This window comes from Amycolatopsis sp. FU40, from assembly GCF_021903635.1.
Classification (GTDB): domain Bacteria; phylum Actinomycetota; class Actinomycetes; order Mycobacteriales; family Pseudonocardiaceae; genus Amycolatopsis; species Amycolatopsis dendrobii.
Map to the genome: position 1 here is coordinate 109,081 of NZ_CP091380.1, position 41,595 is coordinate 150,675.

46 protein-coding genes (1 of these 46 only partly in view) are annotated in these 41,595 nt (G+C 69.7%); 36 read left to right on the forward strand and 10 right to left on the reverse strand.

The features are described from left to right. Nucleotides 1-1,047: the 3' portion of a cytochrome P450 gene (locus tag L3Q65_RS00970; protein WP_237596602.1), read on the forward strand. The gene continues 186 nt to the left of window position 1, outside the view; 1,047 of the gene's 1,233 nt are visible here — the last part of the coding sequence; the start codon falls outside the window, past its left edge; the stop codon is at nucleotides 1,045-1,047. Here the strand turns inward: L3Q65_RS00970 and L3Q65_RS00975 are convergent. Beyond that, nucleotides 1,025-3,406: a LuxR C-terminal-related transcriptional regulator gene (locus L3Q65_RS00975; RefSeq protein ID WP_237596603.1), complete on the reverse strand. Its 2,382-nt coding sequence runs from the start codon at nucleotides 3,404-3,406 to the stop codon at nucleotides 1,025-1,027. The genes L3Q65_RS00970 and L3Q65_RS00975 overlap by 23 nt on opposite strands. 488 nt (nucleotides 3,407-3,894) lie before the next feature. Between L3Q65_RS00975 and L3Q65_RS00980 the strand changes: the two genes are divergently transcribed. The 11 genes from L3Q65_RS00980 to L3Q65_RS01030 all read left to right on the forward strand — a co-directional run bounded on the left by L3Q65_RS00980 (nucleotide 3,895) and on the right by L3Q65_RS01030 (nucleotide 15,514). Beyond that, entirely contained in the window at nucleotides 3,895-5,361 is a 1,467-nt protein-coding gene (locus L3Q65_RS00980; RefSeq protein ID WP_237596604.1) for an FAD-binding protein, read from the forward strand. Between the two features lie 497 nt (nucleotides 5,362-5,858). After that, a complete protein-coding gene (locus L3Q65_RS00985) occupies nucleotides 5,859-6,734 on the forward strand; it encodes an alpha/beta hydrolase (protein ID WP_255750794.1) in 876 nt (291 codons plus the stop codon). A 345-nt stretch (nucleotides 6,735-7,079) separates the two neighbouring features. Next, complete coding sequence (locus L3Q65_RS00990; protein ID WP_237596606.1) at nucleotides 7,080-8,171, forward strand: hypothetical protein; 1,092 nt, start codon at nucleotides 7,080-7,082, stop codon at nucleotides 8,169-8,171. Between the two features lie 66 nt (nucleotides 8,172-8,237). Further along, the gene (locus L3Q65_RS00995) at nucleotides 8,238-8,444 is read left to right on the forward strand and encodes a hypothetical protein (RefSeq protein WP_237596607.1); all 207 of its coding nucleotides are present in this window, start codon (nucleotides 8,238-8,240) and stop codon (nucleotides 8,442-8,444) included. Next, nucleotides 8,438-8,923 (forward strand): hypothetical protein, encoded by a 486-nt coding sequence (locus L3Q65_RS01000; RefSeq protein ID WP_237596608.1) that lies wholly within the window; start codon nucleotides 8,438-8,440, stop codon nucleotides 8,921-8,923. Before L3Q65_RS00995 ends, L3Q65_RS01000 begins: the two co-directional genes overlap by 7 nt. Before the next feature lie 173 nt (nucleotides 8,924-9,096). Further along, the gene (locus L3Q65_RS01005) at nucleotides 9,097-11,379 is read left to right on the forward strand and encodes an NB-ARC domain-containing protein (protein WP_237596609.1); all 2,283 of its coding nucleotides are present in this window, start codon (nucleotides 9,097-9,099) and stop codon (nucleotides 11,377-11,379) included. A 920-nt stretch (nucleotides 11,380-12,299) separates the two neighbouring features. Beyond that, complete coding sequence (locus L3Q65_RS01010) at nucleotides 12,300-13,154, forward strand: hypothetical protein (RefSeq protein WP_237596610.1); 855 nt, start codon at nucleotides 12,300-12,302, stop codon at nucleotides 13,152-13,154. Between the two features lie 129 nt (nucleotides 13,155-13,283). Further along, complete coding sequence (locus L3Q65_RS01015; RefSeq protein ID WP_237596611.1) at nucleotides 13,284-13,754, forward strand: hypothetical protein; 471 nt, start codon at nucleotides 13,284-13,286, stop codon at nucleotides 13,752-13,754. A 231-nt stretch (nucleotides 13,755-13,985) separates the two neighbouring features. Beyond that, on the forward strand, nucleotides 13,986-14,705 hold the full coding sequence (locus L3Q65_RS01020; RefSeq protein ID WP_237596612.1) for a site-specific DNA-methyltransferase: 720 nt from the start codon (nucleotides 13,986-13,988) through the stop codon (nucleotides 14,703-14,705). Nucleotides 14,706-14,959: 254 nt separating this feature from the next. Beyond that, on the forward strand, nucleotides 14,960-15,208 hold the full coding sequence (locus tag L3Q65_RS01025) for a hypothetical protein (RefSeq protein WP_237596613.1): 249 nt from the start codon (nucleotides 14,960-14,962) through the stop codon (nucleotides 15,206-15,208). Nucleotides 15,209-15,313: 105 nt separating this feature from the next. Continuing rightward, nucleotides 15,314-15,514 (forward strand): hypothetical protein, encoded by a 201-nt coding sequence (locus tag L3Q65_RS01030; protein WP_237596614.1) that lies wholly within the window; start codon nucleotides 15,314-15,316, stop codon nucleotides 15,512-15,514. Between the two features lie 94 nt (nucleotides 15,515-15,608). Here L3Q65_RS01030 and L3Q65_RS01035 read toward each other — a convergent pair whose 3' ends face one another. From L3Q65_RS01035 to L3Q65_RS01050, 4 genes are read right to left on the reverse strand one after another with little or no spacing between them, the layout of a single operon-like run. After that, entirely contained in the window at nucleotides 15,609-15,908 is a 300-nt protein-coding gene (locus L3Q65_RS01035; RefSeq protein ID WP_237596615.1) for a hypothetical protein, read from the reverse strand. A 60-nt stretch (nucleotides 15,909-15,968) separates the two neighbouring features. Further along, complete coding sequence (locus tag L3Q65_RS01040) at nucleotides 15,969-16,967, reverse strand: hypothetical protein (protein ID WP_237596616.1); 999 nt, start codon at nucleotides 16,965-16,967, stop codon at nucleotides 15,969-15,971. Nucleotides 16,968-16,969: 2 nt separating this feature from the next. Then, a complete protein-coding gene (locus L3Q65_RS01045; RefSeq protein ID WP_237596617.1) occupies nucleotides 16,970-17,128 on the reverse strand; it encodes a hypothetical protein in 159 nt (52 codons plus the stop codon). A gap of 53 nt (nucleotides 17,129-17,181) precedes the next feature. Further along, a complete protein-coding gene (locus tag L3Q65_RS01050; protein WP_237596618.1) occupies nucleotides 17,182-17,682 on the reverse strand; it encodes a hypothetical protein in 501 nt (166 codons plus the stop codon). Between the two features lie 545 nt (nucleotides 17,683-18,227). Here L3Q65_RS01050 and L3Q65_RS01055 point away from each other — a divergent pair. The 15 genes from L3Q65_RS01055 to L3Q65_RS47295 all read left to right on the forward strand — a co-directional run bounded on the left by L3Q65_RS01055 (nucleotide 18,228) and on the right by L3Q65_RS47295 (nucleotide 26,620). Then, nucleotides 18,228-18,452 carry a hypothetical protein gene (locus tag L3Q65_RS01055; RefSeq protein ID WP_237596619.1) on the forward strand — a complete coding sequence of 75 codons (225 nt, stop codon included), beginning with the start codon at nucleotides 18,228-18,230 and terminating at the stop codon, nucleotides 18,450-18,452. 139 nt (nucleotides 18,453-18,591) lie between these two features. Continuing rightward, nucleotides 18,592-18,753 (forward strand): hypothetical protein, encoded by a 162-nt coding sequence (locus L3Q65_RS01060; RefSeq protein WP_237596620.1) that lies wholly within the window; start codon nucleotides 18,592-18,594, stop codon nucleotides 18,751-18,753. 52 nt (nucleotides 18,754-18,805) lie between these two features. Beyond that, on the forward strand, nucleotides 18,806-19,045 hold the full coding sequence (locus L3Q65_RS01065; protein WP_237596621.1) for a hypothetical protein: 240 nt from the start codon (nucleotides 18,806-18,808) through the stop codon (nucleotides 19,043-19,045). Nucleotides 19,046-19,222: 177 nt separating this feature from the next. Next, entirely contained in the window at nucleotides 19,223-19,447 is a 225-nt protein-coding gene (locus L3Q65_RS01070) for a hypothetical protein (protein ID WP_237596622.1), read from the forward strand. 14 nt (nucleotides 19,448-19,461) lie between these two features. Continuing rightward, nucleotides 19,462-19,869: a hypothetical protein gene (locus L3Q65_RS01075; RefSeq protein ID WP_237596623.1), complete on the forward strand. Its 408-nt coding sequence runs from the start codon at nucleotides 19,462-19,464 to the stop codon at nucleotides 19,867-19,869. A gap of 196 nt (nucleotides 19,870-20,065) precedes the next feature. Beyond that, nucleotides 20,066-20,527, forward strand: coding sequence for a DUF6355 family natural product biosynthesis protein (locus L3Q65_RS01080; RefSeq protein ID WP_237596624.1), 462 nt, complete (start codon nucleotides 20,066-20,068; stop codon nucleotides 20,525-20,527). Nucleotides 20,528-20,795: 268 nt separating this feature from the next. Then, complete coding sequence (locus tag L3Q65_RS01085; protein WP_237596625.1) at nucleotides 20,796-21,836, forward strand: hypothetical protein; 1,041 nt, start codon at nucleotides 20,796-20,798, stop codon at nucleotides 21,834-21,836. Between the two features lie 79 nt (nucleotides 21,837-21,915). Next, on the forward strand, nucleotides 21,916-22,377 hold the full coding sequence (locus tag L3Q65_RS01090) for a hypothetical protein (protein WP_237596626.1): 462 nt from the start codon (nucleotides 21,916-21,918) through the stop codon (nucleotides 22,375-22,377). 307 nt (nucleotides 22,378-22,684) lie between these two features. Beyond that, nucleotides 22,685-23,062, forward strand: coding sequence for a DUF4262 domain-containing protein (locus tag L3Q65_RS01095; RefSeq protein ID WP_237596627.1), 378 nt, complete (start codon nucleotides 22,685-22,687; stop codon nucleotides 23,060-23,062). 100 nt (nucleotides 23,063-23,162) lie between these two features. Then, nucleotides 23,163-24,002 (forward strand): DNA cytosine methyltransferase, encoded by an 840-nt coding sequence (locus L3Q65_RS01100; protein WP_237596628.1) that lies wholly within the window; start codon nucleotides 23,163-23,165, stop codon nucleotides 24,000-24,002. A gap of 256 nt (nucleotides 24,003-24,258) precedes the next feature. Beyond that, on the forward strand, nucleotides 24,259-24,663 hold the full coding sequence (locus L3Q65_RS47540) for a hypothetical protein (RefSeq protein ID WP_370648113.1): 405 nt from the start codon (nucleotides 24,259-24,261) through the stop codon (nucleotides 24,661-24,663). 165 nt (nucleotides 24,664-24,828) lie between these two features. Then, complete coding sequence (locus tag L3Q65_RS01110; RefSeq protein WP_237596629.1) at nucleotides 24,829-25,059, forward strand: hypothetical protein; 231 nt, start codon at nucleotides 24,829-24,831, stop codon at nucleotides 25,057-25,059. A gap of 207 nt (nucleotides 25,060-25,266) precedes the next feature. Continuing rightward, a complete protein-coding gene (locus tag L3Q65_RS01115) occupies nucleotides 25,267-25,617 on the forward strand; it encodes a hypothetical protein (RefSeq protein WP_237596630.1) in 351 nt (116 codons plus the stop codon). 205 nt (nucleotides 25,618-25,822) lie between these two features. Next, complete coding sequence (locus L3Q65_RS01120; protein ID WP_237596631.1) at nucleotides 25,823-26,254, forward strand: Lsr2 family protein; 432 nt, start codon at nucleotides 25,823-25,825, stop codon at nucleotides 26,252-26,254. A 234-nt stretch (nucleotides 26,255-26,488) separates the two neighbouring features. After that, a complete protein-coding gene (locus L3Q65_RS47295) occupies nucleotides 26,489-26,620 on the forward strand; it encodes a hypothetical protein (RefSeq protein WP_255750793.1) in 132 nt (43 codons plus the stop codon). Nucleotides 26,621-26,767: 147 nt separating this feature from the next. On the opposite strand, the gene L3Q65_RS01125 is transcribed toward L3Q65_RS47295, so the two are convergent. Continuing rightward, nucleotides 26,768-27,766, reverse strand: coding sequence for a DUF4238 domain-containing protein (locus L3Q65_RS01125; protein ID WP_237596632.1), 999 nt, complete (start codon nucleotides 27,764-27,766; stop codon nucleotides 26,768-26,770). A 203-nt stretch (nucleotides 27,767-27,969) separates the two neighbouring features. Between L3Q65_RS01125 and L3Q65_RS01130 the strand changes: the two genes are divergently transcribed. From L3Q65_RS01130 to L3Q65_RS01150, 5 genes are all read left to right on the forward strand, one after another. Beyond that, on the forward strand, nucleotides 27,970-28,410 hold the full coding sequence (locus tag L3Q65_RS01130) for a hypothetical protein (protein WP_237596633.1): 441 nt from the start codon (nucleotides 27,970-27,972) through the stop codon (nucleotides 28,408-28,410). Nucleotides 28,411-28,643: 233 nt separating this feature from the next. Continuing rightward, the gene (locus L3Q65_RS01135; RefSeq protein WP_237596634.1) at nucleotides 28,644-28,907 is read left to right on the forward strand and encodes a hypothetical protein; all 264 of its coding nucleotides are present in this window, start codon (nucleotides 28,644-28,646) and stop codon (nucleotides 28,905-28,907) included. Nucleotides 28,908-29,143: 236 nt separating this feature from the next. After that, entirely contained in the window at nucleotides 29,144-29,656 is a 513-nt protein-coding gene (locus L3Q65_RS01140; RefSeq protein ID WP_237596635.1) for a hypothetical protein, read from the forward strand. A gap of 93 nt (nucleotides 29,657-29,749) precedes the next feature. Continuing rightward, the gene (locus tag L3Q65_RS01145) at nucleotides 29,750-30,283 is read left to right on the forward strand and encodes a hypothetical protein (RefSeq protein ID WP_237596636.1); all 534 of its coding nucleotides are present in this window, start codon (nucleotides 29,750-29,752) and stop codon (nucleotides 30,281-30,283) included. A 471-nt stretch (nucleotides 30,284-30,754) separates the two neighbouring features. Then, entirely contained in the window at nucleotides 30,755-32,299 is a 1,545-nt protein-coding gene (locus L3Q65_RS01150) for a hypothetical protein (protein ID WP_237596637.1), read from the forward strand. Between the two features lie 183 nt (nucleotides 32,300-32,482). Here the strand turns inward: L3Q65_RS01150 and L3Q65_RS01155 are convergent, their stop codons facing one another. Next, complete coding sequence (locus L3Q65_RS01155; protein ID WP_237596638.1) at nucleotides 32,483-32,938, reverse strand: hypothetical protein; 456 nt, start codon at nucleotides 32,936-32,938, stop codon at nucleotides 32,483-32,485. A 212-nt stretch (nucleotides 32,939-33,150) separates the two neighbouring features. On the opposite strand from L3Q65_RS01155, the gene L3Q65_RS01160 reads away from it, so the two are divergent. Then, entirely contained in the window at nucleotides 33,151-34,095 is a 945-nt protein-coding gene (locus L3Q65_RS01160; protein WP_237596639.1) for a phosphotransferase family protein, read from the forward strand. Here L3Q65_RS01160 and L3Q65_RS01165 read toward each other — a convergent pair. The 3 genes from L3Q65_RS01165 to L3Q65_RS01175 are packed head-to-tail and all read right to left on the reverse strand — an operon-like array spanning nucleotide 34,088 to nucleotide 38,261. Then, entirely contained in the window at nucleotides 34,088-35,050 is a 963-nt protein-coding gene (locus L3Q65_RS01165; RefSeq protein ID WP_237596640.1) for a phosphotransferase, read from the reverse strand. The genes L3Q65_RS01160 and L3Q65_RS01165 overlap by 8 nt on opposite strands. Continuing rightward, complete coding sequence (locus tag L3Q65_RS01170) at nucleotides 35,047-37,221, reverse strand: amino acid--tRNA ligase-related protein (RefSeq protein ID WP_237596641.1); 2,175 nt, start codon at nucleotides 37,219-37,221, stop codon at nucleotides 35,047-35,049. Before L3Q65_RS01170 ends, L3Q65_RS01165 begins: the two co-directional genes overlap by 4 nt. Before the next feature lie 53 nt (nucleotides 37,222-37,274). Then, on the reverse strand, nucleotides 37,275-38,261 hold the full coding sequence (locus tag L3Q65_RS01175) for a TauD/TfdA family dioxygenase (RefSeq protein WP_237596642.1): 987 nt from the start codon (nucleotides 38,259-38,261) through the stop codon (nucleotides 37,275-37,277). 397 nt (nucleotides 38,262-38,658) lie between these two features. Here L3Q65_RS01175 and L3Q65_RS01180 point away from each other — a divergent pair, with 397 nt between their 5' ends. The 3 genes from L3Q65_RS01180 to L3Q65_RS01190 all read left to right on the forward strand — a co-directional run bounded on the left by L3Q65_RS01180 (nucleotide 38,659) and on the right by L3Q65_RS01190 (nucleotide 41,007). After that, complete coding sequence (locus L3Q65_RS01180; protein WP_237596643.1) at nucleotides 38,659-39,066, forward strand: hypothetical protein; 408 nt, start codon at nucleotides 38,659-38,661, stop codon at nucleotides 39,064-39,066. Nucleotides 39,067-39,302: 236 nt separating this feature from the next. Continuing rightward, the gene (locus L3Q65_RS01185) at nucleotides 39,303-39,566 is read left to right on the forward strand and encodes a DUF1883 domain-containing protein (protein WP_237596644.1); all 264 of its coding nucleotides are present in this window, start codon (nucleotides 39,303-39,305) and stop codon (nucleotides 39,564-39,566) included. Nucleotides 39,567-40,185: 619 nt separating this feature from the next. Continuing rightward, a complete protein-coding gene (locus L3Q65_RS01190) occupies nucleotides 40,186-41,007 on the forward strand; it encodes a hypothetical protein (protein WP_237596645.1) in 822 nt (273 codons plus the stop codon). Nucleotides 41,008-41,595 lie beyond the last annotated feature (588 nt).

Consider the following 41,595-nt stretch of genomic DNA (forward strand, 5'->3'; position numbering starts at 1 on the left):
GGCGACGTCTTCGGCTCCTATGTCGAGGGGCTCGGCGCGGCGGCTGTGGTGGCGGGCGTGGAGAAACAGGAGCGGGCGCCTCTGTTCGAAATCGACGGTAAAGCGCACCTCGAGTGGTGGCGTGTGTTGCAACCGTGGTTCACGCCGGCCGCTGCCAAAGAGCGCGAGGAACACGTGCGAGCGCTGTGCCGGGAGACGATCGCGGATTTCGCCGCGCGGGGCCGTGCCGACCTGGTCACCGCCTACACGCAGCGGATCCCCCCGCTGGTCATCGGTGCAATGCTCGGACTGAACAGCCGCGACTGCACGGCGCTGTCACGCCGAGTGCGGGCACTGTCGAACGCGCGCGACGCCGAGTCCGCGCAGGATGCCGGCGATGCGCTCGGGGCGTTCCTGCGCGACCAGGTGCGGCGGCGGATGACCGAAGACCTCGGCGACATGCTGTCGGCGATCGCGCACGCCCGCGTCGACGGCCGCCGGACGCGCGAATCCGAAGTGCTGAAGTTCATGTTCACGATGATCGCGGCGGGCAACCTCACGACCACCGATGCCTGCGCCAACATTCTCGTGGAAGTCCTCGACGATCACGCCCTGCGCGACCGTTGCGCGGCCGATCCCGCGTATGTGCAGCAGGTGATCGAGGAGTCGGTGCGGCACGAACCTCCGGTCGCCGCGACCGGCCGCACCGTCAGGGCCGAGACTGAGCTGGCGGGAGTGGCGTTGGTGCCCGGGGACCGGGTGGTGATCCCGTGGGGCGCGGCCAATCGCGACCCGGCGTACTACCCCGACGGCCACCAGTTCCGCCCGGGCCGGGATCGGCCGGTGCCGCCGCATCTGGGCTGGGGAGCGGGCGCGCACCGTTGCCTGGGACGGCACGTCGCCCGGATGGAGCTGGCGGTGATGCTGGAAGAATTGCTGGCCGCGCTCCCGGACTTGCGCTGGCAGCCCGGAGCGGTGGTCCGCCGGACTTACGGAGTGATCCGCGGGGTCCGGGCCGTCGATGCCGAGTGGACGCCGAGGCTCTCTACACGAGTCCTTGGTCCTTGAACCACCGCTCAAGCTCGGCGAGGTTCGCCGTGCCGCTCATCTTGTAGATGCGGGTGACGTAGCTTTCCACGGTCTTGACGCGCATGCCGAGCTTCGCGCCGATGGCGGCGTTGTTCAGGCCGTTGACCTTCAACGCGGCGATCTGCTGCTCCTTGGGGGCGAGTACCTCGTCCAGTTCCTGGCTGTGCTGCAGCGCCATGGCGAAGATTTGCTCCGTCGTCCTCTTCGCGCCCTCCTTGTAGGCCCTGCGGAAGGCGTCGAGTCCGATCTTGTCGACGATGCGGTCCGTCGCGCTCTTGCGCAAGGCGCGGAACGGCTCCAGGCCGGAGATCCGCACGCCGTGGCGGTCCTGCAAGCTGACCGCGCCTCCGAGCAGACGCGCCGCGAGCCGCAGCTCCCAGCGGGTGGTGCCCAGCAACGCCCGTCGCCAGGCTTCGGCTTCGACCGACCAGGTGGTGCCCCAGGTGTCCCCGATGTCGATCTGCGTGCGCAGGGCGTCGCACAGCACGTCGGCCGGAGCGCTGCACCGCGGCAGCCCTGTGGTCCACAGCGCCCAGCTTTCCGCCCACGGCGACCGGTGCTCGCGGGCATGGGCGAGGCATCGCCGCGACGCGTCGTCGGCGAGTTCGGCTGGGCCGAATACCCCTGCGCCCAGCGCGAGCAGCAGCAGCGCCATGTGCTCAGGGCCCTTCTGCCCGGCGGCCCGGAATCCCTCCACGGCTTCGGCCAGCAGTTGCAAGGCTCCGGTGTTGTTGCGGTGGAACAGCTCGTACGTGCCGGTCGCGACCTTCACTGCGGGGTGCGTCTCGGCGCCGGGGAGCTGGCCGAGCGTGCACTTCAGCTCTTCCACGTGTCGGCGGCCGCGTTCTTTGTCTCCCAGCACGACGCGAATGAACACGAGACTCGCGAGCGCCTCCACCCGCGCCAGCGTCGGTTCGGCAGGCTCCTGGTCATGCAGTTCGTCGGCCCACGCTCCCAGCTCGCCCTCGAAGGCGTAGAAGAACTGGGCGCGCACCTGAGCCACGTTGGTGAAGATGGCCTCCCCGCGGCTGATCTGCCCGGTGCGCTTGCACCAGCGGACCGCGGGAGCGATGTTGGGCATCTCGGCCCGGACCTTCCTCAGCCACCGCCGCTCGTCGCGGCCGAACCACGACTGGGCGGCGGTGTCGGCGAAAGACTCGGCCCACGCGCAGTAGCTTTCCCGCAGCTGTTGAACGTCTTCGTCCCCGGCCGCGATGAGCTTTTCGAGCTGCCGCTTGCCGTAGGCGCGCAGGATGCCGTGCTGGGAGTACCGCCCGGACCGCCCGGTCGAGAAGATCGATCGGCTGACGAGCTCGGCGAGCAGCGCCGCGACCCGGCCGGCTTCGATGGGGCCTCCTGCGCACACCGCCTCGGCTGCCTCGGGTGTGAAGGCGGCGCTGAACATCGTCAGCCTGGCCCACAGAAGCTGCTGCTCTGGGCTGCAAGACTTCCAGTGGCTGGCGGCGACGCTGGTCGCGTTCCGCTGATGGTCGGACACCCGGTCCTTGTCCAGGAAGCTGGCCGACAGACCGCTGTCCGGTTGATGGAACTCGAGGACTTTGGACGGCAGCTGTCGAACCCGCAGATCCGCAGCCAGCAGTTCCAGTTGCAGCGGAAGCCCGTCGGACATGCGGACCAGCCCGAGCACGGCGGCCCATTCGTCCGGGTCGGAGAGGACATCCTCGCGCAGCCCGGCAGCCGCGGCGCGGGCCAGGAAGACGGTCATCGCGTCCGCGCTCGCCGCGGCCTCACGGGTGGAGCCCTCGGCAGGCACCGTCAGCGGCCGAAGATGCACCAGGTGCTCGACAGCCGTCAAGTGCAGGAACTCCCTGCTCGTGGTGACCACCTGGAGTCCCGGCGCTGCGAGAAGGGAGAGAAGCACGTCGCCGACCAGCTCGACATGCGGCTCGCAGTTGTCGAGGATCAGCAGGATCCTGCGGTCGCCGATCTCGTCGACGAGCACCCTCATCAGCGATTCGGGGTCGTCGGCGGCGGGCAGGTGTTTGATCAGGTTCAGCGCCCCGGCGATTGCCCGGCAGATCCGGCGCAGCAACATCTCCCGCTCGCTGCGCCGCCCTTCTCCCGCCTCCTTCGACGGCGAGGCCGTACTCTCGAAGATGGGGTACAGGTACACGGAGCCGACCTTGCCGTAGACGGCTTCGGCGACGAGCTGGTCGCGCAGCTCTTCGGCAAGACGGGTCTTGCCCACTCCGCCGCTTCCGCACACGTTGACCACTCGGGCGCCTTCGGCGAGCCGGGCGCGGACTTCTCCCAGCGGACCCTGCCTGCCCACCAGGGCGGTGATCCCCGCGACCGCTCGTGATTTCACCTCGACCACCGGTCAACCCCTCCCCGGGTCATTGTCGGAATGTGTCCGCATAGAGCTGATGTCGGTTGGTGTCCGACCACGAACCTTGCGCATCGTAACGACCGGATCACTGGATCACGTGCACATCCGCGCATTTCCGCAATTCGCCGTGCCGCGAATGGCAGAGCCGAGGGAATATTCCGTGCGAGGAAGCATTCCGACTGGCACGTGTCCAGCCATGTGAACGACCCTGGGCCTTCCGCGCCCCCGGCGAGGGCACCCTGGCCGCCGGGCCGGGCACCCTGGCCGTGGCGCGCAACCCCGCCGAGGGTGTTCGCCGCCCGGGCCAGGGTTTCGCGTCTCGCCGCCAGGGACTCCAGGGATGCGTTTCACCGTCCGGCCAGCGAATGTAGCGAGGGACCACTGTCGCCGATTCCCGCTGTTGGAGCACATCCATGTCGTCATCTGCTGGTCCTGATCAGCTCGGCTTCGACCCCGTAGCCCGGTCGTGGGGGGCCGTGAGCGCATCGCGTCCGTCGTTCGTCGACGGTCTCGACGGCACGCTCACTGTCGATCCCGATGCCCTGCGCGACGCCGGGCGAGACCTCGGCCGACTTCGCGAGGGACGACCGGCCGCGGTGCTGCGCCCGGGCAGCGTGGACGACATCTGCAAGGTCGTCGCGCGGTGCCGCGACCTCGGCCTGAGCGTTGCGGCGCAAGGCGCCGCGCACACCGTAGGCGGTCAGCGGCTGGCCGAGGGCGGCGTCGCCGTCGACATGACCTGCCTCGCCGATGTCGCCGCCGCCAAATTCGCCGAAGACCGCGCCTGGGTCGACGCTCCGGCGGGCATGCTGTGGTCGACGCTCACGCTGCTGCTGCTCGAGCACGGCAGGCGTTTCGCCGGCGGCGACACGGGCTACCTCGACCTGACCGTCGGCGGCACGCTCTCGGTCGGCGGCATCGGCTGCCAGCCGGCGAAAGGAGCGCAGGTCGACTACGTCCTGGAACTGGACGTCGTCACCGGCGACGGCAGCCTGATCAGCTGCTCCGCAGCGGAGCATCCTGATCTGTTCGACGCGGCCAGGGCCGGGCTGGGCCAGGTCGGGATCATCACCCGCGCGAAGCTGCAGCTGGTGCCCGCTCACCCGACCGTCGCCTCCGCGGTGGTTCCCTACACCGATCCGAGCAAAGCATTCGAGGCGACTCGGATCGCCTGCTCGATGATCGACAAGGACCACGAGGAGGACGAATGCTTCGTGATGATCACCCCGCCGATGCCGGACGGTGCGTCCATGGTCCTCAACGTCCACCTGGCCTGCCCCGGACCGGACGGGGCCGACCGGCTCGACGAGGTCAAATCGCGGCTCCCGGAATGGCACGCCCCCGGCTCCGCGGCCGGCCGAAGGACCGACCCGAAGGCGCAGCGGCCCGCCGGCGCGGTCCAGACGACTGTCCTGCCGTTGCGGGACCACCTCTTCCAGTTCACCGAGTTGATCAACCGATGGCGGCGCGATGCAGGCTGGGACGACCTGTTGAAGCCCTGGTTCGACCAATTCCTCTCGGGTGCCGCGGCCGAGTCCTACGTCATCGCCCGTCTGCAGGAAATGACCGACGAGGACTGGTCCGAGATGGGATTCGTACTGTTTTTCCCCCATCGGAGGAACGCATTCGGCAAAACGCGGCTCATGCTGCCCGACGCAGCCGACCCGGATGACCCCGGCGAATTGATGGGCCTCTTCGACGTGCTGTGCGTTTCCCCGGCCGCGCCGTCGATCACCTACGACACCAGCATGGCGGCCCGAAACCACAGCTGGGAGCGGGCCGGTCACGCCGTCGGCGGAACTCGGTACCCGATCAGCGAAGTTCCCTCGCCCGAAGGATGGCGAGCCCACTACGGCGACACCTGGCCCGAGGTTCTCGCCGCCATTCACCGCTACAACCCTCGCGGGAACGTGACGCCGGGACCGGGAATCCCTCGCGACTGACGACTCCACCTCCGGCCCCGGCCACGCCGTCGCGTGCCGGGGACGGGAGTCGCCTCGCACCCTGCGAACCCTGGTGCCGCAGGCCCCGACCCTGGAGATCCTCGCGGGACCCTGGCCGCAGACACTCGCCCTGCGCGCGGCCCCTGGACTGGCTTTCCGCAAACCCTCGCCGACTTCCGCACAACCCCAGGGTTTTCCGCTGTGTGCCCAGGGTGTGACCCATTGCATGCGCCAATGCTGTTAGCGACAGTCCGAATATGACCATTGCCATGCCTGCAGTCGCGCGAAAACTGCAGTCCCGCGCCAGGATTCGCCGCCCACCCAACGGGGTCGCGTCGACCACCCGATCACCGCTTGGAGCGAGCGGCCTCCTCGGCCTGGTCGCCGCTGTCGCCTCCGCGACTGCGCTCGTCACCGCTCCCGCTCCCGCCGCTGCCGCACCGCGCACCTGCCACGAGGTCGACGTGCCCGTGGCCTCGGGGCTGGTGACCGGGACGATGCACGGGACGCTGTGCACGCCGGCGACGAGGACGCCGCGAGGGCTTCAAGTGTTGATTCCAGGGGGCAGTTATAACCGCCATTACTGGGACGGCGTGAAACTTCCCGCGTACAGCTACACCGCCCGCGCGAACGCCGCCGGCTATGCGACGCTGGCGCTCGACCGGCTCGGCACCGGCGACAGCACAAAACCCTTAAGCGCACTCGTCACCGACACGGTCCAGACCGACGCGATCCACCAGGTGATCGCCCGTGCCCGAGCCGGAACCCTGGACTCCCGCCGGTACTCCCGCGTCGTGCTGGCGGGGCACTCGCTCGGCAGCCTGCAGTCCGCGCTCGCTGCGGCACGGCACCCCGGCGACGCCGACGCCGTCGTCTTGTCCGGCTACTCGCATCACGTCAGCCCCACTGAAACCGTGCGGCTTCTGGGAACCACCCACCCCAAGACCCTCGAAATGTCCTCTTTGGACCCAGGCTATTTCACCACCATTCCGCACCAGCGCGCTGCGATGTTCGACGCGCCCGATGACGTCGCGCCCGAAGTCGTCGCCGCGGACGAGGCCGGACGCGACCAGTTCTCCGCCGCGGAGGTCCCGGTCGCGCTGCTCGGTGGCCTCGCCCCGGCCACCACCCGCGCGATCGCCGTCCCCGTGCTGGTCGCCAACGGCGGCAAGGACACTTGGGCCTGCCCGGGAACCCTGTGCGCGTCCGCGGACTCGCTGCGAGCGTCCGAACAGGACGCCTACTCGCACCCGGTGGACGCGTATGTGCTGCTGCGGGCCGGGCACAGCCTCGCGATCGCCGCCGACGGCAGCCAGTTCGCCGATGCGGTCGCATCCTGGCTGGACCGCACACTTCTCGGAGGCACCCGATGACCACGCGAGTGGCATGGAACACCCCGACCCAGCGCAAACCCAAACTTCTGCCGCTGTGCCCCACAGCCGAGCAACTTCACGCCGTCTACGCGGGTACGAAACCTCCCTTCCCCGGGCACGGCCGGGGCATCCGCCGCCGCGCGCAGCGCCGGTGCACGCCACTCGCGAAAACCGTGGAGTCTGCGAGCGGGTGGCGGTGCGAGTACTGCGTCTGCGGCGGCACTCGGTGGGTCAGAGTGAACCCCGACACCGGCCAGAAAACCCGATGGCGCCGCCAAAACACGCCGGTTCCCCGCTAGCTGCACCGAATCCACTGCCGTATCAACACATCTTCAGGAGATCGCGATGGTTCAACTTCTCGACCGGCTCCCGTCGGCAACGGAACAGGTGGTCGTCCACGCGGTCGGCACCGCACCGACCGGGACGAGGGATCCGCTGGACACCATGCAATGGCACCTCGACCACCGCTGCGGCGCGACACTGACGGCTCTGCCGATCGACACCGACCCGCGCTGGATCATCGACTGGCTCGACGCTCGCGCGGAAGCGCCCGGACTGCGGCAGGTCCGCGCCGGCGATTCCCGCGGCTATGACCGCGTCCCGTCCTACGCGGTCGAGGACGGGCACGATCTGGAACCGGCCAGTCTCGCGCTCGGCCGCCCGCAACTGGTGGCCGAGGCCTTCGCCGCGCGGGGCCAGCTGGTCGGGGACGCGATTCCCGAGCAGCTGCAGGTGAGCATCCCCAACGCGCTGGACCTGGCCTTCTTCGTCGCAGGCTCGGCGGAAGCCGCCCCGCGGTGGCTGCCCGCGATCCAGACCATGCTCGCCGGAGAGATCCGCGAGATCGTGCAGCGCTGGGGCGATCGCGTGCGCCTGCAGCTGGAAAGCCCGGCCGTCATGCTCAAGTACCACCAGACCCCGCGTGAGAACTGGGCGCAGCTCACCGACCAGCTCGTCGACCAAGCCGCCTCGATGATCGCCGTCGCAGCGCAGGCCGACTGGGTCCTGCACCTGGTGTGCTACGGAGACCTGGAGCATCAGCCGCTGTGCGTCCCGGACGGTCTCGAGGCGCCGGTGGTGTTCCTCAACGCCCTCGCCCAGCGACTGGAAGCGATGGGCATCGCGATGCCCATCGCGCACATCGCCGTCACCTACGGCGACGCCGCGCCCCCCACCGACCCTGCGTACTACGAGATCTTGCGGGAGTTGCGCAGTGACATCCAGGTCATCGCCGGAGTCGTGGCCGAGCACCATCCCGAGGCGAGCGCCGTGGCGGCAGCGTTGATCGCCGACGCCGTCGGCAAGCGCCTCAAGGCGCTCGGCCCGGCCTGCGGACTGGGCCGCCGCACCCCCGAGGACGCCGCCGCGAACCTTCAGCTTTCCGCCCGCATCGCGGCGTTCCTGACCACCCGCGTCCGTCGCCCGGCCGCCGCATGACGCTCGCGCACTGCCCCGGGACGGCCGCCCGCGCACGTCGACCAGACATGTCCATCAAGGAGCGACATGACCGCACAACCGGACCAGCGTGGCGATATCCGCGCGGCCCTGACGCCTGAATGCCCCGCTGGCGACGGCCTCTGCACCGATCGTCTCCAGCCGTCGCCGCCCGACACCGAGCACGACGGCTGGCATTGCACGCGACCGCCCGGCCACACAAAACCGGATGCCGGCGGCACCGCCCACCGGGCCCAGGACGGCACGGAATGGTGACCGCAGACACCGCGCACGCGCGCACCGTCCGAGAACACACCGCACGCTACCGGGTGGCCCCGTCGGACTCGGTGCGCACGCTCGCGCACCGCGGCCGGGAATTCCTGCGCAAGCCAGTGGTGATGGCCTCGGCCAAACTCCTCGAGGTGGGAGAGGCAATCTGCATGGAGGCATTGCGCGAGACGCTGCGCCCCGAGCAGTGCAGCCTCGGCACGCGCCAGCTCGCCGCCCACCGCGGCGCGGTCCGGATCGGAGACACGCTCGCCATCGCTGCCCGCCGCGTCGGCGGCGAGGGCCCGCGCAGCGAGTGGTACGTCCACATGCGCGATGACCACGGTGACGGCCGCCGACGCCTGGTCTGGGAAGGCATGCTCTCGTTCACCGTCGTCGACCTCTGCCGATTCGAAAGCGAGAAGACGAGACCTCGCAAGGAGGCCGCCGCTCCGCAGCCGCAGCGGAGCCTGGTCCGCAACCGGTAGCCGGACGCGCCGACGGCTGTCGCATCCTGACGCCGCCCGCGCCACGAAAACCATTGCGGTCACAAGAAAAGGAGAAGGCAAATGCTCCGGCCCCGGCGATGCCCGGGGCCGAGGGGCGACGCGGTCGCCCCCGCGCACGCACAAACACGCCGTCCACGGTTGGGGAGGACCTGATGGCAGACAACAACGCGTTCGGCGCGCTCCTGCGCGCTGAACGACTGAACAGGAAGATCGGGCTGCGCGCATTCGCGACGGCCATCCACTACTCGCCGGGCCACGTGTCCAAAGTGGAACTCGGTCACGCCGAACCCAGCCCGGAATTCGTGAAAGCCTGCGACCTGGAATTGCTGGTCGATCCGCCGCTGATCGACCGGGTGGCGTTCACTCCCCGGCAGGCGGCACGGTTCACCGCCGCCCGCCCGGCGCAGCTGCCCGAGCCCGCAGGCACCCTTGTCGGTCGCGGCGAGGCACTGGACATGCTCACCCGCCACTTCGGGGCCGCCCCGCCGTCCGCGGACGGCCGGGCGATGGTCCTGCACGGCCCGCCGGGCATCGGCAAGACCGCCCTGGCTCTGCGGTGGGCGCGCGACCACGCGCGCCGGTATCCCGACGGCAACCTGTTCGCCGACCTGCACGGCTACCGCTGCGAGGGAACCAGCCGCGCCGAGGGCGTCCTCGAGGACTGGCTGCGTGCTCTCGGAATGTCGGCGGGCCAGCTGCCCGAGACGCTCGACGACCGCGCCGCGCTGTTGCGCACCGTCCTGGCCGGGAAGCGGGTCCTGGCCGTGCTGGACAACGTCGCCGACGCCGCGCAGATCGCGCCGCTGCTGCCCGCCATCCCCGGCGCGGCCGTGCTCGTCCTCAGCCGCGGCGAGCTGGCGGGCTCGATGCCCGAAGCCGCGCGGCTGAAGCTGGGCGGGCTGGATCCGGAACACGCACTGCAGATGCTGGCCGGGATCGCCGGGCCAGGCCGGATCGACGCCGAACCAGCGGTTGCCGCGGACCTGGCCCGCGCCTACGCGCCGATGCCGCTGGCGCTGCGGCTGCTGGGGGAGTACATCGCCGCCCGGCCCGGGGACGACCTGACCGACCTCGCAGCGGGGGCGGCACGCGACCTGCCGCGGGAAGCGCACGACCTGCGCGAGGCCTTCGCCTGGAGCTACAGTCGGCTCCCGGGGCCCGCCGGCCTGCTGTTCCGGATGCTGGGCCTGCACGCCGGGGCCGAACTCGGCCTCGGCGCGGCCGCCGCGATGCTCGGCCGCGCCGAGATCGACACCGCGCCGCTGCTGGCCGACCTCGTCGCGGCCCGCCTGCTGCAGCCGTTGCCCGAGGACCGGTACCGGTTTCACGACCTGCTCCGCGGTTTCGCCGCCGACCTGGCGGCGGCGACGCTGCCCGAGGACGTGCGCGCACGGGTCACGGCACGGGCGTTGTCGTGGTACCTGCACTCCGCCGGCGCGGCCGGTGCGGTGCTGGCCCCGGAGGGAACCCGGCCCGCTGTGCCCGCCCTGCCCCCCGCCGCTCCGCGCGTCACGCCGCAGACGTTCGCCGCGGACGAGACCGATCAAGCCCTCGCGTGGTTCGACACCGAAGCCGACAACCTGCTCGCGGCCGCCGAACAGGCCTTCGACCTCGACCTGCACCGGGAGGCGTGGCTGCTTCCGGCGGTGTCGTCCCCCTGGCTGCACCTGCGCGAAGCCTGGCGGCACTGGATGCGCGGCGCAGCGGTCGGCCTGATCGCCGCGCGCCGCGCCGGAGACCGGGACGGCGAGGCCTGGTGCCTGCACAGCTGCGGCCGAGCTCACCAGGAGCTGCGGCGACTCGACCACGCGCGGCGCAGCTTCACCGCGGCCGCGGCGATCCGCCAGGACATCGGCGACCAGAGCGGCCTGGCATGGTCGACCCTCGAACTCGGCGCTGTCCTGCTCGGGCAAGGACACCCGGCTCAGGCGCGCGAGCACCTCGAGCGGTCCCTGCAGCTGTTCGAGACGCACCGGATGCGCGGCGGTGTCGCCATGGCGCGGATCTGGCTGGGCAGGCTGCACCGCGAACTCGACGACCTCACCGCTGCGGCTGCGCAGCTGCGCGCGGCGCGGGAGCTGTTCGTCTCGCTCGGCGACACCGCCAGCGAGGCCTTGGCGCTGGCGTGCCTGGCACAGGTGCAGCGCGCCGAGGGCGACCTGCCCGGCGCACTGCACCGGCTCGACCGGTCGCTGCAGCTGCGAACCGCCGCCCGTGACCTCGGCGGCGAGGCCAGGGTGCAGACCTTCCGGGCTCAGGTGCTCGGCCGGATGGGGGAGAAGCGGCTGGCGCGTCGAGCCTTGTCCCAGGCTCTGCAGCTGTTCGAGCGGTTGCGCGATCCGCGCGCCGCCGACGTCCGCGCCCAGTTGGCCGTGCTCGACCTGACCGGCCTGCACACGTCTGCGACTGTTGAGTGTCTGCCCGCCGCATGCTGAACCCGGCGACACAGGCCTGGTGCGCACCGCACCCGGCTTCCCCTGGGGCGTGCGCGGAAAGCGGAACCGTTCGGGCGAAAACGAGAACGGGAAACAGCGGCACCGTTCTGGAAACGGCTCGACCCTTTTCATTTCCCCCGTCAACGCCAATAGTCGAAGGTGAATCCGAGCACGAACGCCGTCCGCAAAGAGGGATCGTGAACAGGCACCAGAACGCCGAACAGCACAGCCGTCGCGGCTCATCGCCGCGCCAGCCGGCATTGCCCTCTTCGGTCGGAAACCGGCCCAGGCGCAGAGAACCACGTGCCCGTCGCAAGGCAAGCGCCGACGCGAACCACAACCAGGAAAACGACACTAGGACCGGCAGCGGAATCGCCGAGTCTGTCCCGGAACCGCCACGCGTGAACCCGAACTTGCCCGCAAAGAAGAACCGAGACGGGCCGCGGCCATGACCGAAGACAGCATTTCTCGGACCGTGCGCGGCACTGTTTCCCGTACGGGTCCGCCTGCCGACAACCGACCTGCCTACCCGGCCGCGAACCGGGGAGGCCGCCTCCGGCCGAGCCACGACCGGCGCGCGACGACACACCCGCGCCTGCTCGGCCAACCGGACTCGCCTCTGTCGCCTTCGGCGAGCGAGTCCACGCAACCGCCCTGAGCGGGCGTCTCTCGCCGCGGCTGCCACCCCACCCGGCGGCCGCGGCGCGGGACGAACGCCCGCAGCGACGGTGCCGAGGCCGCACAGCCTCACCGCCACCCCAGGCACCGCCGTTCCCCGCCCAAGGTCAGGGCCGAAGCAGGGGCCGGGCTCGCGGACACCCCCCGTCCGCGGTCCCGGCCCCGCCTCCGTCGTCCCCGCATCCCGGCGCACCGCCGCCTTGGAGAGACAGCCAATGACACCGCGCCACCTGCCTCTGTGGATGCACTCCGAGAACGGTCTCGGCGTCCGCGTCGGGCACCGCCGCGACCCGGACCTGCTCCCGCAGGCGATCGCCGAGCACCTGATCGCCCCCAGTGGCCCAGGCACCTCCGCCGACCCCGCGCACGACCTGATCGCGCTCGAAGCCCGGTTCCGCGCCGACATCGCCGAGGCCGCAACTGGTCTCGCCGTCGCCGAGAAACTCGTCCAGCAGCGGCGTACCGACCTCGCCGCCGCCCGGTCCCGCCTGTCGCCTGTCGTCCGCCGCCGACGCAAGCAGGCCGAGCAGGACTTCGCCGCCGCGACCGCGCAGCATGCCACGGCGGCCACGGCCCTCGAACGCTGCCGCCGGCTGCAGCGGATGCTGCGCGATTACGTGATCGGGCTGAACCTGCGCTCGGGACGGCTGGCCGAGGCCGCCCGCGGCTGGAGCCGCTCGCCCGAAACCCCCGGCTCCGCGATCGTGTTCGACAGCGAGGAACTCTTCCTCGCTGCCGACCCCCGCCGCGCCGACCCCGCGTTCGGGATCCCGCTGCTGACTGGAGACGACTTCGGCCGCCAGTGGCGCCGCGACGGCGACGAGGACCCCGCCGTCGCCCCGGAACGGTCCGGAACGTGGACCGTCCTCTACCTGCCCCGCGCCGGGGAAATCTGCGCGACCCGCCGCCACCCGCATCTCGAAAACCAGGTGTGGCTGTTGGGAAGCGGGCTCTTCGACCCCGCCGCCGCGCACACCGTGCTCACCGACCTGGAAACACGGATGCGGGAGCCGAACTCGCTGATCCTCGTCGCCGAGCGCGTCCACGCCGCCCGCATCCCAGGATCCCCGCCGCACCTCCCGGTGCCGGCCGAATAACCCGAGCCCTCGGCCTGCCGCGGTGACCGCGCCCGCGGCAGGCCGACCACCACCCGCCGGACCGCCCGGCCCGACCCGGACGCGCGCGCACGCACGCCGCCGGGCCCCTCACCATGCAAAGGAAACCTCGTGATCGCCAAAACCGCAGCCAAAACAGCCCTGCTCGCCGCGCTCGCCCTCGCCGGCCTCTCCGGCACCGTTCCGGCATCCGCCGCCGGCCTCGCCGCCGCGACCGGCGGCCCGTCCGTCACCATCACCCTCGGACTGCCCGACAGCGCCGCGCCCGCAGCCCCCGACCCGGCCCAGGCCGACCCGAACCCCGCCAAGGCCGCAGGCGCTGCCCGCACCGACACCGCCGCGCGGAGCTCGGCCGTCGTCTGGCACTCGGCCATCTCCGAGGCCTCCGGCCTGCGCATCCGCAAGTCCTACCCGAACGGCCGGGTCCTGACCACCGTTCCGCGCTACGCCGCCATGTGGGTGTCGTGCAAGCAGAACGGCTGGTACCGGGTGGCCTACCACCGCAGCAACGGCTGGATCTACGGCTGGTCCTCGGCCAGCCTGATCGAGATCAACCCCGACGCCTCGATCCCGAAGTGCTGACGCGCGGTGCGCCACGTCCGCCTGCTCCGCAAGAACTGAACGCCCTCCGTCCGCGCCCGCCGGAATCCGGGCCCTGACGCACAACCCGCCGCCTTCGCCGCAATGCCCAGGCGGCGACCCGGCGCGGAATCCCCGCGTCTGCAACCACAACTGAATATCGTCACCAACGCCAGGCGGTCCTGCCTCGCCCACGCGGCAGGGCAGAACCGCAGGGCGTGGAAATGAGCACCGATGCACCAGCTCCTCCAGGGCGACGCCCTGTCCCTCCTCACCGGCATGGCCCCGGGAACCGTCGACGCCGTGATCACCGACCCGCCCTACAACTCCGGCGGACGCACCAGCGGCGAACGCACGACAGCATCCGCGCGCGGCAAATACGTCAGCAGCGACGCCCAGCACCAGCTGGCCGACTTCGCCGGAGACAACAAGGACCAGCGGTCCTACATTTACTGGCTGTCCATGGTCCTCGGCGAATGCCTGCGCATCGCGCGCGAGGGAGCGGTCGCGCTGGTGTACTGCGACTGGCGGCAGCTGCCCGCAACCTCCGACGCACTGCAAGCGGCGGGATGGACCTGGCGCGGCGTCGTGGTGCACCACAAGCCCGTCGCCCGGCCGCGTCGCGGAGGATTCTCTCAGAACACCGAATACCTGCTCTGGGGAAGCAACGGGGCAGTCCTGCCCGATCGCAACCCGGTCTCCCTGCCCGGGTTGGTCTCCGGATCACAGCCGCGCGGCCAGAACCGGCTCCACATCACGCAGAAACCGCTCGACGTGATGCGCCAGCTCGTGCAGATCTGCCCTCGCGGCGGAACAGTCCTCGACCCGTTCGCCGGGGCAGGCACCACCGGAGTCGCCGCGCTCGCCGAAGGCCGCGACTTCATCGGCATCGAACTGTCCCCGCACTACCACGCCATCGCCTCGGCTCGCCTGGCCGAAGCAGAACGGTCGTGAGCTGACAGATCTCTGTCACCCTCGACTGGTGCCTGTCCGGCGGCTGGCTGCCGGGCGGCCAGACGGGCGTGCGAGCCGTCTCCCCGGACGACCTTGCGGCTACGCGCGCGATCGATCGGCGTGTCGTTGTCCGGCAGACGAAGCACGCTCCCAACGTCGCGAAAACCTGTCGGCATTGAACCGGCTGCTCGCCAAACGTTCGTTCGTGTGGCTGCCCGGCGTGGGGGCGCACCCGTGATGGAAAGGAGCCGACGGTGCAATTCTGGTACAAGCTCGACATTGCCAGTGATTACGGCCCCGGGGCTGGGAAACCAATCCGGACACGGGAAACAGTGCACGCGCCAGCCATGCCTTCCGGTGAGGAGGAACGGCGCCAGTGGGCGGCAGCCCACTTGTACAACGCCACCGGAACAGGCCGCCCGGGCGCGCACGCCACCTACTATGTGACCGTCGTCGCCAGCAACGATCCTGCTGCGGTGGGCTTCTCCTGCGACTTTTGCTGAACCGGGGCGCTGGGCCGGTTCGAGGAGCCGGACGTCCGACTACCGCACGAACGTAGCCGCAGGCGCAGCGCACTACGCCTGCGCGAAGAGAAAGGGAGAACGAACATGGAACGCGAAGGAGTTCGGCGCGAAGGGTTCGAGAAGTTCACCGATGCGCACATGAAAGTCGTCTTCGTGCCGAAGCGCGCGAAGGAGGGGTTTCCTCCCTGGCGCAGTGCGGACGGTCAGTTCTTTATGGACAGCGAGGTCGAGGAAGTCGAGCCCGGAAAGTTCGACGACAACGGGTACCCCGTTTCCGGGTCGTGACGACTGGGAGGACATCGGGCGCGCGGGTCGGCTGTGTCATTCCGGCAGCAGGAGTTGTCGATGACGTGCCCACGGCCGCCGCCGGACGGCGCGACTAGACGATCCGGCCGATCACCGCGACCGTGCGGGCCATGGTGTCCACAGTGGAGCCGTCCATGACGAGTCCGCAGCCGTTGCACCGGTACAGCAGTTCGGGCCACTGACTTGGCGTGGGGTCCACTTCCGTGCCGTGCCGGTCGACTGGCACGAATCCGGACCCGTGAGGTTTGTTGCCGCACCGACAGATCCAGAAGTCTTCCGCTGCGGCCTCGATCGTGTCGACGTCGGAGGGCAGCAGCGTCGGCGAGGACGCCGCAGTCCGGCGATTCGTGCCCGGCTCGATGTCGTCGTGCATCCGGGTGTCCTGCTCTCTCACGCTGTCCGGCGGGGTGCCTTCCTGCCGGACGATGTCCGGTCACAGGCACCTGCTGTAGGCGACGATTTGGCTTCCCTCTCCGGAGACCTGTTGCATGGTGAAGATCCCGAACCGATCCGGCCCGGCACCGGGCGGCGAGACGTTCACGGCGCAGGCATCCACGATCTTGCGGCCGCCGCCGAGGTCGGTGGTCGCTGCGCCGGGCAGCACCATCGCGCCGGTCGCGTTCTCGTACGCGATGCCCGCGTGCGGCGCGACGGGCAGCTGCCTGGACAGGCGGTCGATCGCCGCTTCGCACGACTCGGCGCCGAAGGCCGCGGCGAAGTCGCGGCCGGCCTCCGGCACGAACGCGAAGCAGGCCTTCTCGGGGCGGCGTCCGGCGATCGCGGCGACCAGGTAATGGACGAGATCCGCTCCCGTGCGCGGCAGAATTCTGGAGAACGCTTCGTGGTGGGCAGCGTCCAATTCGGCCTGGCGCTGCGCTGCCGCCGTCGCCGTGTCCGCTCGCCAGCCGAGGATCCCGGCCGCGATCAGCCCGGCACCGGCGGCGATCGCGATCGCGGCGTGCCAGCGCCGCACCGCGACCCCGAGGCCAGGAACAGGCAGCGCCGCGGCCCGTCTCGGTGGGACGGCCGCATCCGGACAGGCATGATCCGTCGCCGCGACGGAAGGTTCGGACCGCACCGCGGGCAACCGCTCGGCCTCCTGCCGGGCCGTCGGGTCCGGGCGCTTCCGCCACCACGTCCACGCCCACCAGACACCCGTTGCCGCCGCGGCCACGCCTGCCACGAACACCCACGCCCACAGCGGAACCGAGGCCAGCCACCACGCGTCCGCCGCGGCCAGGCCTGCGGCCAGCGCCCCCGGCCGCCGCAGTCCGATCATTGCCGCCAGCATCAGCACCCCCAGCGCCAGCAGCCACGGCCACACGGTGCCCACCAGCTGCCACAGCGCGACCGCGGCGATGCCGGCCACTGCCAGGGACGCCCACTCGCCGTGCTGCTGGCGGAACTCGCCTCGCTTGGGCCGGTTGTCCACGTTCACCATTCCTCGTACGGGCGGGTCGCGGCGGCTTCGTCCGGAGCGGAGCCGAGGTCCCGTCGGCGGAGATCGGCCACAGCGGTGCCGTCGCGGAGAAGAGAAACCCGCGCGGCGGTCAGCGTTTCGGGACCGCCGCCCGCCGCACGGGATGTCTGCACCTGGACTGCGAACGGTCACGCTGCCGGTTCGCACGGCCCTGACGTGCGGACGGTCAGCACCAGGGCAGGACGTCCGCGCCGCGCCACGCGGACCAGGGACGGACCCAGACCTTGAACAGGTCGTCGCGCATGTACCCGGTCACGTACTGATGGCTGCGATCGGAAATGAATCCCACCCGTCCCCAGAGATGACCGTCGGAGGCGCGCACCTTGCAGGAGACGTCGCCGCCTTCGTTGTAGTGAGTGACGCCGCGGATCGCGCCGTTGGGGGCCGAGGCCCTGACCCTCGCGCCGGAAGCCGTGGTAAGGGCGTAGAAATCGCTAGACAGCGCCTTGGCGGCGGGACGACCCAGCGACGTGCCCATGCGATGCGGGCCCGACCGGATCGTCGCCCGCGCGGCGACCCCGGGAGCGGAGACATCGGCCGAGGCCGAGTGCCCCGGACCAGGCGCGGGGACGGAAATGGCGGCGTCGGCGATGCCGATGCCGCCGGCGAAGCTGGCGGCGGCAGCCGCAGCCAGTACAGCGCTTCGGGCGCGCATGGTCACTGACATGGGAACTCCTTGCTGTTCGGGGGATTCCAGGCTTGCGGGCCGCCTCGTCACCGGCCCGTTTCCTCGGTCGCCTCGCCGGTCCCGGCGGAACAGCAGACGCAGGTGCGCATCGGACATACGCGACTGCGGGCTGCTCTGAAGCCAGATTTCGGCGCAGCGGGAAACGATCGTTCGAGCGGGGCACCCGGCAGGGAACGAATCGGTCGGGCGTGCGTTGCCGGTCCGACCGCCGACGTGCTCAACGGGGAGATCCCCCGTGCAGCGCGGCCGGATTCTGCGGCCCGCTGCCAAGTACTATTACCGAGCCGAAACTGCAACAAAAGCCAAACATGTTTCCAAAGGTCAGCGCCGTGTTTCCTGCCCGCATCCGCACGAGGCGGCCGCGCAATTCCGCCTGACCGGAGCGTCTCAGATACGCCGAGCGGAAACACGCCCAGGTATTTTGGAAACAACGACGTCTTCCTTCGTCCGCAACAGCGGGGGATAGTCGGCGTCGGAATTTCCGCCTCGCGGATGCCGCGCAGTCAAAGGCGCAAGGACCTGTGATGACGGACAAGAAGGCACAAGTGGTCGTCACGATCTACACGGATGGGGATACGCACGTCGACGCGCCGCCCGATGTCGATGTGGCGATCCAGTACGAAACAGCTGACGGAGATGCTCATTGCAGGTGCGGTCACACGATCCGCCGCGACGAGGACGGCAGCTGGATCCACATCGAAGCCCCGTATTACTGGGGCGGAGACCACGATCCCAAACCGCGGGAGTGACCGGTCACAACGGAATGCCGACGCGTGCGCGTGCCGGTAGACGCCGGTTTCCGCAAAAGGTTCCGGAAAACACCCGAGCCGGAGCCGAGTTCTCGTGGCGGCCACTACACGGCCCCGGCTCGGGAAGAAAGCGAACGTCGTGAACAGAGGCTACTGGGCGATCACGGTTACCTACGCCGACAAGCACGTCGCGAAGGGCAGGTGCACCGGGATCCATCTGCTGAGCGAAGCTCTGGAGCAATTCCTGGGCAGCGAACACGGCAACATCGTCAGCATCAACATCGTCGACACCGACGGCTGAACTGCCGTGCCACACCGTCGGATCCCCTTCTGACAACGAGGAAACGCCGTTCATGTGCAGCAACCCGAGCGATGTCGGAACCCGTGGCGGCTCGGTGTGCGACGAGAACTGCGGCGACTACCGCGCCGTGTGCTCGGACTGCGACCGCGAACACGACCCGATCGGCTCCTGCGCCGAGTGCGGGCACCTGGTGAGCCGCCACTGCGACGGCGGGCTGTCTCACCAGTGCCGCTGGACGGCGTTCCAGCGCGAACACGGACCCCACCGCGCAGTCCTGGCCCCGGCGCCGTGACCAGTGCGGCCTTACGGCCGAAGCCTTCTCCGCCCGGCGATCGCGGCACGCATCACGACTGCGGGCCGTTGCTGGCCAACGGCGCACGCCAGTCGCCCGGCGCATCGGAAATCCAGGGAACCGTGCGCCAGTGCGTCGGCCAGGCGCCGCCCCGGGCCCGCCGCGGAAGGAGAACCCGTGCACGATGCGCCATACCCCGTCGAGGACGAGGAGTACCACGCGCTCTGCCCGACGTGCGGCGACGAGCACGACGCGATCGGAGCCTGCGCCACCTGCGGATACCCGGTGTTTCGCGACTGCGGCGGCGACGTGCTGCACATCGACGTCGGCGCCGTGTTCGAACGCCGGCACGGACGGCACCTCCCGACGCTGGCCGCCCAGCGACGACATGGCTGCCCCTAGCCACAAGGAGACGCATGCAACCGGAAAACGACTTCGCCAGCCTCACTATCGACCGCGGATCGCCGCCGCGCCGACAGTACTTCGTCGGACGTTGGCTCTGGGAACCCGATGTCGAGGACGGCAACTGGCCCCGCGAGAACGATCCGGAGCCCGAGTTCGCCCGCCACTCGGCCGACGCGCCCGCGCCGCCAGAGGCATGGCGAGCGTGGATCGCCCAAACCGAAGGGCGAAAAATCCTGGTGCACGCCCACCACTATTGCTTCGACACCGGCGCGTCCGAGGTGTTCGGTCTCTTCGACACCCTGGCCGCGGCGCGGGCCAGCCTAGGAGGCGACGAGCGGATCCCCTCCGTCGCCTGGGACGCGGCAGAAGAACGACTACGCGCGCTCACCGCGTACGACGAGGCGCATCTGAACATCTGACTCCGCTGGGAAAGACCGACGACCAGCACCCGCCACCAGCGCTCGATCGAACTATCCGTGCCCGAGGCCTCCGGTGCGCAACGACACGCGGCAAGCCCGCAAACCGAGGTGTCCCAGCACCCGCAGGCGCGACCCTGCACCCGTTCCGGCCTGGCTCGGCCGGGATCCGGACTCTGCGATGGAAAGGAACCCACCCATGAACTTCTCGACGACCGCAACGAAGGGCATCCTGCTCGGCCTGCTCGTCGCAGGCGGCGTCGCGTCCGCCATCCCCGCCACGGCGGCTGCCGTCCCGGCCGCCGCGAGCTCAGATTCCGGCAGCGGCGACGTCGGCGGGATCATCAGCCTGAAGGCCCTCGGCATCGACGTGCACGGCGACGTCGGAGTCAGCACCCCCGCGCCACACCGGTGCGGATACAGCACGCAGGGGATGGACGCGCGCTACCGAAACTGCTCGAGCCGGTTCGTGCTCGTGCGCGCCGACTGGGACAACGGCCGCCACTACACGACGTGTGTCGGACCGTGGGGCGAGCAGGGCCTGTACCACGACGGAACACACCGGCAGGTCGGCGCTCGCGCTGTTCCCAAGCCCCCGACACTGATCACGACCCCGTCCGGCCGGCGGATCTGCGCCTCCAGCCAACCCGACTTCCCGTGACCCGCCGAACCCGGATTCCCGGCGTCACAGCGACAGCCAGCGCATGCGAGGACCGGACGTCCGGCGCCCGCCGGGAACGGAGCCCGTCGTGACGACCGCGGCTCCGAAGGCCGCGTGCCAGTCACGGCGACCGTCCCCGTCAGACATCCGAGCGTGTCGGCACCAGGGGGCTCGTCACCGGCGCGGCCTGCCGGACCGCGCGGCTGTGCGGTTCCTCCTAGGCACTCATCGCCCGAATTGGCTGGCCCGCACGACGGTTCCGCTGTTCGTGTCCGACCGGACGCTGCGCGGATACAGAGCACTGCCGCGCGCGATCGGCACGTGGGCGCTGGACTCGGGCGGGTTCACCGAGCTGTCGACCTACGGAACCTGGGCCCACGGCCCCACCCCGCGCGAGTACGCGTCCCGGGTGCGCCGCTACCGCGACGAGATCGGCGGGCTGCTCTTCGCGGCGCAGCAAGACTGGATGTCGGAGCCCTTTATCCGGGCGAAGACCGGGCTCACCGTGCGCGAGCACCAGGCCCGCACCGTCGGCAACTTCCTCGAACTGCGCGCGCTCGCCCCCGACCTGCCGATCATTCCCGTCTTGCAGGGCTGGACGCTGGCCGACTACCTGGACTGCGCCGCGAAATTCATCGACGCGGGCGTCGACCTCGCCGCCGAGCCCACGGTCGGAATCGGTTCGGTGTGCCGCCGCCAAGGCACAGAAGAAGTGGCTGGGATCATCGCCGCGGTCCGCGAGGCGGTGCCCGGAATAGACCTGCACGGATTCGGAGTGAAGCTCTCCGGCCTGGGCAAATACGGCTCGAACTTCGCCAGCGCGGACAGCCTCGCCTGGTCGATGGCGGCGCGGAGGGAACCGCCGCTGCCGGGATGCGCCGGCCACAAGAGCTGCGCGAACTGTCCACGGTTCGCGTTCCGCTGGCGCGAACGAGTTCTCGCCGCGATTGCCCGCCACACAACCCGCACCACCCGACATGAGAAGAACCGCATGTCCGGCAATCCCAACACCGCACCACTACGCGCACGGCTGGCCCTTGCGGCGTTCCGAGGCGAGTGCGCGGACCTCGAGCGCGCGGTCGTCATCCACGGGGCACGGGCACAAGGAATGAGCCTGCGGGCAATCGCTGCGCAGGTCGGCCTGCCCCCGGCCCGGGTAGGGCGGATCGCCGCCGCCTACGACCCGGCAGCGCCGGTCTCCCACCAGGTCCGCGAACTCCGTCGCTGCTGGGGCGTCGACGACGATCCCGCCACCAGCGCCGCTGCCGACACGATCACCGCCGCGCTGGTCTCCTACGGCCAGCCCTAGCCGCGTCGCTGCGACCAGGCCCGGTCGCTCCTCGCACCGCAGAAGCGTCCGCAACTCCTCGAGGAGCAGCATGTCCAGCATGATCGGCAGACGACTCGAGTACCGCGGCAGCGTGGAGGACGCGTACGGACTCCGATTCCTCGTCGCAGACGACAATCACGACATCGCCGACAGACGACTCACCCTGGCGACCTACGCCGGCCAGACAGTGCTGCGCGGCGTGAGACTGTCTTCCGTGAAGCCTGTCCCCGAGGGGCCTCGGCACCGGGTGCGGAACGCTCACGGACGGGTGCAGGTCGCGCAGGCCGAGTACCACCGTCAACAGCTGGCCCAGTCGATGAACCAGGAGATCACCGACGCCTTCTCGGCCCTGGGCGAGAGGATCCAGAACTTGATCGACCGCAAACGGCCTGTCGAGGCCGAGTGCGAGCTGCTGCAGTCCGAACGGTTCGTCGGGATCATCACCCACCTGCAGCTGCAGGAGCGCGTCGACGAGCTGAAGCTGAAGATCGCTGGCGACGACGAATCCTGGCTGCCCTGAGCACGTGCGCGCCTGGACGCTGCTCGGCAAGCACGGCATGGGCCGAACCAGCCGCGATCTCCCGACCGAGCAGGGACCGAAGACGCCCGCTCGTGCCGCGCGTCCCGTCGGGAAACGCGGACGTCCGCAATTGGAAACAGCAAGAACTTTCGCGAGCCGCTTCTGTTGCCGCTAAATGAAATTCAGGCTGTGCGACCTACCGCGCGCGGTGAATCGACGACCCGCAGCAATGGACACACCGACCGACGGGAACCTGCTCGGGCCAGAACGAGCGGGACCGCGCACAAAGCGGCGAACGGGAGAACCGATGAAAGACATGAGCGACGAACCGACGGCGGTAGTGGGGAAGCTGCTGGAAATCATGGATCGCGACGGCTGGGGAGTGATCGTCGCTACGGACTATGACGGGAGCCGGTTCGCCTACACCGTTGGCCTGACGTTGAAACAACTGCCGGAGCTGTGCATCTCCTGCGCCGACGCGGAGCAGGGGCAATCGGTGCTCAACGCCCTCGCCGCGCGACAGATCGATGACGGCCGATTCGCGCCCGGACAGGTCACGCAAGTGGAGGGCCGGTCAGTGCGGCTGGAACCGAACACAGACCTGGGGCCCATGATCCTTGTCCGCAAGATGTTCGGCGGCAATTCGACTGCACCCGCAGCGCTCGCGGTGACATTTCTGGACTGACCAACCGACGGCCCGGCCCGCGGACCAGTTCGGCGCGGAGATGCAGCTGCATTCGTCCGCAGACTGCAATCCGGACAGCGACTCGAAAGGAACAGCGGCGATGAACCCAACTCTCCGCGGAGGCGCCGGGCCCGCCGCGAGCGACGGCCTGTACTTCGTGGGGACCAACGGCCCGGTAATCGGGTCGTTGTGCACCGGACTCGGCGGGCTGGACCTGGGCGTGGCGGCCGTGCTCGGCGGGCGGATCGCGTGGCACTGCGAAGTCGACCCCTTTGTCTCCGCAGTGCTCGCAGCGCGGCTGCCCGGCGTGCCGAACCTCGGCGATTTGCGCACGGTCGACTTCACGCGCGTGGAGCCGGTGCAGGTGGTCACGGCGGGGTTTCCGTGTCAGGACATTTCCGCGTGCGGTCGGCGCGCGGGCATCGTGAAAGGCGCGCGCAGTGGACTGTGGAGCGACATCCTGGACGTCATTCGCGTACTGGGACCGGACCTCGTCGTCGTGGAAAACGTCGCCGCGCTCCGATGGCGCAACGGAGGACTCGACCGAGTACTCGGCGGCCTGGCCTCCCTTGGGTATGACGCGGTCTGGCGAAGCGTGCGCGCCGCCGACGTCGGCGGCGCGCACCGACGGGAGAGGGTGTTCCTGTGTGCCGTCCCCAGCACGCGACGGCATGCGCATGCTGCCCACCCCGGCGGCGCGCGACGGGGACCAGCGCGGCGCGTCCGACCCGGTGCGCCGCCGCGCCGGCGGGCACCAGGTGAACCTCGACGACGCGGTCAACTCGGTCGTCCGGCCCGAACTGCTGCCGCCGACGTCGGTGACGGCCCCGACGACGGCCACTCCGCACCGTCTGGCTCCGGCCGGATGCGTGACGCGAGCCGATCCCGCGCGAACGCCGGGACTCCGACCGCCGACTGCGGACAACCGCCAACCTCGTAGCAGCGGCCCGCCTCGGCACGGCCGGGCTCGCGGAACACCGGCATCCCCGCTGTACGGGGCGCGCTGCGGCGCGCCGACAGCCCCTGACCACTCGGGGCTGCGCAGCTGCCTGTCCCCGGGTTCCTGGCAAACAGTCGGCGATCTCCGCCGTGCACAGCAGTTCTTCCGGCAGAAGCACCGCCGTGCCAAGGCGACCAGAACCGTCCCGCGTACCCGGTCCTCGGCCACTGCACGCCCGCCCGGCGGTCACGGGGTCGTGGACTGGGGCGAATACTCGGCCGCAGTCCACCGCTGGGAGCTCGTCACCGGCCGTCCCGCGCCGCACCCGACGCCGCCCGGGCGGCGCGGCCTCGCGCCCGCATTCGTCGAATGGCTCATGGGTTTTCCCGCCGAGTGGGTCACCGCCGCCCATCTCGGCCTGCCCCGCGCTGCGCAGCTGCGAGCCCTCGGAAACAGCGTCATGCCCGCCCAAGCCGCGCACGCCGTGAGCCTGCTCCTGGACGACCTGACTGGCCTGCATGGCCTGCCCTTCCGCCAACCGGCACGTACACGCTGGCGCCGCCGGCCTGCCGCCCGCGGTCCCGGCCGTCCGACGCGGCCGCCGTCCGCGGCCCGCAGCCGCCAGACCGGCTCCCGCGCGCGCCGCCGGACCTGCGGGTAGCCGCGCCGGCTGGCCGCACAAGGTCGTGTCCTTCCTGGCTGACGGGGCCCGCCGGACTTGCCGCGCACGGCGACGACAGCGACTTGGCATCGGCATTCCGGACCGCGCCCGGCCCCGCGCGGCCGGACGAATTCGTTGGCAGGCCCGCCCTGAACAGGAGAACGCATGAGCGAGGTCGCGAAATACCGGGCAACCGGAAGGTCAGTGAACGGCAAGAGGCCGTACAGCATCGAGTTCGAGATGGATCCCGACGACCCGGCCTCAGAAGCCGCAATCCGCGCCGAGTTCGCGCGCCACGTCATCGCGAAGGTCAAGGGCGAGGTCGGCACTGTGCCGGCAGGCGTCAGGCTGTTGCTGGACCCGCGCACCGTGAAGGTGGAAAGGCTCGCCGAATGACCCGCTTTCAGGATCGCGCAATCGGGCTGAACTGACCGCACGCGGCGCGCACGCCTGGCCTTCACAGGAAGAGAGCTGGCGAACAGCGCCCGACCGCCACGAGATCGCCTGTTGACGCAGACCCAGGCGACGTCCTGCCGCGCGGCCTGCGACGGGAGCAGATCAGCCCGGGGTTCTGCCCGCAACAGCATCGAGAGGAAGACCGTGATGACGAACCCTGCCGACTACGGCGTGCAGGAGACCAATCCCATCGACGCCGACGCCTACGCCGTGCGCGATTCGATCGACCACAGCCGCGCGCCCGTGCCATTGGAGAACCCGGACCTGGTCAAGATCCTTCGGCTGCGCCTGCTCGGAGAGTCGGATTTTCCGTTCATGGACGTGTCCTACTGCTACGGGGAGATGCGCGACGGCACCAGGGTCAGAGTGGAGATCGGTGCCTCGCAGCTGCGCAAGCGATACACGAGCCACCTGATCGAGCTCGCCGCTGACGCCGGGCGCGATGCCGAAAGCATGAACCTGCTCAACGACGACGTGATCTCGGTGCTGTGGAGCTGACGGCGAGCGAATCCGCGCGCGAAAACACGCGACGGGTATCGCACGAGCAATCGACGCGCAGATTCGGCAGCGGCGCGTGCGTTCATCTGCGGATACTTCCGGCTGGGCAGAGAGTCGCGACCTCGGCGGGCACTCCCCGATTCCACGGGAAGCCGGAATCGATAGGCTCTTCCCGTTCCGGAATCCGCAGCAAAGGGGAAGCCGCATGGCACAGAAGATGTCCGTCGAGATGGTCGACGATATCGACGGCAGCGTCGCAGGGCAGACAGTCCCGTTCGGACTCGACGGCGTGCGGTACGAAATCGATCTCTCGGACGCGAACGCCGCAGCGCTGCGGGAGGAGCTCGCGCGGTACGTCGCGGCGGGGAAGCGCGTGGGCGGTCGCAAGATCCGCGGCACGACCGCGGCCGAACTGGCTGCTCCTCGCCGAGCACTGACCCCGGCCGAGCGCGAGCGCAACCAGGTCATCCGGGATTGGGCTCGCACAAACGGATACGTGGTCTCCGACCGTGGTCGCATCCCCGCCGAAGTGATCCGCGAGTACGACGAGCGGGACCAGAAGCCGACGCAGGCACCGGCGCGAAAGCCCCGCGGCACAGCGCGGACCGGCAGTCGTGGGCGTCGCAGCAGCCGTTGACCGCAGGGAGAGTCCGAGCGCACGGCGACGTAGGTCCGCGAGGACGACCGCAGGTTCTCGGAAGCCGCTCCGAGCCGCGTGGATCGAGCAGCGCACGCCCGGCGCACACCGGCGGAGAGGACAGAACGAAAGCAGAAGCCAGTTGTCCGCCGCGGGGCTTCAGCCGACGAGGTCCCGGTCTGACGCCAGCGAAGCGCGACTGTCTTGCCCAGACTGCCCTGCGGGGACAGTCTGGTGAGCAAGACGGTGACGGGCAGCGGGTGCGCAGGGTGCGGTGACGGCCCGGCCGAACCCGCGTTCCTGCTGCTGCTCGCCCTCGCCGATCTGGCCGAGTTCGCGGTGTCAGCGGCCTGCGCCTCGAGCTGACCCGCAACGTCGAACGGCGGAAGCAGTACCAAAGAGCGCCGACCTCGCCCTATCGAGACGCTGTCGCTATCCGTTGGCGTTTAACCACTTTCCGAGGCGAGGCTCGGCAGAGCCGGGTGAAGCACGTGAGTCGATGGAAGGGCTGGGTCACGTATCGCTGAGCGGCGCGGCGCGTCTGGAATATCGGTAGAGCTCGCGGACCTTGCCGTCGCTGTCCTGCCGAACGTCGACTAGTTCCTTTACGAGTTCGGACAGGGGCGGGACGATGAGATCGTTGAGCGGCTGATCGTCGGGATGGTGGAAGATCCAGCGGCGAGCATCCTCGATGACCGACAGATTGATCTGCCGAGCCCGAGTCGGACCGGGGTGAGAGACCTTGTCGGTGCCGTGTGAGGCGAATGCCAGAGCGGTCCGCCGATCCAACGGCAGGAAGATCATGGATGCATTCCCTCGCCCGACGGTCGGAGAGATCCCTCTCGGGGCTGGCGACCAGATCCCGACGGGATTGTCGCTGATGAGCAGGACATCGTGGTCGAACCGGAGTAGTCGCCAGGGGCGCAAGAACAGCCGTTCGGTGAGACCTTCGACCGCCGTGCGCAGTGCTTGGTGAACAGCGAAGGCTTGAGTCATGGTGACCTGTGGGCTGTTGTCCGGTCGGAGCATCCGTTCGCGAAACGATCGAACGGCGCGGTCGTCGTGAGGTTCGCCGTGGTCGCGCAACCAGTCGCGAATCACGGTTGGCGGGATGTCGGGCACCAGGTTCTGGATCACAGCGGTGCTCACGTCGTTCATGTCATCCCGAAAACGCCACCCCCGCGTCATCTGCATAGCCGTGAACAATGCGATGGTGAAACGTTCCTCCGGAGTCGGCGGGAAGCGTCCGTCGACCAGGCCCGTGACCAGCGGGTCGGCACCACCCTCGAGATCGGCCAACCAGAGCTCGGCGTCCTCGGGATCGTGGCCATCGCGCGCGCCTTCCTCCAATTCCTCGGTGGGAATGCTGTAGAAGCCGCACTCAGCGCACGCATTCTTCACCGATGTCAGCCGCGCGCTGTGCGGTGGTCGCCGATCGACCATGACAATCTTGCGCTGCTCGGTCGCGAATCGCTTGAGCAGCATCTGGGGGACCAGGTGATGACGAGCCACCGGATCACTGTATGCCGCTCAAGCGCCCGCGCTCGCCGTGGCGTGTCGGGAAACGGACGATGGTGCGGCCGTGGCGCTTCATCGTCGCGGGTCGCGGAATTCGAGGCGTGCCCCACTGAATCGGCAGAAAGTCCTGCCTCGCAGAAGTGCTGAGGGACAGCCGCACAGCGCCCTCGCAGGCCTTCCGATCGGGAAACACCTCGGTGGCGCATTGGAAACACGGATCGCTTCCGGCCTTCGGCTGTGCCGTCAAAAGTTGGCTCAAGATCGGCCCCGTCTCGACGTTGCTGAACCCGGCCGCTATGCCCACCTCGCGCATTCTCAGCAGTTGCAGCCCAGAAAGCATACCGATGACACAATCCAATGTGGACCGGGACAGCGTCGACGCCGCGGCGCAGCCCCGCGATCTGAAGTTAGTCGGCGTGTCCGAGGACAACGAGCTTGTGTGCCCGCACTGCGGTGCGGAAGCGCAGATCTTCGCGGAAGAAGAGTGCAATCGGCACAGCTCGGTGAGCATGACCGGCGGGGGCGAACGGGCCGTGATCACGGCCGGAGAGACGGCGTTCGATCATGTCAGGTTCTTCTGCGAGAACTGCCAGCGCGACGTCGAATTGCCGCGGAGCATCCGGCCGCGGGCATTGTGAGACGCTGCCCCTGAGCTGCGTCGGCAACCGGGAACGCAGCCCCCGCTGCGACGCAGTGGCGTCGGCGGACTGGCCGGATCGCCTCGCCCGCCGCGCAGTCGGCCATCGTCCGGGACGCTGCCCGTCCGGTGGCCCGTCGGCTCAGTCGTGGAACGAGAAACGGACCTGCGGCCGTGGTGCGGATCAGCCAACAACCCGGCAGCGCTGAACATACAGGACGAAGGCAAGCGGCAATGATCCAGAGCGATCGCGGGCAGCATGTTACGAGTTTGGTGATCGAGTGGCTGGCGGGCGATGCCCCGGTGCGCGAGGAAGCCGCTCGGCTCGCCACCCGGGCAGGGACGACCACCACGAGCGATCTCGGCTCCTGGCTATGGCGCCGCATTCGGAACTCTCGACGCGGCACCAATGCGTGGTACCTGGCGCAGGAACTGGCCGAAAACGACTACTTCCGCATCGCCTGGGGCGGGATCGCGTCCTCGATTCGGAAGAGCTGAGGCACCGGATTGGCCCAGAGATGGCTGAGGAGTCGGCGGGCGCTTCAGTTCTGGGCGGCTTCGCGAGCGGAAACGCGACTGAACCCATACCCAGGGTGCGAGTACCGGAATGCGTTTCGGCTCGCGGGACTGCACGGACGCGCTGGACGACGCCGGCCCAGTGACACCCGCGGCAGCAGCGAGTGGCGCAGGCCGCAGTCCGCACCGCCACCACGAGACACGGGAGAACACAAGCCATGGGAGCTGATGAATTCCTGGCCTACCAGGAAGGGACTGACGCCGACGAGTCGTTCCGCGCGGCCGTCGCGAACGCGCAGTGGGAGTACGGATCAGGCGGGTACACGGGCTCGATCGCGGAGAAGGCCGGCGAAGGGTTCGTGATCGTGTCTGCCGAGCCGGTCGATCTGGGGGAGGCCGGAAAGATGGCCTTCAGCGTCCTCAGAGGCGACGACGAGCGGTGGGCCGAGATCCGCGACAAGTGGGGTCGGGCCGGCGGCATCGCGGTCAAAGGCGGGCGTCGGGAGCATGAGGTGAAGATCCCGGCCGTACCCGGCGGGCACGCGGACCTGGACGCGGCAGTGGCCGCCGCGGTGTCAGGGGTGCTCGTGCCGGGCGAGCACGTCGTCTACGGCACGAGCGGCTCGTACCGGACGGCCGGTGTGCGGGTGCTGGGCGGAACGGTGACTGTGCCCACCGAAGGAGCGCAGGTGCACACCGGCTGGCTCTGGATCGGCATCGCGCCGTCCTGACAAGCGAGGCGAAGACCCGTCTCCGTTGCACGGCAGAGGGCCTCGTCACGGCGGGTCTTCGGGCCGCCGTCTACTTCGGATCATTGGAGAGTCATGCCTGTTACCACCTACGTGACGTTTCCGGGCGACGAGGACCGGCCGCGCCTGCACCATGTCTACGACAGCATCGACGAGTTCGCGGGTTGGCTGCACGACGAGGGCTACAGGCGTGCGGCGTCTTCCGTCGTGGCGCGGGACCGCTGTGGAGACAGGTACGGCACCGTATCCGAGGAGGTGCGCGCGGACTGGCGCGACCTCTCGTACTTCGGCGACGTCGGGGAGCGCGAGTTGCGCCACGACCAGGCGCGGTTGCTCGGTGTCGCCCGGGGCATCATGAGGGAATGGTCCGAGCTGGCCCACGTTGCACCTGAGCTCGACCGCACCTGGACGATCAGCGAGATGCGCGACTGGGATTTCGGAGCGGCTCGCGAGGACCCGAACACGGACATTGACGGGCGTGACTGGTTGTGGGTCCAGGAGCGCGTGCAAGAGTGGCTGTGGGCTGTGATCCCAACGGTGTCCAAGTGGGACGCGCACGAGCTGTCCCTCGCGTCGTTTCGCGCGTTCCTGTCGCGAGAGGGAGCGTGACGAAATGTCGGCTGACTGCACTGATTCATCCGGTTCACGCGACCCGATTGACGAAACGCGTGTGCACGGCTGCCCGGGATGCGGTGCCGAGCCCGAGTCGACGAATCGAATGGTCAGCAACGGGCGCGACGCCGGATATCGGTGCTCCTGCGGAGCAATCGTGATCAACGGAGAGCTGGCCGGATTTGCGGGATGACGGGCACCAGCGGCTCCCCCCCCGCCGCGTGGATTCAGCACCCCGGCACCCATGTCGTGGCCAGCGACGACGGCCACGCCCGGCGCACCGACACAATCCCATCCAACAGCTCTGCGAGTCGTCGGTGCCGGCACTCCACCCGGTTCGGCCAGGCGGCCGGACTCCGCGTCGGGCAGGATCGTCGATGTGGAACGGTTTTCGGCGCAGGGTGCTTCGGCTAACAGGGCTTGGGACGTGTCCGCTCATTCTGGTGGCAGCAGGGTTGGGTCGACGTCGTGAGCGTGCTCGCTGCCCTCGTGCGCGCCTTGGTCCGGTGGCTGCCCGAGGAGGAACGCGGCGATATCGCCGTCACACTGAGCATGCGTGCGTCGTCGGCTGCCGGGACGGGCGAGCTGGCGGACAGACCGGAGCGCGAGGACGAGACGGCTCCGGAATGGCCTCGGGAATGGAAGGCTCTGCTTGCGGCAGAGGAGCACGCCGGTCACGTCGTCCGGCTGTTGGGGGACGGGCGTGTGTTTTTCGACTACGGCGGCCTGGCCGCTGCGGCCGGAGAGCTGCGCGAACGGCTCGAGGCGGCCTACGGTCTTCTGTGCGCTGCGGCGCGTGTGGAGGGGCTGGCCCTCGAGCGCGGTGACGACCTGGAGACGGTGCGCCGTGCCATCGACCTGCGCCGCGGCGAGATCGTCGAGGCAGATCTTTCCCCGCTTGTGCCCGTGCCTACGGCCGGGACCGCGACCTGGACGCTCGACTACGACGAGCGCGGTGGGTTCGTGGCCGTCTCGAATCGCGAGGCCGATGGCACCGAGCCGTGGAAGTTCTGGGGGATGGCGTCGACCTCCGCTTCCGCCGCGCACGTGTTGTCCTGGTTCTTCGTGCACCGGCCGCCGGAGATCCGCGTCCGCGCGCCGGAGCAGCCGCGGCCGTGGGTTCGCACGGGATGGGAGTCGGACCGGTCCGAGGAAGGCCCCAGCGTGTCCGAGCTGCTCGCGTTGCGCGGCCCTGTGTACGAGGAGCACCTGGCGGCGTGCCGGAAGGCGCGGCAGGTGCTGAGGGAGCACTCCGGCGACGTGGCGGGCTATCTCGCCGGCCGGGCCGCCGTGCTCAACGCGCGCGATCCGCAGCTGCGCGGCCATGCCGGGTTGCGCCCCGTGGGTACGCGGCGCAACCGCGACCACGTCGGGTCCGCGCACACCGTCGCGTGGGTGCCGTCCCGGCTGGTGGTGGGCACAGTCCACGGCACCTGGGGCGAGTTCGGCGAGCACCGGCCCGAGACGCCGCGCGACATCGCCGAGGGCCTGCTGGCCGCAGAGGATCTGGACGCGTTCACCGACCGGCTGTTCGGTCCCGACATTTCGTTGCTGCACGTCCCGGCGTGGGCGGGTCCGCTGTACCGGCTCGGCTCGAACGGCAGTCACCGCATTCACACGGCGAGGATGCTGCAGCTGCCGTGGCTGGCGGCGACAGTGGAGGTCGAGGGCACCGCGCCGCTCTGGGACCTGCTCGGGCTGGTGGCCGCCGACCGCGACACCGGCGACGAGCACCCTGGCTCGTTCGAGCGGCGCGTCGACGAGCGGATCCGGGTGGTCGAGGGTCTGCTGCGGCGCGGCGTCGTCGACGGGGACCTGAGCGGCGAGGGCATGCAGGCGTTGCTGCGCTGCACCCGGCTTCCCGCCGCCTGGCTGCTGCGCGACCCGGGCTACGCCGCGCGGGTCAATCGGATGTACGAGTCCCGCTATCCCGGTGCGCTGGCCCAGCTGGGGATCCCGCCCGAGATCGGAACTGAACCGTCAGTGTGGGCGCGGTGGCTGACCGAGCGGTAGCGCGCGGAATATCGCGGTGCGGAGCCCTGGGATGTGGCGGGTTCGAGTGAACGCCTGTTCTATCTTCCCTGATAAGTATGTTGAGTGCCGGTTCCACTCTGGCTGGTCAGGAAGCGTTTCCTCGCAACGGAAACCGTACCGATGGCGTGACGCCGAACGGGAATGCAGCGCAGGCTCGCGCGGCTACGACGGGCGGCGTCGGGCTGCTTGGCCGAGATGGAATCCTGTGCGTCGCTGTTGCGCGGCGTGCGCCGTCGCGCGGCGCGCGGTCTCCTCGGGAATCGCCTCGACGTCGGCGACGGCCTGCTCGAGTTGTCCGGCGCACGCCGCCGGGCTGCCGGTCGCAGCCTCGAATTCGTCGAGCAGCTCGGCGACCAGGTTTGCCAGCCGGGTGATCCGCGGGTCGCGTCGCGGTTCTCGGCCGATCGCTGTGTAAGTCGCCTCGAACTCGAGGCGGGGAAGCACCCGGTTCTCTCGGGCGGGATCGGCGTGCCACTGCCTGGTGTCGGGGTCTTGCACCACTGCCGCGAGCTCCGTCGGAGACCATCCGACGTGCCCGCTGTTCCAGACCTTCCACGTGCTGCCGTCCGGTGCTCGCACAGCGACGGCGGCATCGAGATCGGCGTGCTCGGTCGGCATCCTGTCATCGTTCCTGACCTCATCGGCGAACACCAGCTTGGTGAGCCGTTCCCTCGCGGTCCGCCCACAGGCTGGCTGCAGCGCCTGGCACGGAGAAGAGCTCGAACGTCCGAGGCGAGGGCGACCTCGGCGGCAGGTGCGGCCGAGCCGGGTGCGGGCCGATCCGAGCGGCGCGAGACTATGAGTCTGGTGGTGACGACGGGAGGTGTCCGGTGGGCGCGGAGACGATGGCGCTGGAGCGGTTGCGCTGGGCCGACCTGCCCGAACAGGTGCGTGCGGCGGCGGAGTCCGCGCTGGGAGCCCGGGTGTCGAGCGACGTCAGGCAGGCTGGCGGCTTCTCGCCGGGGCTGGCCTCGCGTCTCGTGCTCGAGGACGGTCGGAGGGTGTTCGCCAAGGCGATCAACCCGGACCGCAATCCACGCTCGCCGGGGTTGTACCGGCGCGAGATCGAGGTCATGGCGTCCCTGCCGACAGGGGTTCCGGCGCCGCGGCTGCAGTGGAGTTACGACGACGGAGACTGGGTGATGCTCGTTGAGGACGACATCGACGGCGCCATGCCTGCCCTGCCGTGGGAGCCCGGCGAGTTCGCGCGGGTGCTCGCCGCGCTGGAGCAGCTGGCCGACACCTTGACTCCGGCACCGGTCACCGCTATGTCCATTGTGGACGACCTGGCGGAGAACTTCCGTTCATGGCAAAAGATTGCCGTGGACACGGACCTGACCAATAGGGTCGATGCGTGGGCGCGGACGAACCTGCCCCGGCTGGTCGAGCTGGAGTCCGGCTGGGCTGCGGCCGCAGCAGGCGACACACTGTGCCACGCGGACCTGCGGGCGGACAACGTGCTGCTCACCGCTGACGACCGGGTCTTCATCGTGGATTGGCCCTACGCGGTCACCGGTGCCCCCTGGATCGACGCGCTGCTGTTCCTGCCGTCGGTCGCGGCGACCAGCGGCATCGATCCCGAAGCCGCGTGGACAGGCTTCGGACCGGCGCGTCGTGCGGAGCCGGACGCGGTGAACGCGGTGCTCGCCGCGGTGGCCGGGGATTTCCTGTACCAGTCGTTGCTTCCTGCCCCGGCGAACTTGCCGACCCTGCGGGCGCACCAGAACGCGAAGGGTTCCGCCGCCCTGACGTGGCTGCGGAGCCGGATCAGCTGAGCGCGGCGCAGTCGCGCAAACCGGCCAGCCCGAGCCCGATCAGGTACTCCGTCTCCGCACCGCGGTTGCCGTGGTGGTGCCATTCGGCCAGCGCGCCGAGCAGCTCCATCGCCGCGGCCGCGCGGGTGAACGCCCTCAGCGCGACCCGCTCGGCCGCCGTCACCGGGACCGCTGCGGCGGCCGAGTACAACTCGGCGACTGTCTCTGCCCGCTTCGGCAGCGGGTCCGGCGAGCCGTGGGTGAGGTTCGCGGCGACCACGGCCAGCTCCTGGACGCGAGGGAATCGGTTGGCGACGGCGAAGTCCAGCACGGTCACGGTGCCGTCGTCGGCGAGCAGCACGTTGCCCTGGGTCAGGTCGGCGTGGATCAGCGCCGCGGGCAGCGCCGCGCGGTCGACGGCGGCGTTCTCCTCGAGGGCCTGGCCGACGAGGCGGCGCTGCTCGGTGTCGAGCACGTCGCGCAGCTGCCCGGCCAGCGGTGCCAGGTTGGTGATCGCCCACGCGTCGAACACGGGCTCGACGTTCGCGTCGATGGCGTGGATCCGTGCTGCCTGCTCCACGATTCCGGCGAGCTCGCGGCGGCTCGGTGCGCGGTCGAGGTCGTAGACGGTGCGCCCCGGGACGAAGTCCATCACCAGCACGTGGTGTCCGCGGTAGGCGTGCACCAGGGCGCCGCGGGTGTCGCGGTGCAGGCGGGGGTGGCGGACGCCGAGGGCTTGGGCGGCGGTGATGAGGCCGGCGGTGCGTGCTGCGATCCCGCTGCCGCGGTCGGGGGCGAACACCTTCACCACGACCCGCGCGGCCGCGGCGGCGAGGTCGATGTTGCAGTCCTCGTAGCCGGTGGTCAGCACCGACCAGGGGCCGACGTCGCCGAGCGCGAATGCGTCGGCGACGTGCCCGAGCAGAGCCTCCAGGTCGGTGCTGACGCGGGCGGCGGGTCCGGCGAGCCCGGTCACGGGGTTTCCGGCAGCGGGAACGGGATCACGTCGCGCAACGCGGCCGCGCCGGTCAGGGTGAGCAGCAGCCGTTCCAGGCCGATGCACAGCCCGCCGGCGGCGGGCATGTTGCCGGCGAACACCTCCAGCCACTCCGCGTCCAGGGCCGCAGCTTCCGAGGCCAGGATCCGGTCGCCGTGCGGGGCGAGGCGCCGGCGGAGTTCGGCGTCGTCGGCGAGTTCGGTGTAGGCGGTGGCGATCTCGCGGCCGCCGATGACCAGGTCCCATTTCTGCGCGAGCCGCTCGTCGCGGGGACAGGCGGCCGCGAGCGGGGACGGCCCGGCCGGGAAGTCGACGTAGAACGTCGGCGCGATCGTGTCCGCCTCGACGAGGCGGTCGTAGAGCTCCAGCGCGATTTCCTCGGCGCCTGCACCGGCCCGGACCGGCACCCGGTGTGTCTCGGCGAGCCGGGCCAGCTCGGCGGCAGGAGTGCCGGGATCGACCGGGTACGACAGCGCCGTGGCCAGCGCGGTGTGGAACGGGACGACCGCCCATTCGGCCGCGAGGTCGACGGCGTCGCCGGTGCGGATCTCGGTGTCGCCGAGGACCGCGACCGCTGCGGCGGTGATCAGGTCGCGGGCGGTGGCCCGCAAGCTCGTGTAGTCCGCCCCCGACTGGTACAGCTCGACCAGGCTGTACTCCGGGCTGTGCGTCGGATCGACCGGTTCGTCGCGGAACGAGCGGCCGATCTCGAACACCCGCGCGAGCCCGGTGGTCAGCATCGCCCGCAGGTGCAGCGGCGAGGACCGCAGGTAGATGTGCGGGTCCAGCGACTGCGTCTCGGTCCGGAACGACCGGCCCGGCGCCGGGCGGCTGCGCTGCAGCAGCGGCGTGTCGATCTCGACGTGCCCGCCGTCGTGCAAGGCGCGGCGCAGCACGCCGACCGCCCGCGACCGCGCCTCGAGCACCCGGCGGGCGGCCGGGTCGGTGCGAAGCTGGGCGTAGCGGGCGGCCAGCGGTCCCGCCGGACGGATGCCCTCGCCGGAATCGGGATCGGTGTGGTCGATCCTCAGGCTCTCCCTGCTCGGCGTCACGTCGGGGCTGTCGGGCGGGTCGCGGCGAAGGTCGAGGGTGACGCAGTGGAACCCGCCGCCGAGCACGCGTGCGTGCCGCAGGGTGTGCGGCACGACCTCGATCCCGCGTCGCTCGAGCGCAGCGATCAGCCGGTGCTGGGCGGCATCGACGACGGCCAGGTCGGGACGGACCATCAGCAAGTTCATCCCGATCCACTCCGACGACAACGGCGCCTCGCTCGCGACGGGCGTGGCGGTCATCGGCGGGCACCACAGGTAGTCCCACGATCGCAACGGATCCGGCAGCATCGCAGGGTCGGTGATCCGGGCGGGGTTGAGCAGCACCAGGCCTTCGCGGAGCAGGCTGATCGTCGAGTCGATGTGGGTGTGCGGGTAGACGCCGCGGATCGGATGCACCCGGTAGTCCCCGAGCGCGGACACCGTGGTCTGCAACCAGCGGGCGCCGAGTTCGTTGCCCGAGCCGGACACCAGGTAGTAGAGATCGCGCCCGGCGCGGATGACGTTCGCGGCGTCGAACACCGGCTCGGTCTCCCCGAGCACCGGCCGGCCCGTGTCGTCGAGCGGGTAAAGCTCGTCGCGCAGCTGCGGCGCCGGGGCGGCGATCCACGGCGACCCGGCCAGCATCCGCTCCTGGAACAGCGAGCGGAGCCCGGCCAGCTCGAACATCCTCGCTCGCATCGGGCCCGGTGCCTGGATGATCGCCGAGCCGACCACCAGCGCGAGGTCGCGCGGGCAGTAGGAGTAGAAGCCACGGGCGCGCCAGTGCGGCGTCGCGAACTCGCACCCGTGCTCCACCGGCACCGGGCGGTGCACGGAGACGCCCAGCCCGGCCAGGATGTCCGCGAGCGCGTCGAGGTCTTGTTCCGCCTCTCTGAGGATCTGCGCCGGGAACGCGCCTGTTGTGATGCCGGAGAGCTCGGCCGCGGTCAGGTCAGGGTAGAGGTTCAGCCACGCCGACCGGTCCAGCGCCGGGACACGGGCGCCCGCGGCGGTGCCGACGACCACCTCGGCCAGCGGGCTGTATTCGTCGGCCGACCACGCGCAGCGTGGCCGGATTCCTTGCACGACAACAGTTTCGTCAGCGAGGGCGTTGGACAACGACACGACCTTCCACGAGGGCGGACCGGACAGGGCTGATGCGGTACGGGATGTCAGTGCAAGGCGCGGCTTGCGCCGCGGCGACGATGCGCGCGTTTCGACGCACAGACCATCGTGCGCAGCAGCCACCGGTCGGTGCCGTCGTAGCGGGGCCGGAACACCGTCCGGCCGTGCACCACCCGCCGATTGTCGGCGATCAGCAACTCGCCCGGCTCGAGCACATGCGCCACCGCGACGGCCTCGACAGCGCTCGCCAAGATCTTCAGCGCCGAGGCAGCGTCGGCGTCGGTCGGGTCGGCAGGGCGCTGGTAGACCGCGTCGAAACAGATCTCCGGATCGCGGGGCGGACCGGACAGCACCGCAGTCACCGGCAAGTCCGGGGTCGGGTCGGCACCGTGGGCGATGTCGGGCTCGATGACGAACCGCGGCTCCCGCAGCACCCGCACAACATTGTCCGGCAGGTCCAGCCTCCGCGCCGGAGCGACCAGCGTCGCCGCGCCTGGCTCGCCGCGCAGGCACAACAGGCCGAAGAAGTCGCACCGATTCTCGGTGAATGCGTCCTCCACGTGCCAGGCCAGCACCGCATCGCTGCCTTCGCTGGTCTGCGCGGCCTCCCGGCCGGGCACCGGCGTCACGTGCTGCACCAACCGTCCCTCGTAGAGCGAGGCGAACGTGAACGGCTCACCCAACTGCGACAACACCGCCAGCAGCGTCAGCGCCGCCGCATCGGCGGCCGGGCCGAGCGCGGATGGAGCCGTGGTCCCTGGCGACTGCGGCAGACCTGCGTCCTCGGGCAGCAGGCCGCGCACCAGCAGCGTGTTGTGCACCGAGCCGCGGCCCGCGTAGCGGTGCAACGCTCGCACCAGCTCAGCGGGAAGCGCGGTCACCAGCCCCGCAGCGCACTCCGCCTGGTCCTCGGCGGTCGTGCCGAGCTCGCGTGCCGCGCGCAACGCCGCATCGTGGAGCCGGGCGGTGGCCTGCGCGGTGAAGCCGACGATCTCGCAGGCGTTGAACTGATCGAGCATCCCGTTCTGCGACACCAGCCAACGGTAAGTCCGCGCACCGACACTCTGGGCTCGCCACGGGTGGGCCATCCCGGTGATCCTTGCCGCTGCGACCAATCACTCCGGGCTTCCTCTCGGCGAAGGCGAACGGAACTCGAAATCGTGAACCCGAGAGGATTCGGAAAAAGCTGCGGAAGCGATTGGAAACGGCGTTTTTCTTCTGTTTCGTTTCCAGAGAGGGAATAGTCGGGTTCTAATCCGACCATTTGGACAGAGGCGTCCCGGAGTAAGCCAGGCCGGGGAACTGTCTGCCGCGCGCTGCGGCCTGATGCTTCTGCGTTCCTGGGCGGCGCTGCTGAACTGATTAGACGCCGGCCGAAGACTGCCGCCGGGGGCTCTCCAGCGGCGGCGTCCGGTTGCCGATATGGCGGGGGTGAGCGAATCCCGTCAGCAGCGCCGCGCCCGCGAGCGCCGCGAAGCCAAGGAAGCCCTCCGCCCCAATCCCACTCTCGCCGCGCCGCCGCCTTCCGAGCCGGAAGCGTCTGAGGTGAATCAGGAACGGGCCGTCGAGATCGACCTGTACCGGACGGTCTCCGACGACCCCGGCGATGCCTCCGTGTCCTGGGACGCTGAATGGGGACTGAGCGACGACAGCGTCACGGAGGACTGCAGCGAAGACCTCGCCGAACTCGTCGACGCGATCGTCGAGAACCTGCGCCCGCTGGCCGAGCGCTGCGCGCTGCGCTTGGAATGGGACCTGTATGGCGACCCGCCGGAGGGCAAGACGTTGAAGGACGCGGTCGCCGAGTGCAAGGTGACCCTGCCGGAGGTCCTGCCGTGACCGAACTGCGGTTTTCCTCCAGCCCGCGCTCGACCTGGTTGTGGGCACCGGACGAAGCGACCGCCCGCAGGGTCCGCGGCTTCGGTCGTCCCGCTTGTCGCAAAGGCGAGGAGTTGCCGCCAGCCACCTCGACAAGGCAGGGCGTCCTGCACAGGACTCAGCGGTCGGGCCGTCCATCCAGTCGGCGTACGCGGCCGAGTGTTCCGTCGTTGATCGGTTGTCGATACAAAGGCGTCATGAACTTCATCTGGGATGAGATCGGGTCGTGCGCGGGCGGTGCCCACTTCACGCTGGAGTTGAAGGGGTCTGCGGCCAGGGTCTGTCTCATGGACGCGGATAATTTCCAGGCGTACAGGGACGGCGAGGAGTACGAGTTTCATGGAGGTTTCTGGGAGTCGAGTCCTGCCGACCTGGTGGTTCCCTACGACGGGTATTGGTTCCTCGTGATCGACAGCAATCCGGGCACGATCAGGTACTGGTTGAGCGCCCCATCCGACTGATACGCGCCGCGGGTCGAGCCCGGGCCGCTCGTTCGCGGCGAGTCTCATTGGATCGAACTTGGGGATAGACCAGCTCATGGATCCGCCAGCTTGCGCCGGCGGGCGGAACCTCTGGTCGTGCCGTGGTGCGGCGGCAAATTCGTAGTCGTCGATGTTAGTTGCTTCACAACGAAAGGAGACCAGGGAATGTCAGCGGGGCCGCAGCCTCATCCTTCCTGTATCCCACTCACCGTCGAAGAAGCGAGCGATCGCCTGACTGCGATCCTCGGTGTGCTCGACGACTTCGACGCGCGCCAGACTGCGGCCCGCGTCGAAAAGCTTGAGCTGAGCCTCGCGCTCGACACGCTTGGACGGACGTGGCCGTTTCGGTCGATTCGCGGTCGACGTGCGCGGGTGTAGCTTTCCGGAAGACGTAGCGCGCGGAGGGGTCGTGATGACAGTCGGGGGAGAGCGCTGGCATCCGCCGGGACCGAGGTGGGCGGTGGTGGCGCCGGTGGGGCGAGCGGCGCGGGACCTTGGCGACAGCTGCCTCGACGTGCTGTGTGGATGGTGGCGCGACACCGAGGATTCACGGCCGTTCGAGGCTGTGTTCGAGCGGGTTCCGCGACGGTATCGGCACGTGGTCCTGCACGTGATCGACCAGCCTGCCTCGCTCGCCGGGGATGAGCAGCTGCAGTTGCTCGAAGGCGAGATGCTGGCGAACCTGGCGCGTTTCGGTCGTGCGGTCACCGTCGAGTGGGGTCCGGCCTCCAGCGGTCCCGCTGGGATCGAACTGGATCTGCAACCGCACTCAGGGCTGTCCGCGCTGCGCGAGGTTGTCGCGGGCACCTGCCGGCAGGTGTTCCCCCAGGCTGCGGACAGCGCGCCGTGGCAGGGGCGCAGCGTCGTGGCCTACCGTCGCGACACGATCGATGCCCCCGGCCTGCTCCGCCTGGCCGACGTTCTGCGCCGTGCCGAAGCCGACCGGCGGCGGCAGGTCGAAGCAGTTTTCACGTACCTGCGGCCCGTCAAGACGGTCGTTGCCGAGATCAGGCTCGTTCAGATCGATCCGTGCAGCGACAGCGGATTCGTTTTCGACGAGACGAGCGAGAAGACCTTCCCGCTGCAGACGCCGTTCCGGCCGCCCGCGACCCAGGCGATCGAGCTGCGCGCGGACGATGCGTGCGACGACGCTGTGGCGTCGTTCCAGGCCCTGGTCGAAGATCCGCGATGGATCGTGGCCGACCTCGGCGCGTCGTTGCAGGTGGCGCGGGCGACGGTCGCAGGAGGAACGAAAGAGCGAGCCGTCGTCGTCTACACCGACGTCGAGGATCCCACGGGCATGGCGCAGCTTCTCGGGCCCGACGGTGGGATCCTGGCTTCCTACCGCGGCACCACAGCACAGGCGTGCACTCGGGCTGCACGGTGGCTTGCCGAGGCTTCTGGCCAGAGCCCGCAGTAGCACCGCTCGCAACCCTTCGGCGGTGGTTTCGGTGGTTGTGTGGTGTGGGGCGGAGCCCGTTTGTGTGGTGGTGGGGGTTTGGGCAGAACGTCGTTTCTATCTTCCCGGATAGAGTTGGGTGGGCTGGGTGTGCCGGGGTGTGGGTGCCGGCGGGCGTGTGCGGGGTTGCGGGGCGGTGGTGTTGGTCGGGGGAGGTGTGTGGTTGGTGGATGTGTTGCGGGGCAAGGGGTGTAGGTGAAAGTGTTGCGGGGCAACGGTTGTGGCGAAGCCACGACAGGGTGGGGGGTGGAATCGTTGCGGAGCAACGGTTTCCGTGTTTCTGCTCGGTGCGCGCAGCGCGCCGGGTGAGCCGGTTGTGCAGGCACGGCAACGGGTCTGCCGCTCGCGCAACGCGCGGGCGCAGGCGGAGAATCCGCCTGTTTTCTTTCATGCCAACGTATCCATAATGGACAGTGTGAAACACGTTGGCAGACAACATGATCCTTCTTTTAAGTCTCCACATTAGACAAATGATCCCTTAGGGAATCGTTGCGAAGCAATGATTTTGCCTTTGGATTGGGCGAAGCCCCAATCCCTGACGGCCGAAGG

What these genes read in the sequence shown, in the direction of transcription:
- L3Q65_RS00985 (WP_255750794.1), top strand. Translation starts at nt 5,859, where the DNA reads ATGCACGGGACGCTGTGCACGCCGGCGACGAGGACGCCGCGAGGGCTT.
- L3Q65_RS00990 (WP_237596606.1), top strand. Translation starts at nt 7,080, where the DNA reads ATGGTTCAACTTCTCGACCGGCTCCCGTCGGCAACGGAACAGGTGGTC.
- L3Q65_RS00995 (WP_237596607.1), top strand. Translation starts at nt 8,238, where the DNA reads ATGACCGCACAACCGGACCAGCGTGGCGATATCCGCGCGGCCCTGACG.
- L3Q65_RS01000 (WP_237596608.1), top strand. Translation starts at nt 8,438, where the DNA reads ATGGTGACCGCAGACACCGCGCACGCGCGCACCGTCCGAGAACACACC.
- L3Q65_RS01005 (WP_237596609.1), top strand. Translation starts at nt 9,097, where the DNA reads ATGGCAGACAACAACGCGTTCGGCGCGCTCCTGCGCGCTGAACGACTG.
- L3Q65_RS01010 (WP_237596610.1), top strand. Translation starts at nt 12,300, where the DNA reads ATGCACTCCGAGAACGGTCTCGGCGTCCGCGTCGGGCACCGCCGCGAC.
- L3Q65_RS01020 (WP_237596612.1), top strand. Translation starts at nt 13,986, where the DNA reads ATGCACCAGCTCCTCCAGGGCGACGCCCTGTCCCTCCTCACCGGCATG.
- L3Q65_RS01030 (WP_237596614.1), top strand. Translation starts at nt 15,314, where the DNA reads ATGGAACGCGAAGGAGTTCGGCGCGAAGGGTTCGAGAAGTTCACCGAT.
- L3Q65_RS01035 (WP_237596615.1), bottom strand. Translation starts at nt 15,908, where the DNA reads ATGCACGACGACATCGAGCCGGGCACGAATCGCCGGACTGCGGCGTCC.
- L3Q65_RS01050 (WP_237596618.1), bottom strand. Translation starts at nt 17,682, where the DNA reads ATGTCAGTGACCATGCGCGCCCGAAGCGCTGTACTGGCTGCGGCTGCC.
- L3Q65_RS01055 (WP_237596619.1), top strand. Translation starts at nt 18,228, where the DNA reads ATGACGGACAAGAAGGCACAAGTGGTCGTCACGATCTACACGGATGGG.
- L3Q65_RS01065 (WP_237596621.1), top strand. Translation starts at nt 18,806, where the DNA reads ATGTGCAGCAACCCGAGCGATGTCGGAACCCGTGGCGGCTCGGTGTGC.
- L3Q65_RS01075 (WP_237596623.1), top strand. Translation starts at nt 19,462, where the DNA reads ATGCAACCGGAAAACGACTTCGCCAGCCTCACTATCGACCGCGGATCG.
- L3Q65_RS01080 (WP_237596624.1), top strand. Translation starts at nt 20,066, where the DNA reads ATGAACTTCTCGACGACCGCAACGAAGGGCATCCTGCTCGGCCTGCTC.
- L3Q65_RS01090 (WP_237596626.1), top strand. Translation starts at nt 21,916, where the DNA reads ATGATCGGCAGACGACTCGAGTACCGCGGCAGCGTGGAGGACGCGTAC.
- L3Q65_RS01095 (WP_237596627.1), top strand. Translation starts at nt 22,685, where the DNA reads ATGAAAGACATGAGCGACGAACCGACGGCGGTAGTGGGGAAGCTGCTG.
- L3Q65_RS01100 (WP_237596628.1), top strand. Translation starts at nt 23,163, where the DNA reads ATGAACCCAACTCTCCGCGGAGGCGCCGGGCCCGCCGCGAGCGACGGC.
- L3Q65_RS01110 (WP_237596629.1), top strand. Translation starts at nt 24,829, where the DNA reads ATGAGCGAGGTCGCGAAATACCGGGCAACCGGAAGGTCAGTGAACGGC.
- L3Q65_RS01115 (WP_237596630.1), top strand. Translation starts at nt 25,267, where the DNA reads ATGACGAACCCTGCCGACTACGGCGTGCAGGAGACCAATCCCATCGAC.
- L3Q65_RS01120 (WP_237596631.1), top strand. Translation starts at nt 25,823, where the DNA reads ATGGCACAGAAGATGTCCGTCGAGATGGTCGACGATATCGACGGCAGC.
- L3Q65_RS01135 (WP_237596634.1), top strand. Translation starts at nt 28,644, where the DNA reads ATGATCCAGAGCGATCGCGGGCAGCATGTTACGAGTTTGGTGATCGAG.
- L3Q65_RS01140 (WP_237596635.1), top strand. Translation starts at nt 29,144, where the DNA reads ATGGGAGCTGATGAATTCCTGGCCTACCAGGAAGGGACTGACGCCGAC.
- L3Q65_RS01145 (WP_237596636.1), top strand. Translation starts at nt 29,750, where the DNA reads ATGCCTGTTACCACCTACGTGACGTTTCCGGGCGACGAGGACCGGCCG.
- L3Q65_RS01155 (WP_237596638.1), bottom strand. Translation starts at nt 32,938, where the DNA reads ATGCCGACCGAGCACGCCGATCTCGATGCCGCCGTCGCTGTGCGAGCA.
- L3Q65_RS01185 (WP_237596644.1), top strand. Translation starts at nt 39,303, where the DNA reads ATGAACTTCATCTGGGATGAGATCGGGTCGTGCGCGGGCGGTGCCCAC.